49 protein-coding genes and 1 tRNA gene (1 of these 50 cut by a window edge) are annotated in these 57671 nt (G+C 40.8%); 17 read left to right on the top strand and 33 right to left on the bottom strand.

The window, feature by feature from the left end; all coding sequences use genetic code 11:
- The 3 genes from KZP23_RS16880 to dnaG form a co-directional block, all read right to left on the bottom strand.
- A protein-coding gene (locus KZP23_RS16880; protein WP_226332943.1) for a hypothetical protein crosses the window boundary here: on the bottom strand, positions 1-435 show its 5' portion. 198 nt of this gene lie to the left of the window's left edge; the window shows 435 of its 633 coding nt (coding positions 1-435); the start codon lies at positions 433-435; its stop codon lies beyond the left edge, outside the window.
- A gap of 111 nt (positions 436-546) precedes the next feature.
- Entirely contained in the window at positions 547-1782 is a 1236-nt protein-coding gene (locus KZP23_RS16875; RefSeq protein WP_226332939.1) for a bifunctional 3,4-dihydroxy-2-butanone-4-phosphate synthase/GTP cyclohydrolase II, read from the bottom strand.
- A gap of 82 nt (positions 1783-1864) precedes the next feature.
- Positions 1865-3835, bottom strand: a complete 1971-nt coding sequence (gene dnaG, locus KZP23_RS16870) for a DNA primase (RefSeq protein WP_226332938.1) — start codon at positions 3833-3835, stop codon at positions 1865-1867.
- 237 nt (positions 3836-4072) lie between these two features.
- Here dnaG and KZP23_RS16865 point away from each other — a divergent pair, with 237 nt between their 5' ends.
- The 6 genes from KZP23_RS16865 (at position 4073) to KZP23_RS16840 (ending at position 11600) form a co-directional block, all read left to right on the top strand.
- On the top strand, positions 4073-5167 hold the full coding sequence (locus KZP23_RS16865; protein ID WP_226332937.1) for an Mrp/NBP35 family ATP-binding protein: 1095 nt from the start codon (positions 4073-4075) through the stop codon (positions 5165-5167).
- A 9-nt stretch (positions 5168-5176) separates the two neighbouring features.
- Positions 5177-5428, top strand: coding sequence for a NifU family protein (locus KZP23_RS16860; protein WP_226332936.1), 252 nt, complete (start codon positions 5177-5179; stop codon positions 5426-5428).
- 28 nt (positions 5429-5456) lie between these two features.
- Positions 5457-8519, top strand: a complete 3063-nt coding sequence (locus KZP23_RS16855) for a T9SS-dependent choice-of-anchor J family protein (protein WP_226332935.1) — start codon at positions 5457-5459, stop codon at positions 8517-8519.
- A gap of 155 nt (positions 8520-8674) precedes the next feature.
- Positions 8675-9448 carry a PASTA domain-containing protein gene (locus KZP23_RS16850; RefSeq protein ID WP_226332934.1) on the top strand — a complete coding sequence of 258 codons (774 nt, stop codon included), beginning with the start codon at positions 8675-8677 and terminating at the stop codon, positions 9446-9448.
- Positions 9448-11292 carry a T9SS type A sorting domain-containing protein gene (locus tag KZP23_RS16845; RefSeq protein WP_226332932.1) on the top strand — a complete coding sequence of 615 codons (1845 nt, stop codon included), beginning with the start codon at positions 9448-9450 and terminating at the stop codon, positions 11290-11292. Before KZP23_RS16850 ends, KZP23_RS16845 begins: the two co-directional genes overlap by 1 nt.
- A gap of 2 nt (positions 11293-11294) precedes the next feature.
- Positions 11295-11600 carry a rhodanese-like domain-containing protein gene (locus KZP23_RS16840; RefSeq protein WP_226332931.1) on the top strand — a complete coding sequence of 102 codons (306 nt, stop codon included), beginning with the start codon at positions 11295-11297 and terminating at the stop codon, positions 11598-11600.
- A gap of 68 nt (positions 11601-11668) precedes the next feature.
- Here the strand turns inward: KZP23_RS16840 and KZP23_RS16835 are convergent, their stop codons facing one another.
- Positions 11669-12775 carry a site-2 protease family protein gene (locus KZP23_RS16835; RefSeq protein ID WP_226332930.1) on the bottom strand — a complete coding sequence of 369 codons (1107 nt, stop codon included), beginning with the start codon at positions 12773-12775 and terminating at the stop codon, positions 11669-11671.
- Positions 12765-13397 carry an HAD family hydrolase gene (locus KZP23_RS16830; protein WP_226332929.1) on the bottom strand — a complete coding sequence of 211 codons (633 nt, stop codon included), beginning with the start codon at positions 13395-13397 and terminating at the stop codon, positions 12765-12767. The genes KZP23_RS16835 and KZP23_RS16830 overlap by 11 nt, the downstream gene beginning before the upstream one ends.
- A gap of 132 nt (positions 13398-13529) precedes the next feature.
- Between KZP23_RS16830 and KZP23_RS16825 the strand changes: the two genes are divergently transcribed.
- A tRNA-Ile gene (locus KZP23_RS16825) sits at positions 13530-13603 on the top strand.
- Here the strand turns inward: KZP23_RS16825 and KZP23_RS16820 are convergent.
- The 3 genes from KZP23_RS16820 to KZP23_RS16810 form a co-directional block, all read right to left on the bottom strand.
- The gene (locus tag KZP23_RS16820; RefSeq protein ID WP_226332928.1) at positions 13569-15125 is read right to left on the bottom strand and encodes a recombinase family protein; all 1557 of its coding nucleotides are present in this window, start codon (positions 15123-15125) and stop codon (positions 13569-13571) included. The two genes, KZP23_RS16825 and KZP23_RS16820, sit on opposite strands and share 35 nt — an antisense overlap.
- Positions 15122-15262, bottom strand: a complete 141-nt coding sequence (locus KZP23_RS16815; RefSeq protein ID WP_226332927.1) for a hypothetical protein — start codon at positions 15260-15262, stop codon at positions 15122-15124. Before KZP23_RS16815 ends, KZP23_RS16820 begins: the two co-directional genes overlap by 4 nt.
- 177 nt (positions 15263-15439) lie before the next feature.
- Positions 15440-15910 (bottom strand): JAB domain-containing protein, encoded by a 471-nt coding sequence (locus KZP23_RS16810; protein ID WP_226332926.1) that lies wholly within the window; start codon positions 15908-15910, stop codon positions 15440-15442.
- A gap of 382 nt (positions 15911-16292) precedes the next feature.
- Here KZP23_RS16810 and KZP23_RS16805 point away from each other — a divergent pair, with 382 nt between their 5' ends.
- On the top strand, positions 16293-17129 hold the full coding sequence (locus KZP23_RS16805) for a hypothetical protein (RefSeq protein ID WP_226332925.1): 837 nt from the start codon (positions 16293-16295) through the stop codon (positions 17127-17129).
- 113 nt (positions 17130-17242) lie between these two features.
- On the opposite strand, the gene KZP23_RS16800 is transcribed toward KZP23_RS16805, so the two are convergent.
- The 18 genes from KZP23_RS16800 to KZP23_RS16715 form a co-directional block, all read right to left on the bottom strand.
- Positions 17243-18472 carry an IS256 family transposase gene (locus KZP23_RS16800; protein ID WP_226332139.1) on the bottom strand — a complete coding sequence of 410 codons (1230 nt, stop codon included), beginning with the start codon at positions 18470-18472 and terminating at the stop codon, positions 17243-17245.
- A gap of 213 nt (positions 18473-18685) precedes the next feature.
- Complete coding sequence (locus KZP23_RS16795; protein ID WP_226332921.1) at positions 18686-19420, bottom strand: hypothetical protein; 735 nt, start codon at positions 19418-19420, stop codon at positions 18686-18688.
- A 133-nt stretch (positions 19421-19553) separates the two neighbouring features.
- Positions 19554-20333, bottom strand: coding sequence for a hypothetical protein (locus KZP23_RS16790; protein WP_226332795.1), 780 nt, complete (start codon positions 20331-20333; stop codon positions 19554-19556).
- 3 nt (positions 20334-20336) lie between these two features.
- Positions 20337-21215 carry a DUF4138 domain-containing protein gene (locus tag KZP23_RS16785; RefSeq protein WP_226332794.1) on the bottom strand — a complete coding sequence of 293 codons (879 nt, stop codon included), beginning with the start codon at positions 21213-21215 and terminating at the stop codon, positions 20337-20339.
- Between the two features lie 12 nt (positions 21216-21227).
- Positions 21228-21812 carry a conjugative transposon protein TraM gene (traM, locus tag KZP23_RS16780; RefSeq protein WP_226332793.1) on the bottom strand — a complete coding sequence of 195 codons (585 nt, stop codon included), beginning with the start codon at positions 21810-21812 and terminating at the stop codon, positions 21228-21230.
- Between the two features lie 23 nt (positions 21813-21835).
- Positions 21836-22417 (bottom strand): hypothetical protein, encoded by a 582-nt coding sequence (locus KZP23_RS16775; protein ID WP_226332792.1) that lies wholly within the window; start codon positions 22415-22417, stop codon positions 21836-21838.
- The gene (locus KZP23_RS16770; protein ID WP_226332791.1) at positions 22398-22712 is read right to left on the bottom strand and encodes a hypothetical protein; all 315 of its coding nucleotides are present in this window, start codon (positions 22710-22712) and stop codon (positions 22398-22400) included. Before KZP23_RS16770 ends, KZP23_RS16775 begins: the two co-directional genes overlap by 20 nt.
- On the bottom strand, positions 22709-23326 hold the full coding sequence (gene traK / locus KZP23_RS16765; RefSeq protein WP_226332790.1) for a conjugative transposon protein TraK: 618 nt from the start codon (positions 23324-23326) through the stop codon (positions 22709-22711). The genes KZP23_RS16770 and traK overlap by 4 nt, the downstream gene beginning before the upstream one ends.
- Position 23327: 1 nt before the next feature.
- A complete protein-coding gene (traJ, locus tag KZP23_RS16760; protein ID WP_226332789.1) occupies positions 23328-24365 on the bottom strand; it encodes a conjugative transposon protein TraJ in 1038 nt (345 codons plus the stop codon).
- Positions 24362-24991, bottom strand: coding sequence for a TerB family tellurite resistance protein (locus KZP23_RS16755; protein WP_226332788.1), 630 nt, complete (start codon positions 24989-24991; stop codon positions 24362-24364). Before KZP23_RS16755 ends, traJ begins: the two co-directional genes overlap by 4 nt.
- Positions 24988-25635 (bottom strand): hypothetical protein, encoded by a 648-nt coding sequence (locus KZP23_RS16750; protein ID WP_226332920.1) that lies wholly within the window; start codon positions 25633-25635, stop codon positions 24988-24990. The genes KZP23_RS16755 and KZP23_RS16750 overlap by 4 nt, the downstream gene beginning before the upstream one ends.
- Positions 25622-26320 carry a conjugal transfer protein TraI gene (locus KZP23_RS16745; RefSeq protein WP_226332919.1) on the bottom strand — a complete coding sequence of 233 codons (699 nt, stop codon included), beginning with the start codon at positions 26318-26320 and terminating at the stop codon, positions 25622-25624. The genes KZP23_RS16750 and KZP23_RS16745 overlap by 14 nt, the downstream gene beginning before the upstream one ends.
- A complete protein-coding gene (locus KZP23_RS16740; RefSeq protein WP_226332917.1) occupies positions 26317-28785 on the bottom strand; it encodes a TraG family conjugative transposon ATPase in 2469 nt (822 codons plus the stop codon). Before KZP23_RS16740 ends, KZP23_RS16745 begins: the two co-directional genes overlap by 4 nt.
- Positions 28778-29110, bottom strand: a complete 333-nt coding sequence (locus KZP23_RS16735) for a DUF4133 domain-containing protein (RefSeq protein WP_226336541.1) — start codon at positions 29108-29110, stop codon at positions 28778-28780. Before KZP23_RS16735 ends, KZP23_RS16740 begins: the two co-directional genes overlap by 8 nt.
- Position 29111: 1 nt before the next feature.
- Positions 29112-29417: a DUF4134 domain-containing protein gene (locus tag KZP23_RS16730; protein ID WP_226332916.1), complete on the bottom strand. Its 306-nt coding sequence runs from the start codon at positions 29415-29417 to the stop codon at positions 29112-29114.
- Positions 29418-29419: 2 nt separating this feature from the next.
- A complete protein-coding gene (locus tag KZP23_RS16725; RefSeq protein WP_226332912.1) occupies positions 29420-29758 on the bottom strand; it encodes a DUF485 domain-containing protein in 339 nt (112 codons plus the stop codon).
- Between the two features lie 220 nt (positions 29759-29978).
- Positions 29979-30947 (bottom strand): calcium/sodium antiporter, encoded by a 969-nt coding sequence (locus KZP23_RS16720; protein ID WP_226332910.1) that lies wholly within the window; start codon positions 30945-30947, stop codon positions 29979-29981.
- Between the two features lie 123 nt (positions 30948-31070).
- Positions 31071-31904 carry an RteC domain-containing protein gene (locus tag KZP23_RS16715; RefSeq protein WP_226332909.1) on the bottom strand — a complete coding sequence of 278 codons (834 nt, stop codon included), beginning with the start codon at positions 31902-31904 and terminating at the stop codon, positions 31071-31073.
- 388 nt (positions 31905-32292) lie between these two features.
- On the opposite strand from KZP23_RS16715, the gene KZP23_RS16710 reads away from it, so the two are divergent.
- Positions 32293-32916 carry a LytR/AlgR family response regulator transcription factor gene (locus KZP23_RS16710; protein ID WP_226332908.1) on the top strand — a complete coding sequence of 208 codons (624 nt, stop codon included), beginning with the start codon at positions 32293-32295 and terminating at the stop codon, positions 32914-32916.
- 885 nt (positions 32917-33801) lie between these two features.
- Here the strand turns inward: KZP23_RS16710 and KZP23_RS16705 are convergent.
- From KZP23_RS16705 to KZP23_RS16695, 3 genes are all read right to left on the bottom strand, one after another.
- Positions 33802-34356, bottom strand: coding sequence for a hypothetical protein (locus tag KZP23_RS16705; protein WP_226332907.1), 555 nt, complete (start codon positions 34354-34356; stop codon positions 33802-33804).
- 490 nt (positions 34357-34846) lie between these two features.
- Positions 34847-37390 (bottom strand): KAP family P-loop NTPase fold protein, encoded by a 2544-nt coding sequence (locus KZP23_RS16700; protein ID WP_226332905.1) that lies wholly within the window; start codon positions 37388-37390, stop codon positions 34847-34849.
- 70 nt (positions 37391-37460) lie between these two features.
- Positions 37461-38138 (bottom strand): hypothetical protein, encoded by a 678-nt coding sequence (locus KZP23_RS16695; RefSeq protein WP_226332904.1) that lies wholly within the window; start codon positions 38136-38138, stop codon positions 37461-37463.
- Positions 38139-38276: 138 nt separating this feature from the next.
- Between KZP23_RS16695 and KZP23_RS16690 the strand changes: the two genes are divergently transcribed.
- The 3 genes from KZP23_RS16690 to KZP23_RS16680 all read left to right on the top strand — a co-directional run bounded on the left by KZP23_RS16690 (position 38277) and on the right by KZP23_RS16680 (position 40520).
- Positions 38277-38684, top strand: coding sequence for a hypothetical protein (locus KZP23_RS16690; RefSeq protein WP_226332902.1), 408 nt, complete (start codon positions 38277-38279; stop codon positions 38682-38684).
- 176 nt (positions 38685-38860) lie between these two features.
- A complete protein-coding gene (locus KZP23_RS16685; protein ID WP_226332901.1) occupies positions 38861-39709 on the top strand; it encodes a DUF5677 domain-containing protein in 849 nt (282 codons plus the stop codon).
- 442 nt (positions 39710-40151) lie between these two features.
- A complete protein-coding gene (locus tag KZP23_RS16680; protein ID WP_226332900.1) occupies positions 40152-40520 on the top strand; it encodes a hypothetical protein in 369 nt (122 codons plus the stop codon).
- A gap of 63 nt (positions 40521-40583) precedes the next feature.
- On the opposite strand, the gene KZP23_RS16675 is transcribed toward KZP23_RS16680, so the two are convergent.
- Positions 40584-41813, bottom strand: a complete 1230-nt coding sequence (locus KZP23_RS16675; RefSeq protein ID WP_226332139.1) for an IS256 family transposase — start codon at positions 41811-41813, stop codon at positions 40584-40586.
- Positions 41814-41943: 130 nt separating this feature from the next.
- Between KZP23_RS16675 and KZP23_RS16670 the strand changes: the two genes are divergently transcribed.
- Positions 41944-42264, top strand: coding sequence for a hypothetical protein (locus KZP23_RS16670; RefSeq protein WP_226332899.1), 321 nt, complete (start codon positions 41944-41946; stop codon positions 42262-42264).
- A 306-nt stretch (positions 42265-42570) separates the two neighbouring features.
- On the opposite strand, the gene KZP23_RS16665 is transcribed toward KZP23_RS16670, so the two are convergent.
- Both KZP23_RS16665 and KZP23_RS16660 read right to left on the bottom strand, forming a co-directional pair.
- Entirely contained in the window at positions 42571-43653 is a 1083-nt protein-coding gene (locus KZP23_RS16665) for a hypothetical protein (protein ID WP_226332898.1), read from the bottom strand.
- Positions 43654-43732: 79 nt separating this feature from the next.
- The gene (locus KZP23_RS16660; protein WP_226332897.1) at positions 43733-46942 is read right to left on the bottom strand and encodes a reverse transcriptase domain-containing protein; all 3210 of its coding nucleotides are present in this window, start codon (positions 46940-46942) and stop codon (positions 43733-43735) included.
- A 624-nt stretch (positions 46943-47566) separates the two neighbouring features.
- Between KZP23_RS16660 and istA the strand changes: the two genes are divergently transcribed.
- A complete protein-coding gene (gene istA, locus KZP23_RS16655) occupies positions 47567-49114 on the top strand; it encodes an IS21 family transposase (RefSeq protein ID WP_226332541.1) in 1548 nt (515 codons plus the stop codon).
- A 29-nt stretch (positions 49115-49143) separates the two neighbouring features.
- On the top strand, positions 49144-49869 hold the full coding sequence (gene istB, locus KZP23_RS16650) for an IS21-like element helper ATPase IstB (RefSeq protein ID WP_226332542.1): 726 nt from the start codon (positions 49144-49146) through the stop codon (positions 49867-49869).
- 144 nt (positions 49870-50013) lie between these two features.
- Here the strand turns inward: istB and KZP23_RS16645 are convergent, their stop codons facing one another.
- Positions 50014-50568 carry a helix-turn-helix domain-containing protein gene (locus tag KZP23_RS16645; RefSeq protein ID WP_226332895.1) on the bottom strand — a complete coding sequence of 185 codons (555 nt, stop codon included), beginning with the start codon at positions 50566-50568 and terminating at the stop codon, positions 50014-50016.
- A 1135-nt stretch (positions 50569-51703) separates the two neighbouring features.
- Between KZP23_RS16645 and KZP23_RS16640 the strand changes: the two genes are divergently transcribed.
- Together KZP23_RS16640 and KZP23_RS16635 are read left to right on the top strand one after the other, a co-directional pair.
- A complete protein-coding gene (locus KZP23_RS16640; protein ID WP_226332894.1) occupies positions 51704-53338 on the top strand; it encodes a TlpA family protein disulfide reductase in 1635 nt (544 codons plus the stop codon).
- Complete coding sequence (locus KZP23_RS16635; RefSeq protein ID WP_226332892.1) at positions 53335-56529, top strand: SusC/RagA family TonB-linked outer membrane protein; 3195 nt, start codon at positions 53335-53337, stop codon at positions 56527-56529. Before KZP23_RS16640 ends, KZP23_RS16635 begins: the two co-directional genes overlap by 4 nt.
- Positions 56530-57671 lie beyond the last annotated feature (1142 nt).

Genomic DNA, 57671 nt, shown 5'->3' with positions numbered 1-57671 from the left:
GGACCTTCCCATTGGCGCTCCATACATAGGTGACATATACATATTGTACATCCCCATACTCCTGGTATCTGTAGTGATAAACTCCCTACACAATAAGGTAATCTCATCTCCTTCTGTCAACAATTCAAAGAAAATAGGCACTTCATAACCATTATTATTAATATCATAAGGCAAACTGTAAAATGTCCTTATTCCTCCATAATACTCATCGAATATTTCAAACCTACTAATGGACGAACTGCTAAAGGTCTGTATGCTTTCTCCTCTAAGCTGTACCACATTATTTTCCAGATTATACTTTACCTTTCCTTGATAAGTATCTCCATTGTCCAAAAATACTTTTCCGTCATGCCAAACCTCGGAAGGAAAATCCTGAGCTGTAGCGACTTGAACAAAAGCAAATGCGAAAATCAATATATAGAATAATTTTTTCATGTCATTTTGAGCTTTGATCTATATTAAAATAACGAAAACCTAGACGGATTAGTTAGTTATTTCGTCTCATTTTATAAGAAAAAAGCCCTGAACTTATCAGAGCTTTATCTTTTATTTCAATTTGTCAATTTGCTTTTTCAAAATTTGGTGGCCCATTTTATCACGCTTAGTTGTGAGGTAACGTTCATTGTGGGCATTTGGACTTATCTCCAATGGAACAGTCTCAATAATTTCCAAGCCATATCCTAGAAGTCCCGCTCTTTTGGTTGGATTATTTGTCATCAATTTAATCTTGGAAATCCCCAAGTCCCTCAAGATCTGAGCTCCTACGCCATAATCCCTTTTGTCCATGGGAAAACCAAGCGCCAAATTGGCCTGTACCGTATCCATTCCTTCTTCCTGAAGCTTATAGGCTTTAAGCTTATTGATCAAACCTATTCCCCTTCCTTCCTGATTCATATAAAGCACCACACCTTTGCCTGCTTTGTCCACCATCTCCATAGCACTGTGCAGCTGTGGTCCACAATCACACCTACAGGAACCAAAAATATCTCCGGTCACACAAGAAGAGTGAACACGAACTAAAACCGGCTCGCCCTCTTTCCATTCCCCCTTTACCAAGGCCATATGGGTTTCATCCGTATTGGTCTGCTTATAAGCTATCAGGTCAAAATCTCCCCATTCAGTAGGCATTTCCACTCCTATTTCCCTTTTGATCAAAGATTCATTCTTCAATCTATAGGCAATCAAATCCTTAATGCTTACAAATTTGAGGTTGAACTTTTTGGCTACTTGCATCAAATCCGGCACCCTTGCCATACTGCCATCCTCATTCATGATTTCCACCAAAACACCTGCAGGATAAAGACCAGCAAGCCTCGCTAGATCTATAGCAGCTTCTGTATGTCCAGTCCTTCTCAATACCCCACCTCTTTTGGCTTTAAGCGGAAAAATATGGCCCGGCTTCCCCAATTCATCAGGATGGATGTCATCATCCAAAAGGGCCTTTATGGTTTTGGCCCTGTCGCTGGCAGAAATACCAGTCGTACAACCATGGCCGATCAAATCAACAGAAACGGTAAACGGGGTTTCGTAAGCTGCCGTATTTCTTCCTACCATCAATTCCAAGCCCAACTCTTCACATCTATCTTCAATGATCGGGGCACAAATAAGCCCTCTGCCATGTGTGGCCATAAAATTGATAATCTCTGGAGTTACCTTTTCCGCTGCACATACAAAATCACCCTCATTTTCTCTATCTTCATCATCCACCACAATCACCACTTCACCTTCCCTTATTGCTTCAATCGCTTCTTCGATGGAATCTAATTTTAATTCTTCAGCCATATTATTTGATTAAATGGTCAATTCGGATGCAAAAATACATCCTTTATTGTCTAAAACCGAGAAAGCCTTTATTTAGTTTGGACTACCTTGATTTTACTGTTCCCAATTGTTTGTTTATTTCGCGAAGGGAATCATTAAGTGCCATTAGAACCATCTGAAAATCTGACACTTCATCTATATTCCCCTGCTCTTCCGCTATTTTTATTTTTTGAATGGTTTCGTCCACCATTTTCTCCAACACCCTCCTCTTTAACCGATGGATTTCATTGAAGGTGGTTTTGGGGAGATTGTCCCCTTCCCTGTTGGTATAGATCATGTGCTTTTGTTGCCAGTTTTCTGACATCTCATGCCTTTGGGAAATCATATTGATCACCTCTGTTTTTACCTCACCATCATCCAATTTTATAAAGTAATCAGGATTGGGCAAAACCCCTTTCTTAAGCGCCCGTTTGTATTCTACAAATATTTTCCTGTAAATCGGGGTTTCAAACTCCAAATCAGCCGTTTCTTCAAATAGATATTCACAGACATGAAGGTCTTCGGTGATCTTTTCAAAGCCATAGCTTACCAGTAACCTGATCATTTCCCGTTCCTGAAGCGTCAATGAATCACTAATAGAAATCTTTGCCTTCTCCTCTGGCAAAAAAGTTTCGAAAGGGGTGTCAGGCGCCATGAAATCCATTGGAGGTTCAGCCGGTCCTCCTTGCTCCTTACCTTTGAAATAGGCCTCCTTTTGGCCCTTTAGCAATATCTTATTGAGCTCTGCTAAAACAATTTCCTCCTCCATCTGCAAGAGACGAGCAGACTCCTTCACATAGACAGACCTGATAATAGGGTCTGGAATTTTAGCTACACTCTGAACGACCTGCCTCACTGTATCTGCCCTTTTGATGGGGTCATGAGCGGATTCCTCTTTGTACAGGTCTATTTTAAAGGCTATAAAATCACGGGCATGTTCATTCAGGTACTGCTGAAAAGCCTCTGAACCTACCTTTCGGCTGTAGCTATCAGGGTCATCACCATCTGGAAAAACGACAGCCTTTACATTCAGCCCCCCTTCCAATAACATATCTATCCCCCGCAAAGATGCCTTAATACCAGCCGCATCGCCATCATACAATACGGTCACATTATCCGTAAAACGCTTGATCAGTTTGATCTGGTTTTCTGTTAAAGAAGTACCAGAAGAAGCCACCACGTTTTGGATGCCTGACAGGTGCATGGAAATAACATCCGTATAGCCTTCCACCAAATAACAGTTATCCTCATTTCGGATAGACTGTTTGGCTTGGTACATCCCGTAGAGCACATCACTCTTATGATATATGGCCGTCTCAGGAGAGTTAATGTATTTGGGCTGCTTCTTATCATTGGTAAGAATCCTTGCCCCAAAACCTATAGGTTTACCGGCAAGGTTATGGATGGTAAACACCACCCGCCCTCGAAAGCGATCATATTTACGACTAGGATCACCTTCCTTTTGCAGTATTAGTCCTCCTTTTAAGAGAATATCTTCTGTATGTCCTGCTTTTAAAGCTGTTTTGTGCAGGTTATCCCAGCTATCCATAGCATAGCCAAGATCAAATTTTTCTATGGTCGAATGATTAAATCCTCGTTCCTTAAAATAGCTCAATCCAATAGACTTACCCTCATCCGTTTCCTGCAGGTTTTTGGAAAACAAATCACGGGCAAAGGAATGGGCAATGTACAAGCTTTCCTTTTCATTATAGGCCTGTACCTCTTCTGGAGTAGCGGCTCTTTCCTCCTCTATCTCAATCCCATACTTTTGGGCCAATTGTCGAATGGCCTCATTGAAACCGATGCCTTCCACCTCCATAACAAACTGAATGGCGTCTCCTGAAGCACCACAGCCAAAACATTTATAAATCTGCTTGGCGGGTGAAACAGAAAAAGATGGTGATTTTTCATTATGAAATGGACAACAGGCCCAAAGGTTTTGCCCTTTCTTTTTTAAAGGCACATAATCATTGACCACCTCTTCAATATCGGCCCTATCTTTGACTTTTTCTGTTGTGATATTACTTAATGACATGCTGCATGGAGAATATGCTCAAAGATAGAAAAGTATTGTGAAAACAAACAGGACAGGAAAGATCCTAGACCCGAAACTATTCCTTAAAGCCAAGGGTTATAGCTACAAAACAGCAGAATTTTTTATTCTTGTATAATAGCATTGGATCCAATAATCCTCATAAAGAACCAGATATTCTGTTGAACAGTTTTAAATCGAATTATTAAGCTTTAAATTGCGCAAAATTTACAATCCCTAATGATTATAAGTAAAGAAAAGGTACTTAAAGCACTCTCTACAGTAGAGGATCCGGACCTTAAAAAGGACCTGGTAACCTTAGGCATGGTCCAGGACCTTGTGGCAGAAGGCAATAAATTAAGTTTTAAAGTGGTACTTACCACTCCTGCTTGTCCATTGAAGGAACTGATCAAAAACAATTGTGAAGAAGCACTGGAAAAGGAGTTTGGCCCTGAGTTAGAATTGGACATTACCATGACTTCCAATGTCACCACAGTGCGTGACAATGCCCCGCTACTTCCCAAAGTAAAGAACATAATCGCCATCGCCTCGGGCAAAGGTGGAGTGGGGAAATCTACCTGTTCTTCCAACCTCGCTGTTGCATTGGCAGCCACTGGAGCAAAGGTCGGTCTGATAGATGCTGATATCTCTGGTCCATCCATTCCTACCATGTTCAATGTAGAAGCGGAACAGCCTGCAGTGAAGCAAGAAGACGGAAAAAATATCATCATCCCTATAGAACAGTACGGCGTAAAATTGATGTCCATAGGCTTCTTGACTCCAGCAGACAGTGCCGTGATCTGGAGAGGCCCCATGGCCAGTTCTGCCTTGAAGCAGTTCATCAGTGATGTGGAATGGGGAGAGTTGGACTATTTATTGATAGACCTGCCTCCGGGGACTTCCGATATCCATTTGACCATGGTTCAAACCGTACCGGTAACTGGAGCCGTTATTATTACCACACCTCAAAAAGTGGCCTTGGCAGATGCTACCAAGGGTCTTTCCATGTTCAAGCAAGCCCAAATAAACGTACCCGTTTTAGGTGTTGTGGAAAATATGGCTTATTTTACACCTGAAGAATTACCAGATAATAAATACTATATATTTGGAAAAGAAGGTGGACAAAGGCTAGCCAAAAAGTTTGATGTTCCTTTCCTGGGAGAAATACCTATAGTACAAGGAATTAGGGAGAGCGGTGATAGCGGATATCCAGCAGTATTGAAAGAAGGACTGACACAGGAAGCCTTTTCAAATCTGGCGGAATCACTGGCAAGACAGGTGGCCATCAGAAATGCAGATAAAAACAAAACCAAGGTTGTACAGGTTAACAGCTAAAATAAAGAAATGGATACTGAATTAATTGGAAAAATAGAAACGGCACTGGATACCATTCGCCCCTATTTAGAAGCAGACGGTGGTAACGTGAAGATTGTGGGCCTAACTGAGGAAATGGTATTGCAACTTGAGTTGACGGGAACCTGTAGCTCCTGCCCCATGTCCACCATGACCTTAAAAGCAGGTGTAGAAGAGGCAGTAAAAAAAGCTATTCCTGAAATCAATAGAGTTGAAGCCATCAATATATCAGTAGCAGAATAATCAATTACCTGTTTTTAAGAAGTAATTAATGAAAAGGATAATACTAATTTTGAGGATAAAGTTGGTCTTGTCCTTTTTGTTTTTTGAACTCCCCCCAGTCTTGGCCCAAAATATCCAAGCCAATATCTACCAAACTGAAAAGAGCTTTCAAAAGGAACCTGAAAAATGTGCTGCGGGGTATTTAGAGGCAAAGCAGGAAGAAGAATTGGGATTGTTTGGTTCAAAAGATTATTTTGAAGCTTGGATGTCAGATAAAATCCAAAGCAGAAAACTACAACCCCAGATCAGATCAGCAGCTACTGAGATCAGGAAAATCCCCGTGGTAGTTCATATAATTCATAATGGTGAGCCATTAGGTGAGGGTGCAAATATCCCACTTTCCCAAATTCAGGCACAAATAGACATTCTCAATAAGGATTTTAGAAGATTAAACGAAGACGCCTCCAATACTCCTGCTGAGTTTTTGGAGGTGGCAGCCGATACTTATATTGAATTTGTGCTGGCCAAACAGGACCCCAAAGGTCTCCCCACTGACGGGATCAACAGGGTACAGGGAACCAAATCAACCTACACCCAAGCAGATGCCAACCTTATAAGTCAATTATCCTACTGGGATTCAAACGAATACCTTAACCTATGGGTAGTAACACTTCAAAGCCCCTACATAGGTTATTCTTCCTTTCCTATTTCTGATTTGGATGGGCTAAACTTTGCCCCAAGTTCAAATGAAACCGATGGAACCACGATAGATTACCGCTATTTTGGAACTGGTGGAAATGCCTCATCTGGCTCTTTGGGCAGAACAGCTACACATGAGATCGGGCACTATTTAGGTTTAAGACATATTTGGGGAGATGGAGGCTGTGATGTTGATGATTACGTTATGGATACTCCCGACCAAAGTTCCAGTAATACCAATTGCCGCTCTACCCCTAGAGAAACCTGTAACTCAAGGGACATGATAGAGAATTACATGGATTATACCCCTGACCGTTGCATGAACATTTTTACTGCTGGCCAGTTGGAAAGAATGAATGTCGTGCTGGCCAATAGCCCCAGAAGGGTCAATCTGGTCAATGGAAGGGCCACTCAAGAACCTGTTATCTATCCCACCGACCTTGCACTTGAACAGATCATTGCTCCTCAAAACTATATCTGCTCCGCTACATTAAATCCCCAAATAAGTGTCTTTAATGTTGGTATTAACCCAATCAGCAGTGCAGAACTTGTCATCCGTCTAAATGGACAGGTCATCGAACAAAAGCGCTTCAACCTAATATTGGACCAGGGTGAATCTGCCCAACTTGAATTTTCAAGCCTGAGCTTACCAGCAAACGAAAACAGCTTCGAAGTTGAAATCCTTACGGTCAACGGTGCGGCTGATGACAATAATGCGAATAATAACCTGGGCTCGTCCCCTCAATTACAAGTTGAATTAAACCTTCCGTATGCCTATCAATCCAATGATTTTGACAATTTATGGACAGTCAAAAATGAGGATGGAGGCATCACATGGACCAAAGAAACCTTAAATATCAACGGTACCCCTCAAGAGGCAATAGGGATCAATTTCTATAATTATGATGCTGCTGGTAAACGGGATTATCTCATTTCGCCACAAATCAATTTAAGCAACTATCCCGATGCCCAATTGGTATTTGAAGTAGCTTATGCTCCCTATCCGCAAGAAGGCTTGGATGATGCTTTGATCATCGGTATATCCACAGATTGCGGAAATAGCTTTGATCTACTCAACCCTCCTTATGCTAAAACCCAGGATAGCCTGATCACAGCTGAGGAAAGTGAAGACAACTATATCCCCTCCCAACAAACAGAATTCAGGACAGAGATAGTTAACCTTAAAGAATATGCAGACCTTGGAAATATCAGGATTGCTTTTATAGCCGTGAATGGCTACGGAAATAACCTTTTTATCAAAAACATCAGTATCAGGCCTACTGAAGAAATGAATTACAGTTTGGCATTGGAAGAGGTCATCAGTCCTTCTCCCATCACTGACGGCTCCCAAGCAGTCGAAGTCCTCAGGCTTACCAATACAGGGACTTTGCCCGTGAATACTTTCCTACTGGATAGAAGGGTAAATGGTGCTAGCTTACAAACACTCATTGCTGAAGGCAATAATATAGCTCCTGAAGAAAGTATCCTGTTAGAACTGCCTAATGCTTTGATTGATGGGCTTAATGAAGTAGAATACAGGCTCCATTCTCCGAATTTCGACCAAAATAACAATAGCTCCAGTACCATCCTAAGGTATTATGTTCAAGACGCTGATAGTATACAGGCTCCATGGCGACAATACTTTGACAATACCCTCGAATTGGCACCTTGGTTAAGTCTTAGTCCTGAAATCGGTGAAAATGCCTGGGAATTAGCTGTAAAACAAACCGGTGAAACAGGGGATAATTTGGCCAGTCTTAAGATTGAAGGCAGCAACAATAGCTATTGGATTGCCTCTCCGCTTATGGACTTGAGTAAAGCACCTCAGGCAAGCATATTCTTTGAAAGAGCAGCCAGTGCAATGCAAGAAGGCAGCAGCATGAAGGTACTCCTAAGTACTGATGGGGGTGTTCATTTTGATCAGGAACTCGCTGTTTATACTGGTGAGGAACTCAATACCATTGCGGGATCTGCTCCTGTTAATCCTAATTCTGATGAAGAATTTATGAGGGAGTTTATTGACCTTTCTGTCTTTACCGGCAATGAAATGGATCATATTCGCTTGGCTTTTGTCATTGAAAACGCAGCAGCCAATTCCAACCCTGTATATTTGGATAATATAGAATTCTTCCTTTCCAATAACCCAGATCCAGTAAATCCTGGAAATGGCAATGCACTTGTCTATCCAAATCCTGCTACAGATATCTTTAATATCGCATTTAATTTGGAGGACTTTGAGGATATACGCATACAGGTAATGGCTACTTCTGGACAAGTGGTTCATGATGTCACCTATCCAGGAACCCTCAACCAAACGTATAGCTTTAGCACCTCCCTGTTTACAAAAGGTGTATTTATTATTAAGATTCAAAGTGAAAGTTTGGCGATTACCAAAAGGTTGATCATTCATTAATCTTGATCTGCGGCAATAAGATTGATAACATAAGCGGTTTCTGACAATTATTGGCACGTTTATTATGGTGATGTAAACGATTTATCAAAAAAATCATTCTTAGAAGACAAAATTAAAATTACCTTTACAGGGGATTAATAACCAAATTTTCATCAATGAGTACTATAAAAGCAGGCACAAAAAAAATCTTAACCCACCTCATCATCATCTTGGGATTATTATTTGCCTTATTATTTTTCTTTTTTGAGGTGTACCTACCTGGATATACCAATCACGGAGAGACGGTAACCGTACCTGATTTAGAGAATTTTCATTATGATGAAATCGAAGATTATTTGGATGATCGCGATTTAAGGTATGAAGTTTCCGCCGATAGTGGATTCGTGGCTGATGCCAAACCACTCTCTGTCCTCAAGCAAAATCCAAGGCCAGGTGCCAAGGTCAAGCAAGGTAGGAAAATTTACATTACCTTGAATGCCCAAAACGCACCTTTGATCAAAATGCCTAATTTGGTCAATAGCCCCTTGGAAAATGCACAAGAAGTGCTGGCCAATTATGGTTTGGTTAGGGGAGAAATCATTTATGTTCCGGATATTGCCCCAAATGTAGTATTGGACCAAAAACTTCATGGAAGAACGATCAAGGAAGGCTTTGAAATCCCGAAAGGATCGCAGATTGATCTTGTCGTGGGAGATGGATTGGGTAAACAGACCTTGGCCATTCCAAATTTGGTGGGCATGGAAGAGTCAGACGCGGAATTCCTAGTGGTGGGATCAGGGCTTAGATTAGGAAGGATTAGTTATGTTCCTTCTGACACGGTACCAAAAGGCACAATTATCAAACAATTACCTCCTCCTGGCATTAAAGCCAAAACCGGAGAATTAATAGATGTATGGATTTCAGAATTAGCAAATGAAAACAATTTTTAATGCGCTTAAAAGCTAAAATAGGGATTTACTTTTTGATATTTCTGCCATTTTTCACACAGCAGGCACTAGCACAATTGAGGCAGCTGGGAGTGGACAGGAGCACCCCAGTATCAAAAAGAAAAAACATTCAAGCAAAGGTTCAGGTGACACCTTTGCTTTTGCCATTTTGGGACGATTTCTCTTCCAGTTCTATCGACACCACTAAATGGATCAATCAAGGAGCAAACATAAGCTTTGGCGCAGCCATAGACGCCCCTAGCATCGGCGTAGCGGTGCTGGATGGCACCAAATCCAACGGACAGCCATATAGCACGGACATTACCCTTTCCGGCCCCTCTGATCAGTTGACATCCCAAGTAATTGACTTGGGCGGACTGGAAGAACATGAGAGAACCAGTACTTATTTCAGTTTCTTCTGGCAAGCTGGTGGAAAAGCTGAATTACCTGATGAAGCGGACAAACTGGCGCTTTTGTTTTTGGATTCCTTGGGCAATTGGAATACAGCATGGGAGCAGTATGGTGGCGTAGAAATACAAGACTTCCAACAGGAAATATTGCCTTTGGCACCAATTTATTTCCACAGCGATTTTCAGTTCAAATTCCAAAATTCGGGAAGGTTCTCTGGTCCTTTTGATACTTGGTTAGTTGATTATATCTTTCTGAATAGTGGCAGAAATCCAAGCGATTTGAATTATCAGGACCGAGCCTTAACTCAAGCAAACAGTAACTTCTTTGGAAAATACAATACCATCCCTTTATTTGAGCTAAATGCCGATCCTACTCCCCTTTTGACCGGCATCCACAACCAATTTAATAATCTAAATGATCGGTTCCGGGCAATGGAATATTCCATTCTGCTTAGGGAAAAGGAGAGTAAAGCACTTATCATGAGCTTAAATGCCAATACACCATTTAATCCGGTTCCACTAGCCAATGAACGTAGGGATTTTAGCAGTGCTTCCCCTACTACGTGGAATATGGAAGAAAGGGAAGTAGCTTTTGATATGGAAAGCTTGGTTTATTTAAGTTCGGGAGACAATTATCTCATTGATGAAATTCAAGACAATGATACCACTTATCATGAGTCTGTCGATTTCCGCATCAATGATAGCATCAAAACCACTATTTCCATTCAGGATTATTATGCCTATGACCGGGGCACCGTGGATTATGCCGCTGGTATCAACCAAAGATCTGGGATGTTAGCAGTAAGATTTGAAAGTTCTGAAACTGCATATATCAATGCCATCAGTATCAACTTCACCAATGCCGCCCAAAGTGGGACAGCTGTAGACCTAATGATTTGGTCCGATCCAGAGGAGCCTGCAAAGTTCACAAAAGAAGTATTGATACAAGCTAAAACGTCTCTGGAAACATTTACCAAATTCGAATTGGATACTGCCATACAAGTAGATGGTGTGTTTTATGTGGGCTTTATGCAATTCACCAATGAATTTGTCCATATCGGCTTAGATAAATCCAATGACAGCTCTGAGGAAGTGTTTTATAATACCAATGGCACTTGGCAGGGAAATACAGAAGTAAAGGGTTCTCTAATGATCCGCCCCCACCTTCAAATAGATCCACCAGAAGTTGGTGAAGATACCCAACCAGGCTCAAGAATAGAAGCATACCCGAACCCTGCTACACAAAATAGGGTTAACATAAAAGGAGAATTTGACCTTGTCAAAATGTATGATGCATTTGGCAGGGAAATAAATATTTCTGTAGCACCTTCTGAAAATGGTAAAATCATTAATTTTGTCAGCAAGCAAGAAGGTGTTTACTTTATCAAAGCTTGGAAAGGCAACACTACCCAAACAATTAGAATTTTAGTAAAATAATTATGGAAGACATTACAGTAGAAGAATTAAAAGAAAGGTTAGACAAAAATGAAAAGTTTGCCTTTTTGGATGTTCGCGAAGAATGGGAATATGAGGAGGATAATTTAGGGGCCCTAAACATTCCTTTGGCACAGCTCCCACATTCCTTAGAGGAAATAGAAAAATACAAAAATGAGGAATTGGTGGTCCACTGTCGCTCAGGAGCCAGAAGTGGAAATGCCAAACAATTCTTAGAGACCAAAGGCTATACCAAGGTAAGAAATGTACTTGGTGGAATTTTAGCTTATAGAGAATTAGAAGAAGAGTAGGAATTCCTACTCTTCTTCTATTTGATCCCCTCCTATCTTCTCCTATTAATTAAGATTTTATGGCACTATCAACTAATCTGAAAAGGCTGGGGAGTAAAACATAGGATAAAAATCAGAATAGCCAACCAAGCGAGAACTTTCCTGGGGCCATTTAATGGTCTACCATCAATCACTGGCGGGTGTTCAATCCCCACTACCCTGCCCAACAGAAACCCAAAGAGAAGCCATCCATTATAGCCTTCCACCTGGGGATAAAAATAACTGATACAATATTGCAAGACCACTATGCTCAGCACCAATGCCCATTTGGACTGAAGACTAAGGCTGGTCTTTCTAAAACAGATGAAAACAAAGCCAATATAAAGTGGCAAAGCAATAAGGAGATAACTGGTATCCATGTAGGGATTGACAATTCCTAGCCCAGCAAAAAGCATAAAAAGGCTATAAAAGACCAAGGATATCAGCTTGTGAGTTTGGGGAAACAATCCAAAAATCACATGCCCACCGTCCAATTGTCCAATGGGCAATAAGTTCAATGCTGTAAAAAACAGGGCGAGATAACCTGCAAATAAGAACGGATAATGAATCAATTCTCCCATATTGGGCATTTTCTGAGGATCAGCCAATGCTTTCTCCATAACTAAAAAAAGCAAATTATAGCCCAGTTCTATATCCAAAGCAGCAGCTTCTTCCTTACTGTAATCTGGATCTAGGTACTCAGGATGAATTTCATAGATATAGTCTGCCTCAGGTAAATTCACAAAGCCATAAACCAAAACCCCAAAGGCAATGATAAATCCTGCCAAAGGTCCAGCTACACCAATATCAAAAAACTTTTTCCTACTACTGACCATGGACTTCATCTTAATGATCGCCCCCATGGTTCCTATAGATGGGGCACCTATAAAGCCCAGCCAAAATGGAATAAAAAAAGGCAGAGAAGACTTGACCTTATGATAAATGGAAGTAAACAAATGTCCCAATTCATGGATCAAAAGTATACCTATAAACGGAATAGAAAAGGCCATTGATTTAATAAAATAAGGCCATGTCAATGGGTTTTCACTGGAAATCAAAGACCTTCCATACAGCCACTCTGCGCCTGCAAGCGTAGCACAAATAAAGGTAACAATGAAAAGGGATATATGGCGGAAATATTCTTTTTTACTGTACATTATTAAAGTAATCCATCAATGCATTAGGGTGATTAATATGACAAGTCTTTAAACCAACCGCTTCAGCCCCAACAAGGTTCTGAGCAGTGTCATCAAAAAAAACTCCTTTTTCACCTGATTGACCAATATGCTCCAAGACCTTCTCATAAATTATCGTATCAGGTTTTCTACACGCCATTTCATAACTCAAGAATAGGTGGTCAAACAACTCTTCAAATTTCCCAACGCCAGTTTCTGCCAATAAAATTTCCTCTACCCTTCTAAAATGAATGGCATTGGTATTGGAAAGCATATAAACTGGATGTGTTTTCCTAAGCGCTCTCAATAATTCGATTTTATGCATTGGGATTTTCCCCAGCATCGCATTCCAAATACTATCTATTTCTTGGTCTGTCCATTCTTTTTTGAAAACATTTCTTATTTCTGTTCTAAAAGTAGCATCGTCAATTTCCCCTTTTTCATAGGCATGGTGTACAGGATGCGCCATAAAGTTTTCTTTAACCGTATTATTACCATTTACTAAACTTTCATCTAATTGCTTGAGGGTAAATGGAATATCCAAATCAATGATCACTCCACCGAGATCGAAGACAAAAAAATCCACATTTTTATCAATTTTCATATAGGTAAATGTTGTTGTTTTGAAATCAAATATGTAACATTGCATTCCCAAAAGCAAGGAAAAAGTTATCTAAGCGATTTCGATTGGTTACATGATTTGATCCACTGAAAAATTCAGGTAAAATGCTTTTCCGGGCCTATAGCTCAGCTGGTTAGAGCACTTGACTCATAATCAAGGGGTCCCTGGTTCGAGCCCAGGTGGGCCCACCCAAGTGTCCAAAGTCTCAATTTTAGACTTTGGACTTCTTTTTTTAAACCATATGTATTTGTTAATCAAATAGATAGATCTTGCCACTTCATTGGTTAAAGTGGTTCGATGTGTTATCCCATCAAACACCCAATTTTCCTTATACATCGAACCGATTAGTTTTCTTTTTCCTTCATTATCTAATTTTTCAAACAGTTCATCTAATCTTGAAACGTATTTTAGGGCCTTTCTAAGGAGATTTTGATTATCAATTTTTGGTTTGGTTCGAATTTTATCTATTTGGGTCTCTAGGATAGAAATTTTATTTAAAGTCTCCTCTTTGATAAGTTTAAAATCTTCAGGTGATAATGTGTCTTCCAATAATAATTTTCTTGCTTTGGATAATTTGTTATTCTCTACTTCTATTTCGCTTACCAATTTATTCCTTTCAGAATTAATAGTTTTATTTTCACGTTCTATTACCTGATTAAGAATAATTTCAAATAATTTCTCAGCTGAATCTTGTAATCTAAATTTTCTTAACTCTTTAATAAATGCACGATTTACTTCTGCTGCACGAAAACGCACTCCACATTTGGATGTACAGTGGTAATAGTGGTAATATTTATTCCTTCCCTTTGATGCACTCGCTGTCAGTTTATATGAACATTTAGGGCAATTTAAAAAACCTCTAAGTGGAACCTCATCATTACTTATTATTGATACCCTACGGATTTTTTTCTTTTTGGCTTCTAAGATTTCCTGAATCCTGTAAAAATCGCTTTCACTAATCAAGGGTACATGTTGACCTTTTACATAATAGGCCTGTTCTCCGTTATATTCAGGGACTAATATTTTTCCGCAGTAAAACTCTTTCCTTATTAGACCCCAAAAACGGTTTTTCTTTAATTGAGCCCCCCTCCTTCTAGCCATTAACAAAACATTTTCAGAAGAATATGTGCCTTCCAATATCTTATTGAAAATCCATCTCATATGCTTGGCCTCATCTTCCATTATTTCAATTGTGGGGCGACCATCAGGACTTTTGGTATTTTTATACCCATAAGGTGCATGCCAAAGCCAACGGCCTTCTTTTAATGCCCTTCTCATACCATGAATTACATTAAGTGCCCTACGATCATTTTCTACTTCTGGTGCTGCCAAATAAAATGCTAGCATCATTTTATTTTCAGGGACTGACAAGTCAAGTGGTTGTTCAATTGCTTGGGGTTCAATACCTAATTTTCTTAAAGTATTGATCATCATATAGGCATCCCCAGCATTTCTTGAGAAACGATCCCACTTTGTAAAAAGTAACAAATTGGATCTAGTATTCATTTGATTTTCAAATTGTGCCAATAATTTCGACCATTCTGGCCTAAAGAAAGTTTTGGCGGAAAAATCTTCGAAAACTACTCTATTGACGATAATACCATTTGTGTTACAGTATTTTCTTAACATTTCTTCTTGGTTCCTCTGAGAATATCCTTTATCAGCTTGTTCATCTGTACTTACCCTAATATATAGATCTGCTACTTTCATGTTTTTAGTGTTTTTATGAGCATTTCTGCCGTATCATACATAAAATCTATAATTTGGTAGGCTTTCTCTTCAGAAACCACCAAACCGTTTTCCCTAAGAATTTGTTGGGCCTTTGCTGGTGTGATCATTTTCGCCATTTTTTCAAAAACCTAAAACATTTAGATATGAAATATTCACCAGTTAAACCCCAGTAGGGGCTAATATTTTCCCTCCTTTAAAAAATCAAAAAGGCACGAATACAAGATGTAGCGGCAAAAAGTACATCATCTTGATCAAGATAAAACTAAAAAAATATCAGCAATAAAAAAAGGGCCTTACAGCCCTCCATCATCTGCGAAAGAATAATACCCTTCGGGAGTTAGGATAATATGGTCAAGTACCGGAAGTTCCAATAGTTTTCCTGCCTTCACCATCTTTTCGGTGAGGCGTTTATCCTGTTCACTGGGCTTCATCGTTCCTGAGGGGTGGTTATGGGCAATTATCATGGCCGATGCTGACGATTTCATGGCAGCTCCAAATATCACTTTTAAATCCACTACGGTTCCAGCTGTTCCTCCAGATGAGGCATTGATTATCCCAAGTACTCTGTTTGCCCTGTTAAGGAGAATGACCTTAAATTCTTCTATAAAAGCTATTTTCGATTCGTCCCAATTGGCCCTTAAAATCCTATTGGCTGTCAGGGAAGAGACGATTTGTGGTTTCTCAGAGACCTTTGAATTGGGACGATAGCTAAGTACGATTTCGGCTACTTGGTTGGAAACGATGTCTTTGTTCTTGGTATCCATAATATTTCGATTTAATGGTTAGAAATTAATTATGGTACCATCCCAGCTTGAGGGCAATCAAGGCCAAGTGGCAACGGAATAAATGAGGGCCATGCGGGCAGGACAGTGTTTATGCCGGACACTCTTGGCCGCTTCAGCAGCCCGAAAGCTAAATTGTTACATGATTAATGAATTGGAAAAACATAACAATTTCAGCCATCATTTAATTTTTATGAATGTAATACCCATTTTTAGCACTATCATTTAATAATCTGTATTAGGATAAATAAAAAATATTTGTATTTGGCATCTTATATAATAAATTAGGAAAATATTAATATCAAAACACTGTATTCCAACCTGTTAATTTTATTTGGAATTTGCTTTTTAATGGTTAAATATCATGAGTGATATCAAAATTATTGCCACAACTGCCTATTTCATTTTTCTGGTCCTAGGAGGAATTTGGGGATTGGTTAGAGCAAATAGTGAAAGGGCTCTATTAGATTATGCTATAGAACAGACTAGCGTTGAAATAGACAATATGGGAAATACTATCCTAGTTTATCATTGTTCAGAAACACCCTATATTTCCTATGATGTAAACAACAATAAAATAGCATTGGAAGAAAGCGCTTTCAATGCCTTTTCCAGTATTGACTTGACAGATTCAGAAACGCCATTCAAACTGGGGACGCTAACAACGCTAATGGGAGGAGCGTTTGGGGGCTGGACCATAAAGGATGTTTATAAATTTTCTAATGCTTCTAAATTTAAAATAGTCGCAAGAAGGTCAATAACAATAGTTGTATCTGCAATCACTGGTTTTGGAGTGGGGTATTCCCTAGGTATATTATTAGGAAATAACCTTAGAAGCTGTGATTCAAAGCGGATCATTTCAAATTTAAATACCCCTGAGTTTTGGAACAAACTAGAAGAGAGTATATTCAGAAATGCAGTATATAATATCAGTGTAAACCACAAAGGTTCAAAAAGGGTGATTCCTGAAGACTATAAAGCGGAAATAAACCGAATTTACACATCTGAAACTCCATATATTGATATCAATTCAGCTTCTTTCGATATTATCAAGAATGCCAATGAAACAAAGTTGGAATTTATTAAAAACCAAAAGTGGTACACCAAGTCATGGGTAATTATAGTCCTTACAGCGACACTAGGCCCTATTATATTTTTAGGGGTACTCCTTTTTATTGAAAAATTAAATTCAAAAACCTAAAAAACTTAAACATGGGATACCATACCCATTTTTTTGGGAGTGTTAGCTAAACTCTGTCCTTTCCCTTCCCGGGGGCTAGCCCCCGGGAAGGGAAAAAATTCCTCACTAAATGATTAGGTTTCCGTATTGATGTCCAACCGGAGCCTCCCCTCAAATTTAATGGCCAGCTGCTGGACTGTCAAGCTCCAGTTCTGTAAAGGGGTCGTCCATTTTTTCTCGATCCGCTGCGTGGCCAGATAGACCAGCTTTAGAAGTGCCATGTCACTGGTAAATGCCCCTTTGGTCTTGGTCACCTTTCTTACCTGCCGATGGAAGCCTTCCACCGCATTGGTGGTATAGATCAGCTTCCTGATGGGCGGTGTATAGGCAAAGAAGGCACTCAGCCTCTCCCAGTTGTCGTTCCAGGAACGGATCACTATGGGGTATTTCTTCCCCCACTTTTCTTCCAGTTCCAACAATGCCGATTCGGCCAGGTCCTTTGTCTCGGCCTTATAGATCTTCTTCAGGTCACCGGCAAACTCCTTTTGGTTTTTGCTGGCCACGTACTTCAGGCTGTTCCGGATCTGGTGGACCACGCAGAGCTGGATCTCTGTTTTCGGGAAAATCGACCCGATCGCCTCGGGAAAGCCCTTAAGGTTATCGGTACAGGCGATCAGGATATCCTGTACTCCACGGTGCTGTAGATCGCTGAGTACCTGTAGCCAGAAGTTCGCCCCCTCGCTTTCGGAAAGGTACATGCCCAGTACCTCCTTCTTCCCCTCACGGTTGATCCCTAATACATTGTATAGGGCCTTATGGCGTACCTTTCCTTCCTCACGTACCTTGAAGTGCATGGCATCAAGCCATACAATGCAATAGACCTCTTCCAACGGCCTGTTCTGCCACTCCTTGACTTTCGGGACGACACGGTCGGTAATATCGCTTATCACCTGCGTGGAGACCTCCGTATCGTACATTTCCTTGATGTACCCGGAGATGTCACGTAAGCTACTGCCAAGCCAGTACATCCCTATGATCTGCTTCTCAAGGTTATCGGCAAGGATACGCTGGCGCTTCTCGACGATCTTAGGTTCAAAGCTGCTGTGACGGTCCTGGGGCGTCTCGATCTCCACTTCTCCCAAGTTGCTCTTCACACGCTTGCTGCCCTTGCCGTTACGTTTGTTGCCTGCACTGTGGCCTGCATCTTCATCCCGAAGGTGCTCGTCCATCTCAGCCTGGAGGGCTTCCTCCAAAAACTCCTTCAACATCGGAGACAGCGCACCGTTCTTGCCGAACAGGGACTCTCCTGATAAAAACTGGTCAAGTACTTTCTTCTTAAATGCTGATTCTTGTTCTTCGCTCATATCTCTCTATCTTATAAACTTTAATTGATTTTCAAAGTCTCAGACAGAGTTTAGATTACAGTCTCATTTTTTTAAATCAATAATATATATCTGACAAATACTTTTTCGTCTGTTCGGTCATAAATTAACTGCTTCGATTGTTCTATTGATTTTCTCAAGACTCGATTTATTATAGATTAGTTGGTAATCAAATCAACTTTTCGAGCAAAAGAATCAATAACTCTTTAAAAACTTAGCCATACCATTTCTCACTTCAAATTCCCAATAGCGATAGTGAATACATCCAGCGGGACAATCTCCCCAACCAATACTAAAAACAATCTTTGCCGATGATCTCCCTCTGAATACTTCGATGGTATTTCCGTCCCCTACACAGCCCCTAAAACCAGAAACATCCAGAATGCCATCCAATTGCTCAAATTCATTTCCAATAGGAAGCATATTATAAGTCCCTTTAAAAAAGATGGTCATCCAAGGAAAGTCTGGATAACTGTATGATGTCCTGGTAGAATCATAATCGTATTTTTCTAACAACTCATCAAGAGTACTGTTACCAGTGGGGATGACATCGTTTGAAAGTTTTTCCATTTCAGGCAAACTTGGATCTACCTTAATGGTAAGTGAATTATAACTGTTACAATAGTAACCATGAATTCCGTGTATATTAAAAACTGTATCACGTTCAGGGACATCTAAGTTGTACACGGCCTGTATGATCTTTAGTATCTTTTGGATTTCACTTTCCTGAAGCTCATGCTTGTTATAATTAAAATGTCCCTCGTTGGTATAGATTTCTTCCAGGTATAGCTGAACGGCATCATCATAATAATTTTCCAAAATATAATCTTCCACCATGATTCCATTATAGATACTTTCCTCATCTGGATTGTTATCAATACAGCTAAACATTAATATAGAAAGAATAAGCAAATAGAAATACGTTTTCATATCCTTAGAAATTAATAGAAAAACAATCTTATTTCCTAGACGAGAATTAATCCAAGATTGTCACAACTATCCTAAACCCATATTAAATACATATAAAAAGAGGCTGAAAAATCAGCCCCAATCACCTAATAATTTAAACCCTCGCCCCTTTTCCCTTCTTTGGTTCCTTAGGAACATTCTTCATTTTGGGGCCCTGGTTCTTTTTTGCCTGCTGGCCTTCCTTCACCTCCTTTCCCTGTTCTTTGTCCATCATCAGATCCTTGGTCTTCACCATTTTCAATTCCGTATCATATACATTGACCGATTTGAACTTGGGGTTGGCTGAGACATACATGATTTCCTCCTTACCACCTTTTTCCATGGTCACAGGATAAACATTTCCTTTTTCAAATGCTTTCACCAACCACTCGGATTTGGTGGAATCCTGGAGTTCTTTTATAGGCAGTTTGGACAAAGCCTCCTTGCTATCGAAGCCATAATTCTCGTGATAGGAGTCAATCTTAAAATTATTGTTCTTGTCCTTTTCCTTGAAATCCAGCTGCATCCATGCCTGGTAAGGTTCATTATTGGCATTGAGCATTCCCTTTTTTACTGCCCTCCCCTCCAAAAGATTGAAGGCCTCCTTGGCCGTTACCGATTGATTATTGTAAAAGGTATGCTCTTTCGGGGTTATATCTGGATTGGCATTGTGCAGGGACGCATCATATTTGTTGAGAAAATACCTTTCAGAGGTATTTGACTTTCTGAAATGAAGGTTAAAGTCCATCTTCTTGCCATCAATCTCCATGGTATGCGGCAATTCAAAAGCATCTTTTTTAGCCTTAATCTGTTTTTCAAGCGCCTCATTCAAGGCCGTGTCAAAGCCTGTATATTTCAGCTTTTCCTTGAGGTAATCTAAATTTTCCTGATCCATAGTTTATGGTTGTTTAGTTTGAACATTGGTTAAATTCCTGACTTTTTGTATATCCTTCGCCCTGATATTCAGGCTAAGGTCCCTGTCCCCGTTTTTCTCCCTGACAAGTACCTGAAAATACTTTTTGTCCGATATCGTAAACCTTGGAAAGGCTACTATGAGCTTTTTCGCCTCATGGCCATTTATTTCCTTTTCAGCTTCCCAGTCAAGCCATGCCGGTTCCAGAAAATGTTCCCTGACCGAGGCATGTTTAGCCTGCTTTTTATCCTTGACCACAAATTCAAGTTCATCCGGCACAAAGGCCAATGGGGATTTATTCTTTATTGCCAGCTTAAAAAAAAGTAAGCCTTCGGCCTGAAAAACCCCTTCCAACTTGACTTTGATGCTGTGTTGGTTGGAGGACCTGCTCAAAAATCCCTTCGCCTCCAATACCTGTTGACCAAAGCCCATCAACATCTCGGCATCCACTACATCGTCCTTTAATACCAATGCCTTATGGGACAGTTCTGCCTGCCCGAACATATTAATGGAACTTTCGGCCAATGCTTCTGAATAACTTACCTTTAAATGGTACAGCCGAGCATCAGCAGTCACCACATGGAGGTTGGTGGTCACAAACTGGCGCTTTCCTGTCTTCAGCAATAATAAATTGGGCGCTTTTTCTTCCACCTTGGCAAGGATCTTTCCATGCCCCCTGTCCACACTCAGTACCTTGGCGGGAAATACCAGGGCAGTGGTATGGTCCCAGCCTACTTTGACCGGATAGGCAGGAATAAAAGCTGCTTTCGTTAGGGGCCTCGCCTTGAACACCGGTTCCTGTGCCACCAGGTCCAATACCAAAAAGCAGTTCAGCACGAAAATCAATACAATTCCTTTTTTCATCTTTATCGGCTTTTATATGATAGATTGGTTGACAAGTAAAATGGGGTGGCCAGCCTTTAGGGTGACTTTGATGGATTTGCTTTTTTTACGGAACAGTCCTTTTGCTGCAGATATCCCGGCAGAGGCCATCTGTTCCTCCATGCTAATTCCTCCGTTCAAACTGGGCATACCTGTAATCAGGGCATCCCCTGCCCCTTCCTTGATTTCCTGTTGGAGGCTTCCACTGATCGGTATGCCGGGCATGCCGTCCAGGTCAAAAGCTTCCAGTTCCACTGGTAGGATATGTTTTCCCGAACGTATGGCCGAAATGGACAGACTGACCCTGTTGGCATCCTGGCTGGCCTTGCCGTAGAGAACAGCACCCTTTTTTAATTCCATTCCGTTGACCGTGACCGTTTCCAATAATCTGATCTTGACCCTTCCAGATCCTTTCAGGCTGAGCGTCTCCGCTATTTCAGCAGCTATGGCCTCTTTTACTGGATGCTCCATTATAGCAGTTTCTTCCAGTCCATAAAAGCTATTTTGACCGCTATGGATTTCCTTGACAGCAGGTTTGGCCTCATTGGAAGCGTTTACCTGAAACCGGGGCTTTGCCAATGCTTTTTCCTTAAACCTGCTCCTTACCCTCTCAGGGTGCTGGCATCCAAAATTTTATCCAGCATCCCCTCAAGTTGCTCCAGTTCAGGATCAGGACCACTGGGATGCATCCTGTCCATCAGCTCCTCCAGTTGTTTTACATCCTGGGAGATATCCACACTTGGCTGCCTTTTGGAAAGTACTTGGGTGCTGGCCCTTACCTTACTTGGTTCGGGTTCCGGACGACTAAGTTCTCCCTGCAATTGCTCCAATTTGTCCAAAAGAAGGGTTTCTTTCTCCTGCAATCCTGCACCCTTGCCATCTAATCCCAAGGGAAGTTGAAGGGATTGGGTTTCCTCCTCCGGTTTATCCTGCCTGTAGGGATCCATCCGGATCAGTTCCCTTTGCCTTTTGGCTTCCTTCTCCCGCAGCTGGTAAAGCTCCATTTTGTTCAGGGTCCTTTCTTCCAATTGTGCCTGCGGCAGCTCAGTATTCAATTGAAGTTTTTGCCTTGGTCCCGCTGTGGACCACTCCTGTTTGGCCCATGAGAATGCCAGAATGAAAGGCAGTACAAAGAGGGGCAGTACGAGTAAAATAATGCGATGTTTAGTGTTGATCGTTTTCATATTTTTTTGTTTTGGAGTTATATGATAATGAATCTGCCAGGGACCATAATTCATCCGGTCCCCTGTCCATGGTAATGGCCATGGTTTCGATCTTACTGCCCTGATAGGCCTGGACAAGTAGGGTTTCCGACCAGCTGAGCAGTAGCACGAACCAGGTGATGATCCTGATTTTAGGGGGCAGTCTCCCCTCCCAGGTATTCAGAACCCCTGCAATAGTTTTGGGCAGTCCCAAAAGGAATTGGGCATACACCCGGTATTGGCGGTGTACCCTTGGTACGTTTAATATTGCTTTCATCTTTTTTCTATTTTGATATCCCTGTTTTCAAGTGTTTCCCATTGCTCGACCAGGAATCCGTGGGGATTGTTGATGGACCTGGCCACTTCCCTCAGTTGCCCTTTGGTAACTAGGCTCCGGGTCAACTTGGAGGTGGGGCGGGTAATGGTTTGCCTGCCATAAAACCAAAAGCTGTAAGGTCTTTGGGCCATATCAAGGGCGATGCTGTCCACGCTCAGCTCCTGATGGATATTCCCTGTAACCAAGCGGTTATAATAGCCCTGTTCCTTGAGTACCTGATAGGCCGACTGAACAGAGCCATCACCCAGATAAAAGGCCTTCCCTAATTGTTCATTTATCTGCTCCTCATCGGGAGAGAGGGAAAAGAAATGGCTGTGGAAGCGAATTACATGCTCCCTGGCCTCTATTTTGATATTGGACTTTCTATCAGAGGCCACTGCTTCCAGTACCTTTCCATCCATCAGGATATACACCCTTTCTGCAGCCTGCTGTTGGAACCTATAGGAGAGCCAGATACTTCCCAGTGCCATTGCGATAGCCCCAAGCGACAGGACCAGGCTAAAGCGCTTCACATGTTGGAAGGCCGTTTCGATATTGGTAAAGTAGTTGAACATATCAGATCAAGGATTTGGCGGCAGTGGCGGGAGCTTTGGTCACCATGCTGCTGGTTTTGTGCAATAGCGTATCCCTCCCCGCGGCATAGACAATATAATTGGCCACCGAGGGGACAGTAAAATAACCGATAATGGCAATGACCAGAAAGATCAAATAGGCCGTATCGGTGGATGAGAAAAAGGTCTTGCCCGCATTCTCCACTTGTCCAATATCGATTCTGATCATCTCCTCCTGGATGCGCCCAATAATGGCCCCAAAAATATTGGCCACGGGCAGCCACATGTACACATTGATGTACCTTGCCAGCCATGATTTCAGGCTATGCTGGAAACCATCGAATACCGAGAGTCCAAAAACTATGGGGCCCAGTATGGACAGGATGATCAGGTAGAACACCCTGATGGTATTGATACATAGGGCCGCAGCTTGGTAAAGGACTTCCAGTACCTCGCTCATCCATTTTTTGATGGAATTGGAGAAATTGAACGAGGCCTTTTCCATGGCAAACTGTATATCATTGCCGAGGCCCTCCCAGAAGCCTTCCTCTGTTCCCTCAGGATGGGTATATTCATACCAGCCTTCACGGTCACCGCTACCGCTTTCCCCCACATACATTTCCCAGTATTCAGTGGCCTCAATGGCCCTTTGTTTTTCTGCCAACAGCCGGTCGATGGCCACATTGGAATTCTTCACCATATTGCCAGTATGGCTGGCCAGTGGGCTCAGCACCCCGTTCATAACATCAAGCACAAAGGGGAAAAGCAAGATGGCCATACCCAGGGCAAAAGGCCGTAATAAGGGATAAAAGTCAATCGACTCCGCCCTTGCAATATGGCCCCATACCCTACTGGCGATATAGAAAATGGCTGCAAAACCGGCAATGCCCCTGCCCACGCCGATCAGGTCGGAGGCCAAGGGGATCATTTCGGCATAGAGCTCTTCCAATACCTCATGCAAGCCTCCGGCTCCACCACTGATTCCTTGGGCCGAGGCCGAAAGGGAAACCAACATGGCAAGAATCAATAGCCAATACCTCATGGCTGAAGGTTTTTTAGGGTATTGTTTGCTCCATGCGCCCGTTTACGTTGGAGGTTGAGTACCGCGGCCTCATTATTGAAAACCCGCAGGAATACATAGCGGTCCTTGATATCATCAAAGATCCGGTCAATGGCCGCCATCCTTTCCTCATCGCTCATCTGCAGCTTTCCGCCCGTGATGACCAGTAGCAGTTCCTCCATGTTCCTGGCACTCATATCAAGCAGGTTCCTATAGACCAGGGCCAAGTACTCAATTTCCTCCCTGTTAAAGTTGCCCCTTGCCATAAATTGCCGGTTGGCCCTTTGGTACTCCTCTAAAATGATCTTTTGGTAGTGGATGATTTGGCCTACTTTATGGTACCTTTTGACTACTGGACTGACAGCCGAAAGTCCATCGATAAAAGCCTTGTGCAGTGAGAAGTTACCGGATGCTACATCCCTGACCATATTATAGCCCTTGCTCAGGGTCTGATATCCCTTGTACATATCATTGAGTATCTGTTTGAACTGGCTGAGCTTTTCAACATTGAGCAGCAACTGGGCAGATTCTCCTACTTGAGCTTTGCTCAAATTGGGACCCAAAAACAAAAGCCCCAGTAGCAGAAATTTTAAACCTTGTTTTTTCATGGTGTATGCAGTTTATAAAGTGATTGGATCGTTTTGGTATCCCTTGCTTCCCAAGCCCTATGACGGAGCAGTTGATAATTCTCCTGGTTAAAGGCCCTTATAAACCCGTTGAGCTCCTGCAACCTTAAATAGACATCATCGATGATGGCCAGCCGCTCCGCCTCATCCAATTTCAGTCCCGGTTGTAGTGCCACGGACATCAGTTCCTCCAAAAGATCGGAGGCAATGGACAATGCGTGCTCAAATACCTTGTCCAAGTAAAGTCTCTCGTCATTTTTGATGCCTTCATGGGCAGCGAACAGTTTCCGGGAGGTCTTGATATTTTTCACGAGCCTTATCTGCAGGTCAATGAATTGGGGAATTCTTTCATACTTGGCCACTTCTGGACTGACCCTTGCCAGTCCCCTGAAGAAATCACCGTGCAAGCGAAACTCCCCGTCCTTGAGCTGATGGACCGTATTCCATCCCCAACGCAGGGTTTCATAGCCTTCCTTGGCATAGCCAATATACAGCTGAAGGCCTACCACCTGCTTGGCCAGGTACTCTTTGGCGGTCTTTTTTTGGCTGAACCACTCCCTGAAGGTTTGGCCATGAACATCCAGCATGGCCATCAGCAATAGGAGCAACAGGCTAATCCTTTTCATGGTGGATATCATTTAAGGTTTTGATTTCCCCTTTGGCATAGGACCGCTGCCTGCTGATCAAAAGGTTCCGTTCATTGAAGCGCATCAGGTCCGTCAGGTTAAAGCGCACCTTTTTTTCCACCCTGTCGATGATCATCAGCCGTTCGCCATCACTCATCTTGAGTTGGAAAGCATTGATGGCCCCGGTCACTTCCTCCAGGTTCTGCACCGAATGATCAAGGATACCCAGGTAGACCTTTTCCATCCACTGCAGCTCCTTTTGGCTGAAGTTTCCACTGCGCACTAAGATCCCCCAGGCCTTTTGGTATTCGGTTACCAGACGCCCCTGCATTTTGGCGATGTCCCTAACTTTTTGGTATTGGGTCAGGACACTTTTCACCTTCCAGAGTCCCTCGTAATAGTCCCCGTAAAGCTCCTTTTGTCTTTCCGCCCATTCGGCGATCTCCTCCAGTTTGAGCTTGTTCAAGGTGTTTTCCAATACCTTCTGGGCATTCTGCAACCAGATGGTATTGTTCTGCAATCGTTGGATCTTCAGGTCGATGGCCACAATGGCCTTTTTTACCCCTTGCCTGATGATCTCTAAGATATAGGCCGGCACTGCCGCATCCGTGCGGGGCATTTGGGGAGCCCCAAAACACAGCAGCCCGGCCAACAATCCTATTTTAATGTTTCTGGATAGGCTCATCCTACACCTCCCTTCATCTCGGCAGCAGGCGCACCGATCCCTTTTTCCAGGTTACCGCCAAAAGCCTTTGCCCTTTCTGCCACACTGATCCTTTCCTGCTGTTCGGTTGTATAGGTGAGGTATTCCTCTGGGGAGACTTCAGTCCTGTATACCTTGCTCACCGGTCCAAGTCCAATAAAGACCTCTTTGTACTTTCTGCCTGGTTCGTTGGCTTTGTTGATGGACATGATCTGCATGGTTTCCTTATCGGTAAGGCCCAGCAGTTCCCTGATCCCGTCAAACTTGTTTCGGTACTTGGACTGGTCCAAAAGGATCTTGCAGTCCGAATTGTTGATAATGGCCTGTTTGATCACAGGGCTGGAAATAATGTCCTCTACTTCTTGGGTAACCACCACTGCCTCCCCGAAGAACTTCCTGACCGTCTTGAAAAGGTATTTGATGTACTCGGCCATCCCTTCCTTGGCAATGGCCTTCCAGGCTTCCTCGATCAGGATCATCTTGCGCACCCCTTTCAGCTTCCGCATCTTGGCAATAAAGATTTCCATAATGATCAGGGTCACCACCGGAAACAGGATAGGATGGTCCTTGATATTGTCCAATTCGAAAACAATGAATCGTTGTTCCAACAGATCAAGATTCTTACGGGCATTGAGCAGGTAATCAAATTCCCCTCCCTTGAAATAGGGCCGCAGCACATACAGGAAATTGTCGATATCGAAATCCTTTTCCTTGACACCCTGTTCCAAAAGCTTCTCCTTGAATGCTGTGGAACAGAAGGTATAGAAGCTGTCAAAGCAGGGAAAATCCTCAGACTTGAGGCTGTCATAATAGGAACCGAGGGCATTCGAAATGGCCACATACTCACTGCGGGTAAAGGTCTCATCATCCTTTTTCCAAAGGGCCAAAAGCAGGGTCTTGATGCTTTCCTTTTTCTCCGTGTCCAAGGGTCTGCCTCCCAGATAGAAAGGGTTAAAGCAGATGGGTTCATTTTCCTCGTAGGTAAAATAATAGCCCCCGATCAGCTCATACAATCCTTTATAGGAATGGCCCACATCGATCAGGACGACATGTGCCCCTTGGGCATGGTAGCTTCTTACCATATGGTTGGTAAAGAAGCTCTTGCCACTTCCCGATGGCCCGAGGATAAATTTGTTCCTATTGGTGATCCAGCCCCTTTTCATGGGCTCATCGGAGATGTCCACGTTCAAAGGTCTTCCGGTCTGCCGGTCACCAAGGCGTATCCCAAAAGCAGATGGACTGGAGAGATAGCTTGTTTCCATATTGAAAAGACAGGACACCTGCTTACCAAAGCTCAGAAAGGTTTCATTGAAGGGCAAAGCTGTTGAATTCCCCGGTATTCCTGCCCAGAATAACTGGGGCGCGCAGAGGCTTTCTTCCTTGGCCAAAGCATCTATTTTGGAAAAGGCTGCCCCTACCTTATTTCGGATTTCCTTGCTTTCCTCCGGTCGTGATGCCCAGCACATGATGTTAAAATGGGCCCTGACCGGCAGGCTCCCTTCACTGATGCTCTCGTTAAGGTAATCTTGGATGGCCTGGTGGGAATGCAGGTTTTCCCTGCTGTAAGCAGCAAGGCTCTGCATCCTCAGGGCCCTGCTTTCCAGTTTTTTGAATACCTCCTGTTTGTTTTCTATCAGCACGTACTGGTTATAGACATGATCCAATGGCAATAAATGTCCCAATGGTGCAGCTTGCCCAATGACAAAGGGAAACCTGTCATTGCTATAGGCCTCATAATCCATCTCTGCTGCCAGCTTGTTGGGCAGGTTGTCCAGTTCACATAGGGAAAAGAGCAATACCTCCTTGGAACCTATGGTAAAGCGGGGCTTAAAACCGATGTCCCTGACCAGGGGTTTCTTCCCTGAAGGGTTCAAAAAGAGATAATTTTCCAAAATCCCTGTCTGGTGTTTATGGCCCAGAAAATCTGCTTCCAACAACCTTTGGGTTTCCATGCCCCCATCGGCCAATAGCTGACAAAATTGCCCCAGGATATTTTCAAAGTTTTGCAGCTGCTTGGGATCCAGCAGTTCCTTGGTAAGGAACTGTGGGGCGATCAGGTTGGAGCTGGCCACATCCCCCGGTCTTTTACCCTTTTTGGGCATGGTGAGGTACACATGGCAGCGGTGGTCCAGATAAGGCCTTTCATGGAAGAACAGTTCGCTGCTCCGGTCCAGAAACCCCGCCTTTTCATCTTGCAACAGGCCATCATGGCCCTTCCTTACAAACCAATCCTGCTTGTTCAAGATATGGCCCTCTGGCAATAACCGGATGGCCTTGTTCCAGGTGGCATGCTGGGAGTCATAGTCCTTGCTGTCCTGGGTAAATATCTCGGGCAGCATTACCTCAAATCCAGCGGTAATGTCCCCTGACCGGGACAACAGAAAATCCCTTTCCACCCTCCCGATGGGAAAGTGGTTTTCCAATTCCTTTGGCTTGAGTCTATCCATTTTTCGTTTGTTTTAATTTCCTAATAAATCCCCTGTCGCGTACCTTTAATCCACTGGGCACCCTACGGTGGGCCATGCGTTTTTTCATGCCATGCTCACCGTACTTCTTGTTCATCCCCGCCACGCCCTCTACAAGCAGGTAGGCCAAAAAGCCACAGCCAATACCTGCAATCCAAAAGGAGATCCCCAACAAATAGGCGATGGCAAACAGCAGTAACAAAACCAGCAGCCCGATTCCCAGGTACAGGATATACTGGGCCTGCAGCCCCTTAAAGGAGATAGGCCTGTTCACCCCCTTGTTGATCCTTAATTGCCCAGCCTTCATATCAACCAAAGAAACTGGTAAGTACTGTGGCCACAATGACAAGGAAGACGCAGCTTCCAAACCAGGCCGCTGCTACCTTTCCCGTGTCCGGCTCCCCGGAATTCCACTTATTGAACACTTTTACCGCGCCGATCAGTCCGACGATGGCCCCGATGGCATACATCAGGTTGACCCCTGATTGGAAATAGCTGCGCACCTTGGTGGTCGCCTCCATGATCCCTGCATTACCGTCCTGGCCCATTACCGACAGGGATATCCCCATCAAAAGGGCACAGCAAAGCAGCATTTTCGACTGTTTGTTGGTCATGTTTAAGAAGGTTTAGGTGTTGACTTTTCCCTTTCCACCACCTGGCAGAAAGGTTGCTTTGATAGCAGATCCAATTGGATATGGGATGGGATGAGCAGCCGTCCCTCATTGAATTTGGGAGACCCTAAACTTTGGTATACTTGGGCGTATTCCTGGAAGGCTTTGCAGAATTCCGAATTGGAAGGCTCCCCTTCCCAACCTTCAGTTCTGCTAACTTTTTTCCTCCAGGAGCACAATAAAGCGGGACCAAATACTATGGCCAGGACGATACAATAGTAAAGGGCAAGAAAAACACCTGCCGTCCTCCAAAATTCAGGATTGCTGATAACCCTATCGATCATATCCTTTTTGGTTTGATGATGCATCAAATCTCAAAAAGTCAGCAATAAAAAATTCACAAGTTACACCCTACATGGGACAAAAAATCACGTCTCTAATTTTTAAAAAAAATACATTGGTCATAAAAAAAGTAGCTAACAAAACGACCACTTATAGGAGTAAACCATCTTATTTAAATTCATAAACAGCCAGTTCTGCATATAAAACGGAGTAATGACTTGCCTATCCTCTTTTGACCAAGAATATCAAGTAAATAACATAACATAAAAGAAAAAAAAGACCATGCCAGTAGTTGATTTTGGATTCACGTCCAAATATTACCGCAAGTAACAACAAGGTGCTTGAGAATACCACTACTAAAATATCCATGTTGGACACCACTGTAAAAGGCAAGGGCTGAATCAACGCACTAAGTCCCAAAATCCATAAAATGTTAAAAATATTGGAACCTACTACATTCCCGACTGCAATATCCGCCTGGCCTTTTTTAGCTGCCACTGCAGAAGTCACCAGTTCGGGAAGGGATGTTCCCACGGCCACTACAGTTAGGCCAATGAATGTTTCACTTAGTCCCATAAGGGTGGCAATTTCCACGGCACCATCAACCACCCATTTCCCCCCTAGGAAAAGTGCCAATACACCACCTACTATATATATTACTGATTTAGCTCTTGGCAATAATTCCATGGTAGCATCTGAAGATGCCATATCCATTTGGCCACTTTTGGATTTAGAAACCGCATAGATATAGGCCATGAAAAGGCCAAAGAAAAAAAGCAGGATACCGCCATCAGCACGACTCAATGATAGCCCTGGAATATCCAGAAAAAGATTGGCATTGGCGAGAAACCCCACCATAAACGTAGCAGCCAAGGAGATAGGGATTTCTGTATAATAAATACTTCTTTGTATTGGCAAGGGTTTGATCAAGGCCGCCACGCCAAGAATCAAAAGTACATTGGCAATATTACTTCCAAAGACATTTCCCACGGCAAGTTCTGAACTCCCACTAAAACTTGCCAGTAAGTTTACTATCAGTTCAGGCATGCTGGTCCCAAAGGAAACTATGGTAAGCCCGATAACCAATTCAGGAATTTGAAATTCTTTTGCAATGGAAGAAGAGCCATCCACCAGAAAATCCGCACCTTTTATCAAAAGGGCCAAGCCTATCACAAATAATAAATAAACCATACCAATAAGGCGCTAAAATTTAACCGAAAAACTACCGCAAAACTAGCAAGAATCGGTGAAGAACTTATGTTCAGTACCCATAAAAGAAAATAGAAACCGATAATAATTTGACAATGTTTATTCTCACATCCCATCCCCTTCTTCCATATAGTTTTCCAATTTCTGTTTCAAACTGTCCAAAAACACCGTTCTGCCCTTTTTCCGTAAGCGTATTTCCTGGAATATGCGGTAGACATCCCCTATTTGCACACCAAACATCCTTTCCAGGCTTTCTGCAAGCGCCTTAAGCTCTGCCTGTCCATTATTGAATACCCCGGCTACCTTAAGGGCATAAAGCAATTCCACCAGCTGTACCTTCTGCCCTGTCCACTGGATCATGGGACGGTCATTTAATTGTATTGGATTATTGTCTTTCTCCAGGAACCTTTCAATTTCCTTTTTCAAGCGTTCATAGGCAAGAAACTTGGCAAAGCGGTAGCTGCCTATCGTTTCAAAGCGGGTATCCATATGGATAATTGAGCGATGGGTGATAAAAGGAATATCCTTAACATTTCGCAAAAATAGCCAGTGGTCCAGAGTGGATTTCTCCAGACGGAAGTAACCGTATAGAAAGTGGTGTTTCCTGAAATGCTTTTTTATCACCGTCAGCTGTTGTTGCAATTCCACCCTTCTGTTCTCATCATTGTTCAGCAAACTATTTTGGATGAGGAAGCATTCGCGAAAAAATATCTGATGTGCCTCAAACCTCGGCTTTATTTCCTTAAAAAAGGCGATCTCATTTTCCTTGTCTTCAAAACCCATTTCCAATATATAAGCTTTTAACTCGGACATAAAGTGGTTAACCGTAGTGAAACCGACTTCTCCTTCCTTTATGGGAGGATATCGTGAATCCTGAATTTTTCTTATTTGGGCCATCATCTCATCATATCTGGTGTTACAAAATGCTTTCATGTTCATAGTATTCCGTTTTTTATTTAAAAAATGATTTTGGTAGAAACATAAATTTATCGGAACTGAACGTTAGAATTTCGAGTATATAATGACAAAAACGGTGAAGTATGATCAATTACTGCTGAAGTAGAACCCTATGCCGGCGAATTATAATGCCCAGTCGGGACTGTTGATTGGAACTTCACCATTCAGGGAATATTTTTCAATCTAAACTGGAAATTTTGTGACCAGATTTCATTACCCATACAATGATATTTATTTCAGGATATCACTGTCTGCAGCCTATGCCTTATTTCTATGCATACAAAAGGCTTTCTTAAGCAGGTATATCAAGATTCATTACTCAGAAACATTAGTAAATTTCTGCCTTTATACCCTGCTTTGCTTCCTCCTTATGGAGCTCATATTAAGGGTAACCTTACATCTCGACAAGGTCAGTGATTGGCGGTCAAGGCCCTTTACCAGAACATTCAGTCAATTATTCCTGGGGCTGGCCTGTCCCCTTTTACTTGAACTGTATCTGGCAAAGCTGGTCCGGGCCTATTTCCCCGATATTCTACTGGACAAGGAAGGATTTTCTTATCCACAGATAAGCATATTTGTGCTTTTGGTGAACCTGTATTATACCTGTTTATACCTCATAAACCAATATTCGGACAGTCCAAATAATTTAAAGAAGGGCAGAAATATTTTGGTAGTTCATTCGGGGCATAAAAAAATCCCCTTACAACAAACAATGATCAGCCATATTTTCCGAACCGGAGAATTGGTGCAGGTTATTACTTACGATCAAGAAAAATATACTTGCAATTATAGTCTGGATGACCTTGAAGCATTCCTGGATGAGGATGATTTTTTCAGGGCCAACCGCCAAACCATAGTCCATTATGATGCCTGTAAACATTTTGAACCCGCAGGGTATGGAAAGATAAAATTGGAACTAATTCCAAAATCCACCCAGTCGGTAATAATCAGCCAAAAAAAGGTAAAGGCATTCAGAAAATGGATCAATCAATGAAAGGAAGTTTTAATTGACAAAAATGAGTATTCAGAAAATGGATTAGGCAATAATATAATTAATTTCCCTTTTTCCTTATGAGGCTTTTTCTTGGGTTTAAAACTCATTACAAATCCTATTGACAATTCATGTTTCCTTCAAAACCAAAGAATCCCCAAAACAAATAAAACATCCCACATAGAAGTAACGAGCCTGAAAAAATCAGTCAGTGACTATTTTTAGCGAGCAGCCAGCTTGAAGGGCAGGCCCTTTACCCCTCCAAAACCACCAAATAAAATTTGGACGTTCCCTAGACGTTCCCACTACGTCTCCTCGATGTTCCCTCTATATCTCCTCTTTACTCCCTCTAAAGCTCCATCCCAAAAGTAATACGAATCTGTTGTCCTGCCAGCTGAGCTACGCCACGTCGCACAGGTGCAGGACCACCTAAAACTGAGTCTCTGACTCAGCTACTTTTATCCTTCATTCCAATGCAATCTCATCTCCAACAGTCAACACACACTTTACTCCCTTACCAAACTCCCCTCCCAATTCACAATTCCTCAATTCCCCAATTCGACAGTTCGACAGTTCGACAGTTCAACAATTAACCGATTAAACTTCCCTCCCCCCTCATCTCCCTAGCATCTTTCTACCATCTACTTAGGGGATGTCTTGGGGATACGTTGCCTTCAGGTAAATTTATTCTTGGAAATATTCAAAACCCACCTTACCTCCAACACTCTCTTTATACTGTCATAAAAGACATGGTAAAAGGATTCGGCCTTTGTATTCTCAAGAAATAAACCTGAATAAAAAAATCTCAATTTATCGAGATAAAATACCTAACACATCTTGTAGGAATTTTTAGTTTAATTATCCTTTAATTTTTGGAACAGCTATTTTCTATTTAAAATCGAAATAGGTCCTAATTGCACTTTTGGACAAATAGCTAACATTTTGTTCCGCAGATTTTAAGGTATGGTTGATAGTATCAATGTAATGTGTTAGTATTTTAATGGTAGATGAAGTAAGATACCATTTTTCTTCTCCTAGAATTTGAAGCCTCTGTGTAATCGTTATTATTTGGATAAGGAACTGGTCTTTTTTGTCAAAACTTAAATGACTTTGGATAATCCTTTCTATAGGTAAAATATAATGGGAAATTAATTTCTGAGTTTCACGATTGATACCATCATTTCCGGAAAACTTTGATTTGATTTCAATGATTTCCTCTACAAGGCTCCCCATATTATCTTGATATTGTATTATATACTCTAAAACAAATTTGTTAAGGTGCCAAATTTCCTCATTCCACCTCAGTTGCCAATTTTTATATGAAGCTTGGGTACTTTCAAATTTTGATCTAATTTCTTTAATAGAAATTCCTAGGTATTGAACATGACCAGTAAGTTCAAATATTTCCTTTGCGTGCTTTTTTTTATTTCCTATTCGATCCAATACAAAGGCCTGAAAAATTTCATCATTTTTTTCAGGGACTGCAACTCAACTATTCTCGTGTTATTTAGTAATAAGGTGGTGGTCCCTGAAAAGTCATTCTCTATCTCTGAAATATACTTTTCCAAATACGAAACCTGTTTTATAATACTACTTTTGGAAAGTTGATACCATGACAGATATAATTTTCGTAAATTCTTATTTCTTCTTTTTTTTTTGAATTTTATTGTATGCTACAGTAAATACAGAACCCAATAAGAAGGAAAGTAGTATAGCTGATTTTTCCAAAAGAAAGACTTTCAATGTATCCATTAGTGTAATTCCGTTAATTTAATTGGACTTTCCTCTTGACAAACACCCTATTATGTTAGTGTTTTAGTTTATATAAATAGAAGTTCCGATTTCTATCACCCAGTTATTGTTCAATAATTCCATTTCTGCTTATTTTAAATAGGATATAGAAATCTATATCCATACTCTGATAAAAAACTATTTACTTTTTTAAAATTGTTTGAAAGTTGTATTCTACAGGCCTGAACTTGTTTGATTCATACTTTTTAAAGAAACTTAAAAATTCATCCTTAACTGACTTATCTGTAAGTCCATTCCTTTCGACAATTTCCTGCAGATCCATTGGGTTCCCAAAAATATCTTCAAAAGCTATATCTGTAATTCTATATTCCTCTTCTTCCCTTAAACTTCTTTCAATAATACTTTTCAAAAAGTAGGTCAGATCACATTGGTCTATATTTTTTAATAGTATATTAACGGCTTCAGGTACAAATACACCAAAAATTTGCTTTTTATCTGATTCCTCAGATAATTCAAAATTTCTTAATCCCCAGAAAAGCCAGACAACATCCTCACTGAGCTGATGATTTGAAGTAATCAAATCCCTGAAATAATTTAACTGAATATTTGTAAAGAACTCCTCAGTTCCAATCTTTTCAACTACACCCTTTCTCTTTATTTCAAAGATTAACTGATTTACAAAAAAGGGAGAATATTGCCTTGCTTCTTTAAAAAAGGCTTGTACAAATTTTAAATATTTGCCCTTATTACCCTGAAAGACTTTTTTAACAGTATCCCCACTAATATCTTCTAGAATTCTAATCAATTCTCCATAGTAAAATGATGTAGTACCATGAATTGAGGAAAATTTGGAACCTATTTTAAACAAATAGTGCAAGTGTTTTATAAAGTCGGCCCTATTTGTAGGAACCTTTTCATCAAAAATCCTCAGCATTAATTCTCTTTCTAACCCCTTGTCAAAACACTCATCAATATATTTGAAAAATGAACCGTTATAATTTTTGATTTCATGCTTGAAACTATATTCGGATAATGTATAAGAATTAAGGTTGTATCTATAATATAGTGGAAAAAATTGAGGATTATTTATAGATTCATTCCCTTTTCTATTTGCATCAAAAACGTTTGGATATAGTTCGCTCAGTATATACTCGACGGTGATTAAACTAGTTAAGCTAAATTGATCTTCATTTTCAGAACGAACACGTTCAATAATTTTGCTCCACTCTGCTTTCTCTTCCTTTCTGGCCAAAATATACCTGGTTTTGTTAAGTATATTATATGGTCTTTTTACCAAGTAACTTTCTGAATAATCATAGATCATATCATGTATCATTGGATATTTGAATTTCAACAACTCATTCAAAAAATAATCTTTAAACAAAACTTCTTTCTTGATCTTGTGATAGGTTACTAAGACTGAATTAATAAATCTAATAACATCTCTGGGGGAATTGAACACCCCTTTTAAATTTTTATCATAATCAGATTCAAAATATTTAGGAAATATTTTTTCCTGAAATTCAATAAAATCCTCGTCATCCAATACCATTTCTAAATCCTCTTTTAAAAGGGAAAATAATTGAACTTCTTCTAATTTTGGCAAGGGTATTTCCAACTGGAATATTTTCTCTAGATAGGTCAAATAACCTTTTGTATTAAATTCCTTAAGAGAGTTTATCACATAATTTCTATCATAAGCTACCACATAGAAGAAATTTCGAAAATTAGCCGTATTCCTTATCAATCTTAAAACTTCTTTTATCTCATCACTATGAAGCCTATCAACATCATCAATAAATATAATTACTTTTCTATCCCAACTTTCTAGACATTCATCAACCTTTTTTCTGTCATCGATCGGCTCACTCAGGAAAAAGTGGGAAAGAAGATTTACCCTACCCAAAGGACCTGACAGTGAAGAATCAGATTTTATTACTTTTCTAGAGTAGGAATACAAAAGAGATGAAAAGTTAGGATCAATCGAGGACAATCTTTCTATTAATTCATCGAAAAACATTCGTTGTATTTCTTCCGCTGAATCAACATCCCATGGATTAAAATTGATTACGGCAACATTTTCGGATGAGGCTTTTTTAATTTCAATTGATAATAGGTTTAGAAATGAGGTCTTTCCACTTCCATAAGGGCCATTAACACCTATTGCAAAAGATTTTTGGTTCTCTGTTAAGGTTATTAAATTGGAAATTTCTTCCGCTAAAGATATTCTGTTAAAAGAATCATTTGATATATCTAAAATTGGATTGTCTTCAACAAAACCTTTTGAAAAAGAAGGCGATTTATTCTTCAAACTACCATCATTATCCCTATTTTTTCTAAACTCCAAATAAAAATAAGATAGGATCACAGATAGTATAAGAACATCAAAGTACCTTAACCAACTAACAAAACTAAAAATTGTAAACGACCAATCCCCTGTAAACAATGTCCAAACATAAACCAAAAAGGATATCAAGGCTAAGCGGAATGATATCACTGTACTTTTGAGTTTTTTTGTAATTACATATGAAATAATCAATGAAATACTTAACACAGCCAAATCATTAACTAAATCGCTTTCAACTTTTGAAAAAACAGTATCCACCAAAAGCCAATTAATAAATTCGGAAAGGGGGTTACGAAAGATTATTGCAAATCCTAATATTAGTAAATTAAAGAGAATATTAGATTTAGGTATTTTAGAAATAGAAAAATGGCCTTTCATAATTATTAAGTAAATCAAAATCTAATAACTGATGTCAATTGAGTATTAATTTTAATCTGCTTTCTATTTCCTATAAAAGCTTTTTTATCATTTCAATCGTAGAATTTAAGGGAGAAGTAATATCCTCCATTAAAATTTGATTATATCTTATTTCCTTTCTACTAACTACATCCAGAGCTATACAATAATTGGGAACGATAATATACTCTTTGGAATAATGTTGTTCTAAATATCTAAACAGAACGTCAGTAAATAAAGATATTTCCTCTGTACGATATCCTTTGAGCTTAGAAATAAACCAAATTGCACCTATTTTTTTGTTGTTTCCTTCCTCAAATGAATAAACATGACTTGGTCTTACTTGGATAGGCAAATCATTAATTTTCATTATAGATTTACTCTTTGGCTTCGCTAAGTAATTGAGCTTTCCTACAGGTTTATAATTAGAAAAATCAAAGTCTTCAAAACCATATAAAATATCAATATTTCTTTGATACATTGTTTTTGATATTTTAGCATTAGCATTGTCTGCACGGTTAACCAAATCATCAATTTTTTCATTGATCAAAGTTGAATCTTCAGATTTGAAATAGTTGCTTATGGCGCTGTTAGAGGTCACCCAGTAATCTCCGCCCCCTTCAGAATCGATCTGTTGATTAGACTTTTTTAGATTGTTTATAAGAGTGATTCTTGAATTTTCAGTTTTTCTTCTAAACTCAACTACTTTGCTAACAGATATCTTTTCCATACTATTTTGGGTTTGTTAATGGTTATTTGTAATAATAACTAATATGGAAATCAATAAAAATACCCCATCTAGGGTATTTTTCACCTAATTCAAATCACCTATCTTGAAAAGTTTAATATTCCCAATACTCTTCTTTTAATGAAAAAACACCTACTCCTCCTCTACCTTACTTTATTTTTTGCATTAGCCCAGGCATATGGTCAGACGGTGTATGTAACCAAGACAGGCACCAAATACCACAAATCCTCCTGCAAATATTTAAAGTATAGTTCCATAAGCCTCCAACTAACAGAAGCAAAAAAGAAAGATTATACCGCTTGCAGCGTGTGCAAGCCCAGTTCCATAGCTACGAGTAATAAGACTGGCATCCCAACTAAAGCAACAAGTGAAAAAAATAATATAACTCCTTCAAAAGCCAGTTCAACAAAACCATCTCCCCAACCCAGGGCTACTTCTGTGCGCTGTTCTGGTATTACCAAAACAGGAAGTCGATGCAAAAGAATGACCAAAAGTGCCAATGGAAAATGTTTTCAGCATGGAGGATAGTAAATAGGTAATCAAATAACCATAACCTCAATTTAGCATTTCATCAAAACAATCTAGAAACGCGAATTACAAATTCCAAGGATAGAAAATTGTAATAGCAAACTCAATTTATCGGGCAGAAATGACAATCCCTCTCTAATATGGATTTATGAATAAATTTTCCTTAATTCCACATTATGACTTCAAAACATGAATTTCACAATTTAAGTCCCGAAAATCAACTTGAATTCATGCTCACAATTTTAAGAGCAAACAATCAATTATTACTTGATATTTGCGATAAATATGGAGTAGTTAAAGTCTTCAAGTACAATCGAAAATCATTTGAAAATAAGCAAAGCGACTTCTACCATTTTTGTCTAGTCAAAGCTAGCAAAACTTTGCATGCAGCAGAATGCCTAGTAGCTAATTTCCTCCAAGAAGATTCTCAAACAGTTCTAAGGACAGCTTATGAAGCCTATCTGCATATGTCATTTGTAAGAAATGTTCCTGAATCTTTAAATCAATTTCTGGACTTTAAGCTAGGATTAGTTTCTGGAGACTATATGCATCCATTAAATAGTAAAGGCAAGCCTCAAAGAAATAAGGTATGCGATACCAATACAAAGGAAGTCTTTAATTATGGGATAACTATTCGACAAATGGCATTTAGCAATCTAATAAAAGAAGATTCTTTAATTTTTGATAAACTTTATCGACATCTTTCTGAGCATGTTCACATAAATTTTATTTCTTCTGGAAATTATAGAACAAAAGACCATAATTCATATACAATGTTTGATGGTTCTGCTGTGCTTCAAGCCGCATTTAATTCAGTTTTGATAAGCTTGTTAATTTTGGTTGAATATTCTCATTTTAATAAAGAGCTAGAAACAGATTTAATAAATAACATTATAGAATTGGCAGATCCTCAAGCAAAAAATCTAATTGGAATTAGTGCAGATTTAATGGATGATGAAGAAGATCGTAAGAATTTAGAGCAAAGGCTAAATCGGGTTTTATTTGATATTGAGAATTTAACCTAACTAAGGTTCTCAAGAAGTTTTTCCACTTGAATTTATTACAGAAGTTCTAGGGAAAGTTTGTATGAATAAAACCCTAGTCATTTTAGAATGATTTTCAACATCATGAGGTAGAGCCTAAGGAAAAGAAACGGAGAAGGTTGGTAAAGGATCAAAAAACAAAGATGAGAGAAGGTCTAAGCATGTGAGAAAGAAAACTTTTATTCCAGAATACGATATAGAAGCATAAGTGTCTGTACAAAGTTACAGACTCACCTAACCAGTCTGCCACCTGGATTATAACAAATTTAGATAATATGTAAAGTAATGAACATATCTAAGTAACTACTTCTAATTGGTGGAAAGAAACAATTATGATGTGTATCATTAAAATGTAAATACTGGTAAATTCCTTTTATAGGATAGAAATAACTAGATTGGATTTTTAGGAACCTAAATCACCAATATGAAATCACACGAAGAGCTTGAGAAATTCTTCCAAGAGGGACTTGCAAATGATCTTTTTTTTAGTATTCGACATTATTTTATCTTTAGAACAATCGGAGAACATGCTTATCTAATAAATGAATTTAAGGATGAGGATAATGCCAAAATTTTAAGTTATCTACAAAATTCATCCCATGAACTTTGCATTATTAGTCTTTGCAAATTCTACGATAGGAAGAATAGAAATAATAAATATCAAGTAAGGTGTTTGGAGACACTTTTGGAAATGGACTTTTGTCACCGGAAAGATGAACGAGTTCATTTAACATTTGATGATCAAATTACACAGCTCGTTGAAATTACAGGCATTGAAGGGAGTGTTAGCTAAACTCTGTCCTTTCCCTTCCCGGGGGCTAGCCCCCGGGAAGGGAAAAAATTCCTCACTAAATGATTAGGTTTCCGTATTGATGTCCAACCGGAGCCTCCCCTCAAATTTAATGGCCAGCTGCTGGACTGTCAAGCTCCAGTTCTGTAAAGGGGTCGTCCATTTTTTCTCGATCCGCTGCGTGGCCAGATAGACCAGCTTTAGAAGTGCCATGTCACTGGTAAATGCCCCTTTGGTCTTGGTCACCTTTCTTACCTGCCGATGGAAGCCTTCCACCGCATTGGTGGTATAGATCAGCTTCCTGATGGGCGGTGTATAGGCAAAGAAGGCACTCAGCCTCTCCCAGTTGTCGTTCCAGGAACGGATCACTATGGGGTATTTCTTCCCCCACTTTTCTTCCAGTTCCAACAATGCCGATTCGGCCAGGTCCTTTGTCTCGGCCTTATAGATCTTCTTCAGGTCACCGGCAAACTCCTTTTGGTTTTTGCTGGCCACGTACTTCAGGCTGTTCCGGATCTGGTGGACCACGCAGAGCTGGATCTCTGTTTTCGGGAAAATCGACCCGATCGCCTCGGGAAAGCCCTTAAGGTTATCGGTACAGGCGATCAGGATATCCTGTACTCCACGGTGCTGTAGATCGCTGAGTACCTGTAGCCAGAAGTTCGCCCCCTCGCTTTCGGAAAGGTACATGCCCAGTACCTCCTTCTTCCCCTCACGGTTGATCCCTAATACATTGTATAGGGCCTTATGGCGTACCTTTCCTTCCTCACGTACCTTGAAGTGCATGGCATCAAGCCATACAATGCAATAGACCTCTTCCAACGGCCTGTTCTGCCACTCCTTGACTTTCGGGACGACACGGTCGGTAATATCGCTTATCACCTGCGTGGAGACCTCCGTATCGTACATTTCCTTGATGTACCCGGAGATGTCACGTAAGCTACTGCCAAGCCAGTACATCCCTATGATCTGCTTCTCAAGGTTATCGGCAAGGATACGCTGGCGCTTCTCGACGATCTTAGGTTCAAAGCTGCTGTGACGGTCCTGGGGCGTCTCGATCTCCACTTCTCCCAAGTTGCTCTTCACACGCTTGCTGCCCTTGCCGTTACGTTTGTTGCCTGCACTGTGGCCTGCATCTTCATCCCGAAGGTGCTCGTCCATCTCAGCCTGGAGGGCTTCCTCCAAAAACTCCTTCAACATCGGAGACAGCGCACCGTTCTTGCCGAACAGGGACTCTCCTGATAAAAACTGGTCAAGTACTTTCTTCTTAAATGCTGATTCTTGTTCTTCGCTCATATCTCTCTATCTTATAAACTTTAATTGATTTTCAAAGTCTCAGACAGAGTTTAGATTACAGTCTCGCATTGAACACTCATTGAATGAAGTTACTGATATCCGTAGTTTACTCAACTATTTTAAACTTATTTTGAATAATAAAGAAATAAGAAGAAAAATAGATGATTTGAAGATCATTAGGGATAAATATATAGCACATAATGAACATCTTTCCCACACATATGATCTAAATAATTTTTGGGACGATGTTGTATTGCTACAAGATATTGCCAGTTTGATTCTTAGATTAATTGGTAGATATTGCTTGAGTGGAGAATACTTTCAGTTTGAAAAAAATATACCTTACTCCATTCACTACTCTATTATAACAGAGTGTTATTGGTTAGTGACTTTGATTGAAAAGGTGATAGGAAAGAATAAAATCATAAATTGGTGGGCAATTGAGGAATGAGACTTTATTTCCAAATTCATTTTTAACGCATTAATATTTTTCAATTAAAATTTCATCCCTCGAAATCTTAAAAATGAATTTTTATGCAGGCATATTTTCAATTACCTTTTCTAAATACTCATCTATAAATTCAGTCACTCCATCTAGGATATTTTTACCAGGCCTCTAACACAAAAAAGTCTCCATCAAAAAAGAAGTTTACCTTAAATCAAGCTTTACGACTACCTAAAAGTTAAAATTTGATTTTATAATCCGCTGTGCGCTCACAGATCACGGCCACCGCCTACTCATTGTAAGTAGTGGGATTCATTTAAGTATTTGTTCGATTGCGTCTACAGCCTCATTAGTTGATAAAATATTGTTACCGCATTTGGAACAAAGAAGTAGTTCTGTTTCTAAAAAAAGTTCACAGTCGGCCCGTTCTATTTTATTTACATTTTCACAGATAATACACTCGATACTAATGGCGTCAGCTATTGCTTTGAATATCCGTTTATTAGATTTCTTCGTCCGAATACCTGTGTACTCCATCAGCATAATAAGAGCTATCAAACGCCTGAACTCTTTAACTACACGTAATTTTTGGTTATAAGGATCCTTTAGAAGATCGAAGATAATTCCATCTACTACAGAAACACTATAGATTAATAAATATGGGACAAAATTGTAATAGTGTTCATAATATCTTTCCATATCCTCCTCATTAGAAAATACGAAATTCAAATTTTGATTTTCGGTTTTATATCTTTTATCGTTAGTTACGATATGCAAGGCATGATTTGTGATTCCGTTTAATCCATAATCCAACTCCTTATCATATCTTAAATCATGAATATGTTCAGCATTTAAAAGGTCGCTTATCCTAATTTTGGAAAGTGCTTGTTCAATGATATCTAGTCGATTAATAGCTCTATTGCTTGGATCGTATCCTTTTGGATCACCAATATGAAAGAAACGTTCGATAAATTCGGATTTATTCACAAATAACTGTTCTAGAATTAGAAGTATGTCGCTATATGGCTTTCTTATCAGAGAATAAGCTACTGTCATTTTACCTCTCTTTGCTGTATACAGTGATTCGAACAAAAAGTTGATAAAATCTGATGTGATTGCCATGGTCAAATGTTTCAATAAAACTGTTTCGATTTCATCATTTCTATTATTTTCCTTTAACCAATCAAGTATATGCTTACCTTCTTTATCCAGTGACTTCAGTTTTTCGTCCGCATTGTCTAAGTCTATTGTAGTGCTGTTAAGTTCAACATAATTATCTTCCCTGTATATTTCAGTTAGTTGGTCATAAATTATAGCGCAAAGATCATTTATTTTATGATACTTCTTAGGGATAAATACTTCCTCGTCTTCTTGTATGGATAGATATGGTCTCATCTCTAAATTGTTAGAATCAAAAACTGTTCAATTGCTTTAGCCTTTTCTTAGCCAGTTAAAAAGGGAATGTGCATGGCTATTACAAAATTGGTTCATTATTTATCCTTTTTAATACGTCTCCTATATTATAGTCAGGAGGTAAAGGCTTAAACTCCTTCTGTGGGTGAGTTATATCAAAAGTTTTTCGCTGAAATTCTCTTATTGTATCCAAGTCAATTTCTGAAACAAGTATAGAGTCATTGATCCCTCCCTTTAATTTTAATATATCGAGTCTGGCAGACTCAACGGGTTGTGTCAATCTAGAATCACCAAATTGGCTTGTATTAACTTGTGCAATATAGCAGTGTAAATCTCGTGAACATGACTCCACAATATTTGAAAAATAGTTAGTATCTTTATTCCATTCAACACCTACCAACAAATCGAGCTTGCTTTTAAAAAGGCTCCTATGCCATACATTTGCTAATTCAAAACAGTAATATGGACAGAAGTATAAATTCTCCCAATTAAAAATATCATACCTGTGTTCTCTAGGAGATGCTACTTTTAGATGATTTCCCCTTATCAAGGAGTCTTCAACATGAGCATAGTGATTTTTCAGTCTAAATACTACTACAGCATCCTTAACTCCATTTACTTCAAATGGAAGAATTGTTACAATAAGATTAAATACAGTGTTCTTAATTTTAACATGTTCAAGACCTGTAATTGTCAAAACATGATTTTTCTCTGAATATTTAACTAAACTAGAAAGTAAGTTTATTGGGATGAAGAATTCTGGAAATAATAGAACATCACTTTTGTCAAGTCTAACCTTCTTTACGATTTTGGCAAGTTTATCATATCGCAGCGAGCTTAGATTAGGAGTTCCACGCATACTTGCTACTATATTGACATCTTCTACTTTAGTATTTGCAAAGGCGATTTTAAATTTTTTTGAACTTCTTCTATTCTCTCCTACAATAATTTCCTGGGCATTTACAATAGGGCTGTTCTTTTTAATAGTATTTTTTCTTTTGTAAAAGCTATCTCTTAGACCATTTTCATCCAATTCATATGATGGAATATGATTCTGGTTTATTGCTTTGTACCTAGAAAATGCATCATCTAAGTAAAAATTATCACTTTTTGATTTTTTACTAGTTATAACCCCAAAGATGTCTGTTTCTACTTTGTTATTGATTTCTACTTCTTTCTTGTTACTGTGTGAACCAATTGACTCAAAAGCTGTTGACATACAGCATTCCCAAAACTTCACTCTTCTTGGAGATTCTTCAATTAAGGTCTTATCAAGCTTGTAGTTTTTAAAGTCAATGTTAATGCTGGTTAAGTTTTTTAAGCTTCCCTTCTTACAAGCTTCACTATAGGTCAATAGTGGGTGTATGACATAATGGTGTCGCATCATGTTAGACACTCGAAACCTTCTCACCCAATGAGAATCAGTCCTTGTCGGCTCGAACCTGCCAAATAGAAAAGACCAATTACTATTATTTAGATGATTAAGTTTAAACTCAAAGTTTCGAGCTACTTTTTTGGTTTTAATTAAAAAATCAAGGTTTAGCGAAAGTGATAATTCATGGGAAGTATCAAGGTAATTGACAAGAGTGTCTTTTATGTCCGCTTCTTGAACTTTTGATGACTTTTTCTTGTGTTCAATTTTTTCTATTTCATCAAAACAATGTAAAAAGAATTCGACATAGTGTTTTGGTTTTTGATTTACTAGCAATAAAGTTAAGATTCTTTCCCAAAGTCTATAAAATGTTAGGCACGTTTCACCTTTAAAAAAGTTTACAATTTGGTCACATTCTTCATCAGATAAATGATTTTCATGACGGAGAGCACTAAATATTTTATTAGAAAGAAAGACAGTTAATCCAAACCTATTTTCTTTATAGTCTTTCAATGTTCGGATTTTTCCTTCTGTGCCATCATAATGAAGGTGGTAAGCACTAGATTTAAAAGACAAGTTGTTTTCATCTTCTTCTGGAAAATCTCTGAATTCACTTGTCCTTTCATCAAGTTCCTGTTTTAATCTATCAATAACAAGGTGAGATTCGTTAGCATCAAAATAATGGACTAATGACTTCTCGCTTTGGCAATACAGAGATTCGAAATCGACAAGAATAAAGTCATTCTCCTTTTTAATATTTGATGTTGGTGCTTTTTTTAGATCGATAATTGGGTAAAAAGTCTCAAGAACAAATTTTTCGATTTTTGTAGGTTGAAGATCCTTGTAATTTGAAATATCAAATTTTAGCCTTTCACTACTTTCATTTATTTTAACATTAGGCTTGGGGTCGGATATAACAAAAAGCATATCATCTACATATCTGCCATAGTATGCAGGTTTAATAAAATTGATTATTCGATTATCAAACTCCTTTAAATACGAGTTCGCGAGAACATATGAAGACACTAGTCCAATTGGTAATACAATTCTTTGTAAATTCCCTTCATTGTCAGTTAATTCAGAATAAAAGTTAGTTGGGCTTTGAAATTTATTTGCTAGTTGTGCAGAATAATTATCATGAATACGAAGAAATATCTCTTGCAGGTTATAGGATTCATTTAAAATATCATGTGTTCTTCTATTAAATAAGTCTGTTCGATTTATTCGGACGGAGCTGAAATAGTCTTTAATATCTAAATTAATGAAAGCTACATTTTTCCCTTTCTTAATTAGGTTTTCTGCTGTTTCAACAGCATCATCACGCCATTTTTGGTATTGATTAAAGTAGGGCTTGAATAAACCTGAACCTCGTACAATTTCAGTTTTATCTTTGTTCAGCAATAGACGGTTGCCTAAACATTCGTCTTTCAAATTCGCATCTAAAGTTACACCATGCTTCATTATCCATAAAACTGAAAAAATATGTAACTCTATTGGAGCATTTATAAAAGGAGTGACTCTTTCTATTTCGTATTTTTCTTGAATCCTAACATTTGTTATGAAATTGACTTCTGGTTCTGGTGTTTTTATTTTTTTTGGGTAAAAATTTATGCTAACCTTTGATAGTAAAGAATTAATAAATTCTGAGTCCGTATGGAAGGAATTCAATTCATGGGCTATTCTTTCGAATTTTTCTTCAAGTGTAAATTTAATTTTATAGGAAAACATGTCTCCACCTACATTGTAGTGTGAACTCGGATTTTTAAATAGAAAGTCTTTTCCAATACTTGTTTCAAATTCGACCAACTGCCGCCTGAGTAGTAAGTCGGTATTATCATAATAAATGTATGATTTCAGCTTGATATAAGCATTTTTAATATCTTCCTTAGTAAATTCCATGTTTCATTTTATATTAGCTCAAATTCAGGCTCTTCTACTTGCGAAGCAATAGCGTGCGAACTTTGGCAAACATATATATGTGTTTGAATGTCCGGTTGGCTAACAAATTCTGTCCTTTATTATACTCACTATTATCGTAGAGTAATTAGCGTATATATGCATTGCACATATTTCTAATAAACATGTTTTACAAAATAAATCCTGCAAACTAAACGATAGCCAATTATCCAAATACAAATGTTTTCCAATTATTTGTAAATATTTAAAATTGAAATTATCCATCAAAACTAAAAAACTCCCTATTCCCAACAAATACCCCAATTACAGTATTTTGCACCAAAATCAAATAAAAAAGCCCTCCAATCGGAGGGCTTTGTATATTCCGATTCATGTTGACCACCTGTTCCAGTGATGCTGACCACTTTTTTCCGATGATGTTGACCACCCCCCTTCTGGGTATCAACTTTTGTCGAAGGGTAAAATTCCGGTGATATTGACCACTGTCAATCCGGCCATGTTGACCACCACTTTAAGTGGTCAGAATGGCCAGAATGACATTATTGACCACCTTTAATTTTTCAGTTATCGTTTCCTTTACGGTTGATTTAAAACCAACCGTAAAGCATGGCAGGAAAAACGATAACCATGAGTAATCTCAAACAGATAATTCGCCACCGTGACAACGGAATGGCACTGCAGACCATCTCCAAAACCTTGGGAATTGCCCGGAACACGGTCAAGAAGTACCTTCAGCTGATTGATTCCAAAGGTTTTTCTTACGGAGAGCTTTTGTCCATGAATGACGAAGAGCTTGATGCCCTACTTTCTGATCCGGACCATGTTTCAGGGGAGCGGTACCAGGAGCTTATATCTTTTTTTCCCTATATGGAACCGGAGCTTAAACGGACCGGTGTGAACCGTTGGGTCCTGTGGGGAGAATACAGACAAAAACATCCTGACGGATACAGTTACTCACAGTTCTGTGAAAGCTTCAGGCAGTGGCGTACCGGTCTATCTGCCAGTATGAGAATTGAACATGTTCCGGGAGATAAATTCTATATAGACTTTACGGGTGATAGGCTGTCCATAGTAGATCCTGTAACAGGTGAACTCACTGATCTGGAAGTGTATGTTGCCACACTCGGAGCCAGTCAATACAGCTATGTAGAAGCCATTCCCTCCCAAAGAAAAGAAGACTTCATAGCAGCCACTGAAAATGCTTTACATTACCTGGGCGGTGTTCCCAGGGCCCTGGTGCCCGACAACCTCAAAAGCGCGGTCACCAAAGCCGACAAGTATGAACCGGCCATCAACCCCGATTTCCTGGACTTTGCCAACCATTACGGCTGTGTGGTCTTTCCGGCAAGGAGCAGGAAGCCGCAGGACAAGGCCTTGGTGGAAAAGACCGTCAGCATTGTCTACAGCAGGATATACGCCCCGCTCAGAAACAAAGTTTACCATGACATCAATACACTGAATGCGGATATACGGCACTACCTCAATATCCATAACAATACCCCTTTCCAGAAAAGACCGGAAACAAGGAAGGAGCTTTTCGACAGGGAAGAAAAGGGAACCCTGGCCCCCCTGCCTGCCGAAAGATATGAACTCAAACAGTTCAAGTATGCCACCGTCACTAAAACCTCCCACATATCCCTGAACCCTGAAAACCATTATTATTCTATTCCCTACAGGTATATCGGCAAAAAAGTCAAGGTTGTGTACTCAGCCAGTTACGTTTCTGTTTTCTACGATGGGGAAAGGATCGCTTTTCATAAAAGAAGCCTTAAGGAGCGCGGATACACTACGGTCCAGGACCATATGCCTTCAGCCCACAGGTTTGTAAGTGACTGGAACCCTGAATTCTTCCTGAACTGGGCAAAAGGGATACATCCTGAAGTCCGGCATTATTTACAGGTTATCCTCGACAGTTACCCGTATCCGGAACAGGCCTATAAAAGCTGTCTGGGGATTTTGGGATATGATAAAAAGGCAGGCAGGGAAAGGCTCATAAACGCAGTAATACGTGCCAAACACTACAACACTTATAATTATTCGGTCATCACCAGAATACTCAACAGCGGGATGGATTCAATCCCTTTAGATACTGAAAACAAGTCCGATAAATCAGTTGACCACGAAAACATAAGGGGAGCGGAAAGCTTCAGGTAATTATCAAACATATAACCGATCACACAATTATGACACAGAGCATCGCATTGAACCAGATGTCCAAAATGAAGTTTCACGGAATGATGGAAGCATACAAAACCATTCTGGACAGCAACAAACATCATGATCTCAATCCCGAAGAGCTTATAAACCATCTCTTGCAGGCAGAATGGGAAGAAAGAGAGAACAGGAAAATCAACAGACTGTACAAAACGGCAAAGTTCAGGTACAGTGCCACTGTTGAAGAGCTTGAGTTCTCTCCAAACCGGGGGCTGGATAAAATGCAGGTCCTCAGACTTGCTGATATGTCCTTTATTAAACGAAAAGAAAACATACTGATCACAGGAGCAACAGGGGCCGGCAAAAGCTACATTGCTTCGGCCCTGGGAAACCAAGCCTGTATGCAAGGGGTCAGAACCCAATATTATAATACCACCAAGCTGTTCCCGAAACTCAAAATGCTGAAAGCTGACGGCTCATATATCAAAGAGATAGCGAGAATAGAAAAACAGGATTTATTGATCCTGGATGACTTCGGCATTCAGCAACTGGATGAAATGGCAAGAATGGCCCTGCTTGAAATCATAGAAGACCGCCATGGAAGGGCTTCAACAATAGTGGTATCACAACTTCCGGTTACAAAATGGTTCGAAACCATAGGTGACAGTACCATAGCCGACGCTGTTCTCGACAGACTGGTGCACACCGCACACAGAATCGAGCTAAAAGGAGAATCAATGAGAAAAAAACAATAACTTTAACAGCCTCCAAACGGTAACTGAAAACCCTAATTGAAAGGGTGGTCAGGATGACCGGATTGGTGGTCAAGATCATCGGAATATACAGGCTTCCTTAATTTAAGAAATTTGAAGGTTTAAATCCACTAGAGACTTTAGATTTTATCCTTTTACTTTATAATAGAAAACCTTTCCTTTTGGGCTCTTTCTATTTATTATAAAAAAATCACAGTCTATTACCAACCTTTTTATAGCTTGTTCTATAGCGTTATCAGAAAATTCATCTTGATAATTTTTACTTTTTCTAAGCCTATTTTTGATTTCTTTCATCTTTCTCTCTTCCTTGTAATAGGGGTCTTTAAATAACTCGCTCTTTACAAATGCATGTGCGTTATGCTTTTGAGATTCCGAAATGAAATACTTAAAGTTTTCTAAATTTTTATTTTTGAAGTCTATGAGTTCGTCCATTCTCGTAAGGTGCCTAGTCCTTACAGGGAATTTGCTGGTTACTTCTTTTGAATCTAGGTGAAAAGCTTTTGCAAGATCATTAACCTTATTTGGGGATAAATTAGAGGTTTTCAATATAGCTCTATTTAAAGTTGGTTTTGAGATACCAGTATATTCCTCTAGTCCATCAACAGTAAGATCAGACTTATCCATTATTAATTGTAAGTTTTTTGAAATTAACTCTGCTCTTTCTATATCTATTTTGCTCATAATGAACAAAAGCAGTGATATTTTCTAGTACATTTTATATCAAAATATTTTTTTAATGTACTTAAATATTTATATTTGAAATGTCAGGTTATTTTTAACTTGATGTTTTTGAGATTTACCAAAATGGTATTAATCGAAGAGTCTCGATCACAAATTCCGACAATTTTGTAATAGGGAGAGACGATAGATTAATGCCCAAGGGGATATTTTGTGTACATTCGTATACTCTATAGCTCTTGGGCTCTATCGATACTATCCCTAAGGCGTCGGAACCTTGTGATGTGGTTGAGATAGGCCCAAGCTATAGTCCTATCCCCACTTTTCGAGGCTCATAATGATAAATAGATATTATGGGCAGTACATCATTTACATATTATGATCCTTTATGGCCCTCTTTTAGAAGAGAAGGTTCAGCTGCCTGTATTTTTAATCCAAGTTGTCTAAGTAGCCCAAACAGCTGTACACAGTTCGATATGCTATTTATACGCAAGCCGAAAAACCCAATATAAAATTAGTACTTAGTATTGAGTAGGGAGTCTGGAGCTTTTGTTCACGGAAGCTATACTAATTACTTGCTACTGAATATGAATCACATACCGATACCGAATTTCCTATAACTCTATCAAACCTAAAATCGGTATCAATTTTTACGAAATGGAGTAGTTAGAACAATTGAGCTCATGACTCATGACTTGCTACTCAAGACTACAAAATTCGTTGGCTGCATTCGTTCCGCTCCGGAAAGAACGTCTGGTAGGGCAGCCTGGCCTGGGGCTTTATAAGCACTGGGATTTAATCAATTTCTTATAAATGTAGAAGGAAAAGTAGTAGCTAGTATTGAGTCGTGAGTATTGAGACTTGTGTCCGTTTGCGAGGCCGAATTACATCTGTCAAATCGGACTAGACTGGAAGGATGTTACTGGAAGAGATGCTTCCTTTCGTCAGCATGACAATCAATAGGAGATTGCCGCGTAAGAGGGCATTTCGATAAACTCAATACCCTCTTACTCGCAATGACGGAGAATTGGACGTTCTCGCCTCCGTGCTCCAGTCTTTAATCTAGCGTCTTGTGTCTAATATCTAAAAAGACATTAGACCAAGCATTCCAACACCCTCTACAAAGACCTTAATAACTATGAAAGCGTTAACGAAAAACTGCTTCCTGGCATTGCTATGCCTTTTTGGAAGTAAGCTATATGCCCAAGTTGCTTCACCTTCTGCCACGAAAAGTCCGGAAAATACTCCGGCTCCCGTGGTGGTGTATTTTGAGGTGAGACAGAAAGATGCCTACCGCATGGACTCCCTTGTGGTCAGGTTGGATGACAGCCAAATTAGCGGTCAAGCCCAAAAGAACCTCATAAAATTAAGAAGTGGAAACTTCTTCGAAGGGGTATTCCCCGGCAGTGAGGGCATTGCCCATATTGTCACTGAAGACATCAAGCGTCCAGCTTACCTTTCTTTGGGAACAGAAAAAAATCCATTCCTGAACCAATATGTAGTATTTCCGGGGGACAGTATCAAAATACAGCTGGACACTTACAGGAACCAAGTGGTCTTTTCTGGGCCCTCTGCCCCACTCTTCCGCTGCCAGCGAGAGCTTCACCTGCTGATGGCCGAGCGGAGCTTTGCTACTGATATCCGTATGGGCTTCAACAGCCCCGAAAACTTGGAAACCTATCTTTCGAAGGAGGGTAAGCGAAAGCAGTTTATACAATCCCAAAAGCAGTTCGGAAGTCATACCCATGTCTATGTCCGCAAAGAGCAAGACCTCGCCATCTTGGAAAGCACGTTCGGTGACGGCTATGAAGACAGGATTCTGGAGGTCATTACGCGCTACCAGAAAATATTGCCGGCTGACAGGCTGCAGGTCATCAAGGCCAACTACCTGGGAAGGTTACGCTTCTCCCGCCTCAAGGCCTTTAATAATGCCATCGCCTATGCACTGCGCTCAGGTGACCCAAGACACCGAAAAGTACTTGCAGCATTCTTTAAGGACCATGAACAGGCGGATACCATCGATGATTTACCGGAACAGGCCATCATCAGTTCTCCCAGTTATCAGCATTACCTGATTACCAGGGCCAAGTCCTATGCCTACCTGCATGACACGTCCATCTTTGCCCAGATCAGGGACATGCCGAATGGCCCGGTCAAGGACCATCTGGCAGCCCGGTACATCTGTGAAGAATTTGACCACCTGGAAAACGGTGACCTAAAAGCCAAAGAAGCATTAACCTTTATCGACAGTCCCAGACCTAAGGAGGCATTGCAAGCATTACTTTCCTCCCTTGGGCAGGGACAGGCTTTGCAGGGAGCGGTCTTTACCGGATTGGATGGCAAGCCAATAGACCTTTCCACATTAAAAGGCAAGGTATTGTTGTTGGATTTTTGGTACACCGGTTGCAAGGCCTGCATCAATTTCTTTTCCAGTAGGATTTCCAAAATAGAGGAACACTTTAAGGAGAATCCTGATTTCCAGATGGTCTCCATCTCTGCCGATAAAGACCGTGCAAGATGGGTCAGAAGCATTGAAAGCGGGAGGTACACCTCCCACAATGCCCTCAACCTCTATACCGGTGGAAAGGGTTTTCAGCATTCCTTTCTGGAAAACATGGACATCAGTGCATTTCCCCGTTTGATCCTGGTCGAGGATGATGGAACCATCCGTCAGGCAGGTGGGCTCAAACAACCCTTGGAAGACATGATCAAGCTGATCGAGGAGGCCCTACCCAATAAAAACAATCCAGACACCTTAACCCTACAATTATGAAAAAACAACTACCTATATATCGCTGTATATTATTGACAGCCATACTGTTCCTTCACTTTTCCGAAACAACAATGGCCCAGGATGACCATCCGCTTTACGGAACGGTTACCGCCCAGGATTCGGGGGAACCGCTTCCCGGGGCAACCGTCCTCTTGGAGGGTACCAATCAAGGGACTGTAAGCGATGAGGATGGCCTATTTAGCCTTACAGTGAAAAAAGGATCCCACCGGATTACCGTCACTTACCTAGGTTATGAAAAAATAAGTTTGGAGGTAGCCGTTCCCATTGAAAGTCCTTTACAGGTATCCTTGATCTCCAATGGACTTGATCTGGAAGGGGTGGAAGTACTCTCCACCGGCTACGCCTCCCTTCCCAAGGAGCGGGCCACGGGATCATTTGCCCAAGTGGACCAAAAGCTGTTGAACCGAAGGGTATCCACCAACCTATTGGACAGGCTGGAAGATGTCACCTCAGGACTGCGCTTCAACCGGGAAGGCCCGGGTGAATCCATCAGCATCAGGGGAAGGAACACCCTCTTTGCCAATACCGCCCCCCTGATCGTCATTGACAATTTCCCCTATGACGGACCACTGGAAAGTATCAACCCCAATGACGTGGAAAGCATCACCGTGCTCCGGGATGCGGCCGCCGCTTCTATCTGGGGGGCCCGGGCAGGAAATGGCGTCATTGTGATCACCACAAAAAAGGGAAAGTTTGAAAGTGGCACCAAGGTCAGCTTTAACTCCAATGTAACGGTAGGGGAGCAGAATGACCTCTTCTACCTTCCCAAGATGTCACCAGCCGAAGTAGTAGACATGGAGCAGCTCCTTTTCGATCAGGGCTATTATGAATCCGCGGAAACCCGCAGCAGCCATCCTGCCCTGTCCCCTGCCGTGGAAACACTTATTGCCGAAAGGGACGGGTTGATCAACCAGGAAGTGGCGGCGCAAAGACTGGCCTCCTACAGACAACACGATGTTAGGAATGACCTGGCCAAGTATTACTACCAAAGCCCGGTCAACCAACAGTACTCCCTACAGGTGTCCGGAGGCTCAAAGGGACACCGTTATATGCTTACATCCGGTTATGATAGGAATGCAGAAAATGTAGTGGGAAATGATAATGAGCGGATGACCTTGGGGATGAAAAATTCCTGGAAAGGTGTTGATAATAAGTTTACCGCTGCCTTGGATGTCTATTATAGCAGGAGCAAAAGGTCTACAGGCACAGCAGTTCCTGAGCCTTATGCCTACGAAAGCTTGGCCGATGAAACGGGAAGTCCCTTACCCGTCATCCACGGGTACAGCAGCCGCTATATCGCGAGCATACAAGACGCAGGCCTTTTGGATTGGAGATTTATCCCATTGGACGAAATCGGCCTGTTACAGCAAAAAAACATTTCCTCTGATTACCGGATCAATGCCCGTGTGGGCTATGAACTGGCAAAAGGCCTGCGTGCATCCGTGCTCTACCAATACTGGAAAAATGATGCGGTAAGCACCGATCTAAGCACCATGGACACCTATATAACCCGCAACAATATCAACCGCTATACCCAGATGTCCGAGGATGGCAGTCTCTCCTATCCCATTCCAATGGGCAGTATTTATGACAGGACCTCTGGTACGGGGCAAAGCCAAAACGGGAGGGTCCAACTGGACTACAACCGGAAATGGAACGGGATACACCATGTCGTGGCCCTTGGAGGATTTGAAATCAAGGACAGGCAGTTTGATAGGCATAGCAGCCGGTATTATGGCTATGATGATGAGTTCGGCACCAGTGAGCCGGTGGATTACGTCAACCGCTATACCAATTATGTCACGGGTGGAACCTTGCGCATTCCTTCAGGGGAAGGCCACTCCGGCACCACAGACCGTTTTGTCTCCTACTATGCCAATGCTTCCTATACTTATGCTGACCGCTACACCTTCACGGCCAGTGCCCGCAAGGACGCCTCCAACCTGTTCGGGGTAGAAACCAACCAACGAGGCGTGCCCCTATGGTCTGCGGGAGGATCCTGGACAATCAGCAATGAAGCATTCTATGATACCGGTTTCCTTCCTTATCTGAAACTCCGGACCACCATGGGCTATAACGGTAATATTGACAAGACCCTTACCGCCTTTACCACAGCCACCATGCTTTCGGGGGCCTACAATTCACTTTCCGGTCTTCCCTATGCCCAGATCAGCAGTCCCCCGAACCCTTCGCTCCGGTGGGAAAAGATACAGGTCTGGAACCTGGGGCTTGACTTTGCCACCAAGGAGGACAGGATTTCCGGTACATTGGAGTATTATATCAAAAATGGCCGTGACCTGATCGGTGACATTCCCCGGCCCTCATCGAGCGGCTTTACCGAATTCCGGGGCAACTTTGCCGCCACCAGAACGCAGGGCATTGACCTGCAGCTCAGTTCAACGAACCTAAATGGCCAACTTTCTTGGCAAACGGATTGGCTTTTCAGCACCGTCAAGGAAGAAGTGGTCGAATACAGCGAAGAGGCCACGGCAAGAAACTATATGGCCTATTACGGCACCTACCCTTTTGAAGGAAGGCCACTGTATGGGGTCTATAGTTATTCCTGGGCCGGATTGGATCCTGATACGGGTGTAGCAAGGGGCTATCTGGACGGGGAACCCAGTACGGATTATGCAGCCATCCTCGCCGAAGCCTCTCCCGAAAGCATTACCTATCACGGTCCTTCCAGACCAAGTGTATTCGGGGCTCTTAGGAACACGCTAGGCTATAAAGGACTTTCCCTGTCCTTCAATATCAGCTACCGAATGGGCTACTATTACAAACGGGGCTCGGTACAGTATGATGATATCCTTTCTGGCCTACAGGGACATGGAGATTTTACCCAAAGATGGCAGCGGCCCGGGGACGAGTTGCACACCGACATTCCCGCACTTCCATCCAGTAAGAACCGTAATAGGGATTATTTCTATTGGCATTCGGAAGCCTTGGTGGAACGGGGCGACCATATCCGCTTACAGGATATCCGCTTGGCCTATATGATGGATAAAAACAATATGCCAGGCCTGCCCTTCAGTCGGATGGAGGTATATACCTACGCCAATAACCTGGGCATTCTCTGGAAAGCCGCCAAAGACGATCCCCTGGACCCTGATTACAGAACCACGAAACCATTGAAGAGTATATCCTTGGGAGTCAAAATAGAATTCTAAGACATCAAAGACACAGCTCCGTCCATCGATTTATTTATTTATGTTAAACCGGATTGATTATTAAAGGCGAATCTTGGTGGGCGGGGCTTACTTTAAGTAAAAAGTAGCAAGATGATAGAAATAAGAATTATAGAGAAAAGAATAAAGAGCAAAGACTTGAGTTCGGAGGCGAGAACAGCTATTCCTCCCCCTATGGTAGTCGGGAGAAGCAATCTCACCTTCAAAAAACGTCATTGCGAGGAGCCATGCGACGTGGCAATCTCCTCTTCGGCAAACGAGATTGCCACAGTCGTACTTCCGTCCTCCTTCGCAATGACGGATATGATATTGTGCTGTTCCAAGTCTTTAGCAAAGCGTTGACTTGGAACCTTAATACAGGGAGCCTGCCTGGAGGCAGACAGGTCTCCAGCCTCCCACACTAAACACATATTAACAAACTAAATGCTATGAAAAATCAGCTTCGTCCACCAAATCAATCAATGTTAAACTTAAATCAAACTATAAACCGGGTTACACATCAACAGGTGGGCGTTGCTTGTTTTCTTACGTCACTGCGAACCGACGTAGGAGGTGCGGCAGTCTCGACTTCGAAAAACGTCACTGCGAGTCACTGGTCACTGAGCTTAGTCGAAGTGTCCAGTAGCGAAGCAGTCTCATATCCAAAAAAACGAGATTGCCACAGTCCTCCCTTCGTCCTCCTTCGCAATGCCGGAAAAGGTTTGATTTCGCTACCGTAAACAAGTCTAACATCTAGCGTCTTGTATCTAACAAATTATGTCTAAACAAAGGAGACCAAATAATATCGCTCACGTGAACAAGTCTTGCTACTATGTACTAAAATCTAGCTACTATCAACGAGTCCCTTACCGCGTACTTTCTTCATATGTGATCATACATCATCTTAATTATAGCGGGAAATGTTTCCAGACGGGAAACCGGGACTCTTCTTTAGTATCAAGTAGCTAGATGGCAGTAGCAAGTTGGAAAAAAGAGAAAATAAGAAAGAATTTCCCCCCACCTAACCTCCCCCTGAAGGGGGAAGAACCGATTTTGGTTACGATATCAAGAAGTCCCCCTCAAGGGGGATTTAGGGGAGGGACAAGCGTAAAGAAAACAGTCGGTGACTGTTTTTAGCGAGTAGC

The organism is Echinicola marina, assembly GCF_020463795.1.
Lineage (GTDB): Bacteria > Bacteroidota > Bacteroidia > Cytophagales > Cyclobacteriaceae > Echinicola > Echinicola marina.
Note: the sequence above shows the minus strand (reverse complement) of the source record. Positions and strands in the feature narration are given on the sequence as shown.

Bases quoted from the DNA above. Each gene is read 5' to 3' on its own strand.
- KZP23_RS16875 (WP_226332939.1), bottom strand. From the start codon at position 1,782: ATGGCTGAAGAATTAAAATTAGATTCCATCGAAGAAGCGATTGAAGCA.
- KZP23_RS16745 (WP_226332919.1), bottom strand. From the start codon at position 26,320: ATGAGCCTATCCAGAAACATTAAAATAGGATTGTTGGCCGGGCTGCTG.
- KZP23_RS16635 (WP_226332892.1), top strand. From the start codon at position 53,335: ATGAAAAAACAACTACCTATATATCGCTGTATATTATTGACAGCCATA.
- KZP23_RS16770 (WP_226332791.1), bottom strand. From the start codon at position 22,712: ATGAAAGCAATATTAAACGTACCAAGGGTACACCGCCAATACCGGGTG.
- KZP23_RS16845 (WP_226332932.1), top strand. From the start codon at position 9,448: ATGCGCTTAAAAGCTAAAATAGGGATTTACTTTTTGATATTTCTGCCA.
- KZP23_RS16830 (WP_226332929.1), bottom strand. From the start codon at position 13,397: ATGAAAATTGATAAAAATGTGGATTTTTTTGTCTTCGATCTCGGTGGA.
- KZP23_RS16675 (WP_226332139.1), bottom strand. From the start codon at position 41,813: ATGAGCGAAGAACAAGAATCAGCATTTAAGAAGAAAGTACTTGACCAG.
- KZP23_RS16795 (WP_226332921.1), bottom strand. From the start codon at position 19,420: ATGAAAACGTATTTCTATTTGCTTATTCTTTCTATATTAATGTTTAGC.
- KZP23_RS16660 (WP_226332897.1), bottom strand. From the start codon at position 46,942: ATGGAATTTACTAAGGAAGATATTAAAAATGCTTATATCAAGCTGAAA.
- KZP23_RS16695 (WP_226332904.1), bottom strand. From the start codon at position 38,138: ATGGAAAAGATATCTGTTAGCAAAGTAGTTGAGTTTAGAAGAAAAACT.
- KZP23_RS16855 (WP_226332935.1), top strand. From the start codon at position 5,457: ATGAAAAGGATAATACTAATTTTGAGGATAAAGTTGGTCTTGTCCTTT.
- KZP23_RS16680 (WP_226332900.1), top strand. From the start codon at position 40,152: ATGAAATCACACGAAGAGCTTGAGAAATTCTTCCAAGAGGGACTTGCA.
- KZP23_RS16810 (WP_226332926.1), bottom strand. From the start codon at position 15,910: ATGGATACCAAGAACAAAGACATCGTTTCCAACCAAGTAGCCGAAATC.
- KZP23_RS16685 (WP_226332901.1), top strand. From the start codon at position 38,861: ATGACTTCAAAACATGAATTTCACAATTTAAGTCCCGAAAATCAACTT.
- KZP23_RS16740 (WP_226332917.1), bottom strand. From the start codon at position 28,785: ATGGATAGACTCAAGCCAAAGGAATTGGAAAACCACTTTCCCATCGGG.
- dnaG (WP_226332938.1), bottom strand. From the start codon at position 3,835: ATGTCATTAAGTAATATCACAACAGAAAAAGTCAAAGATAGGGCCGAT.
- traJ (WP_226332789.1), bottom strand. From the start codon at position 24,365: ATGAGGTATTGGCTATTGATTCTTGCCATGTTGGTTTCCCTTTCGGCC.
- istA (WP_226332541.1), top strand. From the start codon at position 47,567: ATGGCAGGAAAAACGATAACCATGAGTAATCTCAAACAGATAATTCGC.
- KZP23_RS16835 (WP_226332930.1), bottom strand. From the start codon at position 12,775: ATGTACAGTAAAAAAGAATATTTCCGCCATATATCCCTTTTCATTGTT.
- KZP23_RS16645 (WP_226332895.1), bottom strand. From the start codon at position 50,568: ATGAGCAAAATAGATATAGAAAGAGCAGAGTTAATTTCAAAAAACTTA.
- KZP23_RS16720 (WP_226332910.1), bottom strand. From the start codon at position 30,947: ATGGTTTATTTATTATTTGTGATAGGCTTGGCCCTTTTGATAAAAGGT.
- traK (WP_226332790.1), bottom strand. From the start codon at position 23,326: ATGTTCAACTACTTTACCAATATCGAAACGGCCTTCCAACATGTGAAG.
- istB (WP_226332542.1), top strand. From the start codon at position 49,144: ATGACACAGAGCATCGCATTGAACCAGATGTCCAAAATGAAGTTTCAC.
- KZP23_RS16725 (WP_226332912.1), bottom strand. From the start codon at position 29,758: ATGATCGATAGGGTTATCAGCAATCCTGAATTTTGGAGGACGGCAGGT.
- KZP23_RS16690 (WP_226332902.1), top strand. From the start codon at position 38,277: ATGAAAAAACACCTACTCCTCCTCTACCTTACTTTATTTTTTGCATTA.
- KZP23_RS16805 (WP_226332925.1), top strand. From the start codon at position 16,293: ATGAGTGATATCAAAATTATTGCCACAACTGCCTATTTCATTTTTCTG.
- KZP23_RS16840 (WP_226332931.1), top strand. From the start codon at position 11,295: ATGGAAGACATTACAGTAGAAGAATTAAAAGAAAGGTTAGACAAAAAT.
- KZP23_RS16790 (WP_226332795.1), bottom strand. From the start codon at position 20,333: ATGGATCAGGAAAATTTAGATTACCTCAAGGAAAAGCTGAAATATACA.
- KZP23_RS16730 (WP_226332916.1), bottom strand. From the start codon at position 29,417: ATGACCAACAAACAGTCGAAAATGCTGCTTTGCTGTGCCCTTTTGATG.
- KZP23_RS16800 (WP_226332139.1), bottom strand. From the start codon at position 18,472: ATGAGCGAAGAACAAGAATCAGCATTTAAGAAGAAAGTACTTGACCAG.
- KZP23_RS16820 (WP_226332928.1), bottom strand. From the start codon at position 15,125: ATGAAAGTAGCAGATCTATATATTAGGGTAAGTACAGATGAACAAGCT.
- KZP23_RS16815 (WP_226332927.1), bottom strand. From the start codon at position 15,262: ATGGCGAAAATGATCACACCAGCAAAGGCCCAACAAATTCTTAGGGAA.
- KZP23_RS16785 (WP_226332794.1), bottom strand. From the start codon at position 21,215: ATGAAAAAAGGAATTGTATTGATTTTCGTGCTGAACTGCTTTTTGGTA.
- KZP23_RS16715 (WP_226332909.1), bottom strand. From the start codon at position 31,904: ATGAACATGAAAGCATTTTGTAACACCAGATATGATGAGATGATGGCC.
- KZP23_RS16850 (WP_226332934.1), top strand. From the start codon at position 8,675: ATGAGTACTATAAAAGCAGGCACAAAAAAAATCTTAACCCACCTCATC.
- KZP23_RS16710 (WP_226332908.1), top strand. From the start codon at position 32,293: ATGGAGCTCATATTAAGGGTAACCTTACATCTCGACAAGGTCAGTGAT.
- KZP23_RS16750 (WP_226332920.1), bottom strand. From the start codon at position 25,635: ATGAAAAGGATTAGCCTGTTGCTCCTATTGCTGATGGCCATGCTGGAT.
- KZP23_RS16860 (WP_226332936.1), top strand. From the start codon at position 5,177: ATGGATACTGAATTAATTGGAAAAATAGAAACGGCACTGGATACCATT.
- KZP23_RS16640 (WP_226332894.1), top strand. From the start codon at position 51,704: ATGAAAGCGTTAACGAAAAACTGCTTCCTGGCATTGCTATGCCTTTTT.
- KZP23_RS16735 (WP_226336541.1), bottom strand. From the start codon at position 29,110: ATGAAGGCTGGGCAATTAAGGATCAACAAGGGGGTGAACAGGCCTATC.
- KZP23_RS16775 (WP_226332792.1), bottom strand. From the start codon at position 22,417: ATGAAAACGATCAACACTAAACATCGCATTATTTTACTCGTACTGCCC.
- KZP23_RS16700 (WP_226332905.1), bottom strand. From the start codon at position 37,390: ATGAAAGGCCATTTTTCTATTTCTAAAATACCTAAATCTAATATTCTC.
- KZP23_RS16665 (WP_226332898.1), bottom strand. From the start codon at position 43,653: ATGAGACCATATCTATCCATACAAGAAGACGAGGAAGTATTTATCCCT.
- KZP23_RS16755 (WP_226332788.1), bottom strand. From the start codon at position 24,991: ATGAAAAAACAAGGTTTAAAATTTCTGCTACTGGGGCTTTTGTTTTTG.
- KZP23_RS16865 (WP_226332937.1), top strand. From the start codon at position 4,073: ATGATTATAAGTAAAGAAAAGGTACTTAAAGCACTCTCTACAGTAGAG.